The organism is Sphingomonas palmae, from assembly GCF_900109565.1.
Taxonomy (GTDB): Bacteria; Pseudomonadota; Alphaproteobacteria; order Sphingomonadales; family Sphingomonadaceae; genus Sphingomonas; species Sphingomonas palmae.
This window is the reverse complement of record NZ_FNZZ01000004.1, coordinates 1-56,225: the sequence shown is the minus strand read 5'-3', so window position 1 is coordinate 56,225 and position 56,225 is coordinate 1. Positions and strand designations below refer to the sequence as shown.

49 protein-coding genes and 3 tRNA genes (1 of these 52 running past the window's edge) are annotated in these 56,225 nt (G+C 67.8%); 30 read left to right on the top strand and 22 right to left on the bottom strand.

Translation table 11 applies throughout. The features are described from left to right. The 7 genes from thyA to BMW51_RS10370 form a co-directional block, all read left to right on the top strand. A protein-coding gene (gene thyA / locus BMW51_RS10400) for a thymidylate synthase (protein ID WP_093006151.1) crosses the window boundary here: on the top strand, nt 1-565 show its 3' portion. 362 nt of this gene lie to the left of the window's left edge; the window shows 565 of its 927 coding nt (coding positions 363-927); its start codon lies off the left edge, out of view; the stop codon is at nt 563-565. A gap of 2 nt (nt 566-567) precedes the next feature. Next, nucleotides 568-1,035 (top strand): dihydrofolate reductase, encoded by a 468-nt coding sequence (locus BMW51_RS10395; protein ID WP_093006149.1) that lies wholly within the window; start codon nt 568-570, stop codon nt 1,033-1,035. Nucleotides 1,036-1,083: 48 nt separating this feature from the next. Next, the gene (locus BMW51_RS10390) at nt 1,084-2,010 is read left to right on the top strand and encodes a bifunctional riboflavin kinase/FAD synthetase (protein ID WP_093006147.1); all 927 of its coding nucleotides are present in this window, start codon (nt 1,084-1,086) and stop codon (nt 2,008-2,010) included. 25 nt (nt 2,011-2,035) lie between these two features. After that, nucleotides 2,036-3,577: a cryptochrome/photolyase family protein gene (locus BMW51_RS10385; protein ID WP_093006145.1), complete on the top strand. Its 1,542-nt coding sequence runs from the start codon at nt 2,036-2,038 to the stop codon at nt 3,575-3,577. Between the two features lie 31 nt (nt 3,578-3,608). Continuing rightward, nucleotides 3,609-4,454 carry a sulfurtransferase gene (locus BMW51_RS10380; RefSeq protein ID WP_093006143.1) on the top strand — a complete coding sequence of 282 codons (846 nt, stop codon included), beginning with the start codon at nt 3,609-3,611 and terminating at the stop codon, nt 4,452-4,454. Beyond that, nucleotides 4,451-5,647, top strand: a complete 1,197-nt coding sequence (gene metC / locus BMW51_RS10375) for a cystathionine beta-lyase (protein WP_093006141.1) — start codon at nt 4,451-4,453, stop codon at nt 5,645-5,647. Before BMW51_RS10380 ends, metC begins: the two co-directional genes overlap by 4 nt. A gap of 65 nt (nt 5,648-5,712) precedes the next feature. Beyond that, on the top strand, nt 5,713-6,954 hold the full coding sequence (locus tag BMW51_RS10370; RefSeq protein ID WP_093006798.1) for a mechanosensitive ion channel family protein: 1,242 nt from the start codon (nt 5,713-5,715) through the stop codon (nt 6,952-6,954). 76 nt (nt 6,955-7,030) lie between these two features. Here BMW51_RS10370 and BMW51_RS10365 read toward each other — a convergent pair whose 3' ends face one another. From BMW51_RS10365 to ileS, 3 genes are read right to left on the bottom strand one after another with little or no spacing between them, the layout of a single operon-like run. Next, nucleotides 7,031-7,516 (bottom strand): DUF3035 domain-containing protein, encoded by a 486-nt coding sequence (locus BMW51_RS10365; RefSeq protein ID WP_093006139.1) that lies wholly within the window; start codon nt 7,514-7,516, stop codon nt 7,031-7,033. Then, nucleotides 7,509-8,033 (bottom strand): signal peptidase II, encoded by a 525-nt coding sequence (lspA, locus tag BMW51_RS10360; RefSeq protein ID WP_093006137.1) that lies wholly within the window; start codon nt 8,031-8,033, stop codon nt 7,509-7,511. The genes BMW51_RS10365 and lspA overlap by 8 nt, the downstream gene beginning before the upstream one ends. Further along, nucleotides 8,030-10,933 (bottom strand): isoleucine--tRNA ligase, encoded by a 2,904-nt coding sequence (ileS, locus tag BMW51_RS10355; protein WP_093006135.1) that lies wholly within the window; start codon nt 10,931-10,933, stop codon nt 8,030-8,032. Before ileS ends, lspA begins: the two co-directional genes overlap by 4 nt. 83 nt (nt 10,934-11,016) lie before the next feature. Here ileS and queF point away from each other — a divergent pair, with 83 nt between their 5' ends. The 4 genes from queF (at nt 11,017) to BMW51_RS10335 (ending at nt 15,647) form a co-directional block, all read left to right on the top strand. Next, a complete protein-coding gene (queF, locus tag BMW51_RS10350; RefSeq protein WP_093006796.1) occupies nt 11,017-11,469 on the top strand; it encodes a preQ(1) synthase in 453 nt (150 codons plus the stop codon). 119 nt (nt 11,470-11,588) lie between these two features. After that, nucleotides 11,589-13,862, top strand: coding sequence for a glycosyltransferase (locus BMW51_RS10345; protein ID WP_093006133.1), 2,274 nt, complete (start codon nt 11,589-11,591; stop codon nt 13,860-13,862). 48 nt (nt 13,863-13,910) lie between these two features. Beyond that, on the top strand, nt 13,911-15,191 hold the full coding sequence (locus BMW51_RS10340) for a glycoside hydrolase family 130 protein (protein ID WP_425440987.1): 1,281 nt from the start codon (nt 13,911-13,913) through the stop codon (nt 15,189-15,191). Nucleotides 15,192-15,290: 99 nt separating this feature from the next. After that, on the top strand, nt 15,291-15,647 hold the full coding sequence (locus BMW51_RS10335) for a hypothetical protein (RefSeq protein ID WP_143051849.1): 357 nt from the start codon (nt 15,291-15,293) through the stop codon (nt 15,645-15,647). Between the two features lie 65 nt (nt 15,648-15,712). Here the strand turns inward: BMW51_RS10335 and BMW51_RS10330 are convergent, their stop codons facing one another. From BMW51_RS10330 to BMW51_RS10310, 5 genes are all read right to left on the bottom strand, one after another. Further along, the gene (locus BMW51_RS10330) at nt 15,713-16,573 is read right to left on the bottom strand and encodes an NAD(P)-dependent oxidoreductase (protein WP_093006127.1); all 861 of its coding nucleotides are present in this window, start codon (nt 16,571-16,573) and stop codon (nt 15,713-15,715) included. Nucleotides 16,574-16,633: 60 nt separating this feature from the next. Beyond that, nucleotides 16,634-17,785, bottom strand: a complete 1,152-nt coding sequence (locus BMW51_RS10325; RefSeq protein ID WP_093006125.1) for an FUSC family protein — start codon at nt 17,783-17,785, stop codon at nt 16,634-16,636. Nucleotides 17,786-17,945: 160 nt separating this feature from the next. Further along, on the bottom strand, nt 17,946-18,812 hold the full coding sequence (locus tag BMW51_RS10320) for an MBL fold metallo-hydrolase (RefSeq protein WP_245708417.1): 867 nt from the start codon (nt 18,810-18,812) through the stop codon (nt 17,946-17,948). Between the two features lie 99 nt (nt 18,813-18,911). Continuing rightward, on the bottom strand, nt 18,912-19,763 hold the full coding sequence (locus BMW51_RS10315) for a manganese catalase family protein (RefSeq protein WP_093006123.1): 852 nt from the start codon (nt 19,761-19,763) through the stop codon (nt 18,912-18,914). A 448-nt stretch (nt 19,764-20,211) separates the two neighbouring features. Then, nucleotides 20,212-20,287 (bottom strand) — tRNA-Thr (locus BMW51_RS10310). Between the two features lie 216 nt (nt 20,288-20,503). On the opposite strand from BMW51_RS10310, the gene BMW51_RS10305 reads away from it, so the two are divergent. The 3 genes from BMW51_RS10305 (at nt 20,504) to BMW51_RS10295 (ending at nt 26,684) form a co-directional block, all read left to right on the top strand. Then, nucleotides 20,504-21,760 (top strand): PAS domain-containing protein, encoded by a 1,257-nt coding sequence (locus BMW51_RS10305; RefSeq protein WP_093006121.1) that lies wholly within the window; start codon nt 20,504-20,506, stop codon nt 21,758-21,760. A gap of 86 nt (nt 21,761-21,846) precedes the next feature. Then, nucleotides 21,847-26,490: an NAD-glutamate dehydrogenase gene (locus BMW51_RS10300; RefSeq protein ID WP_093006119.1), complete on the top strand. Its 4,644-nt coding sequence runs from the start codon at nt 21,847-21,849 to the stop codon at nt 26,488-26,490. 118 nt (nt 26,491-26,608) lie between these two features. Then, nucleotides 26,609-26,684: transfer RNA gene (locus BMW51_RS10295), tRNA-Ala, on the top strand. Nucleotides 26,685-26,712: 28 nt separating this feature from the next. Here BMW51_RS10295 and BMW51_RS10290 read toward each other — a convergent pair. Beyond that, the gene (locus BMW51_RS10290) at nt 26,713-27,258 is read right to left on the bottom strand and encodes a DUF924 family protein (RefSeq protein WP_093006117.1); all 546 of its coding nucleotides are present in this window, start codon (nt 27,256-27,258) and stop codon (nt 26,713-26,715) included. Further along, on the bottom strand, nt 27,255-27,440 hold the full coding sequence (locus tag BMW51_RS10285; protein WP_093006115.1) for a hypothetical protein: 186 nt from the start codon (nt 27,438-27,440) through the stop codon (nt 27,255-27,257). Before BMW51_RS10285 ends, BMW51_RS10290 begins: the two co-directional genes overlap by 4 nt. Nucleotides 27,441-27,595: 155 nt before the next feature. Between BMW51_RS10285 and cysD the strand changes: the two genes are divergently transcribed. From cysD to BMW51_RS10270, 3 genes are read left to right on the top strand one after another with little or no spacing between them, the layout of a single operon-like run. Continuing rightward, a complete protein-coding gene (gene cysD / locus BMW51_RS10280; RefSeq protein ID WP_093006113.1) occupies nt 27,596-28,510 on the top strand; it encodes a sulfate adenylyltransferase subunit CysD in 915 nt (304 codons plus the stop codon). Further along, nucleotides 28,510-30,435 (top strand): sulfate adenylyltransferase subunit CysN, encoded by a 1,926-nt coding sequence (cysN, locus tag BMW51_RS10275; RefSeq protein ID WP_093006111.1) that lies wholly within the window; start codon nt 28,510-28,512, stop codon nt 30,433-30,435. Before cysD ends, cysN begins: the two co-directional genes overlap by 1 nt. Next, nucleotides 30,432-31,223, top strand: coding sequence for a 3'(2'),5'-bisphosphate nucleotidase CysQ (locus BMW51_RS10270; protein WP_425440986.1), 792 nt, complete (start codon nt 30,432-30,434; stop codon nt 31,221-31,223). The genes cysN and BMW51_RS10270 overlap by 4 nt, the downstream gene beginning before the upstream one ends. Before the next feature lie 5 nt (nt 31,224-31,228). On the opposite strand, the gene BMW51_RS10265 is transcribed toward BMW51_RS10270, so the two are convergent. Then, nucleotides 31,229-31,882 (bottom strand): MaoC family dehydratase, encoded by a 654-nt coding sequence (locus BMW51_RS10265; protein ID WP_342723855.1) that lies wholly within the window; start codon nt 31,880-31,882, stop codon nt 31,229-31,231. Nucleotides 31,883-31,902: 20 nt separating this feature from the next. Here BMW51_RS10265 and BMW51_RS10260 point away from each other — a divergent pair, with 20 nt between their 5' ends. After that, on the top strand, nt 31,903-33,204 hold the full coding sequence (locus BMW51_RS10260) for a UDP-glucose dehydrogenase family protein (RefSeq protein ID WP_093006107.1): 1,302 nt from the start codon (nt 31,903-31,905) through the stop codon (nt 33,202-33,204). 12 nt (nt 33,205-33,216) lie between these two features. Here the strand turns inward: BMW51_RS10260 and BMW51_RS10255 are convergent, their stop codons facing one another. The 3 genes from BMW51_RS10255 to BMW51_RS10245 form a co-directional block, all read right to left on the bottom strand. After that, the gene (locus tag BMW51_RS10255; RefSeq protein ID WP_093006105.1) at nt 33,217-33,873 is read right to left on the bottom strand and encodes a queuosine precursor transporter; all 657 of its coding nucleotides are present in this window, start codon (nt 33,871-33,873) and stop codon (nt 33,217-33,219) included. A gap of 35 nt (nt 33,874-33,908) precedes the next feature. Continuing rightward, nucleotides 33,909-34,364 carry a hypothetical protein gene (locus tag BMW51_RS10250; RefSeq protein ID WP_093006103.1) on the bottom strand — a complete coding sequence of 152 codons (456 nt, stop codon included), beginning with the start codon at nt 34,362-34,364 and terminating at the stop codon, nt 33,909-33,911. 75 nt (nt 34,365-34,439) lie between these two features. Continuing rightward, on the bottom strand, nt 34,440-35,081 hold the full coding sequence (locus BMW51_RS10245) for a hypothetical protein (RefSeq protein ID WP_093006101.1): 642 nt from the start codon (nt 35,079-35,081) through the stop codon (nt 34,440-34,442). Nucleotides 35,082-35,298: 217 nt separating this feature from the next. Between BMW51_RS10245 and BMW51_RS10240 the strand changes: the two genes are divergently transcribed. The 3 genes from BMW51_RS10240 (at nt 35,299) to aguB (ending at nt 39,044) form a co-directional block, all read left to right on the top strand. After that, nucleotides 35,299-36,642, top strand: coding sequence for a NupC/NupG family nucleoside CNT transporter (locus tag BMW51_RS10240; RefSeq protein WP_093006099.1), 1,344 nt, complete (start codon nt 35,299-35,301; stop codon nt 36,640-36,642). Between the two features lie 92 nt (nt 36,643-36,734). Continuing rightward, the gene (locus BMW51_RS10235; RefSeq protein WP_093006097.1) at nt 36,735-38,177 is read left to right on the top strand and encodes a hypothetical protein; all 1,443 of its coding nucleotides are present in this window, start codon (nt 36,735-36,737) and stop codon (nt 38,175-38,177) included. Nucleotides 38,178-38,183: 6 nt separating this feature from the next. Continuing rightward, nucleotides 38,184-39,044: an N-carbamoylputrescine amidase gene (gene aguB, locus BMW51_RS10230; RefSeq protein WP_093006095.1), complete on the top strand. Its 861-nt coding sequence runs from the start codon at nt 38,184-38,186 to the stop codon at nt 39,042-39,044. 12 nt (nt 39,045-39,056) lie between these two features. On the opposite strand, the gene BMW51_RS10225 is transcribed toward aguB, so the two are convergent. Then, complete coding sequence (locus BMW51_RS10225) at nt 39,057-39,314, bottom strand: hypothetical protein (protein ID WP_093006093.1); 258 nt, start codon at nt 39,312-39,314, stop codon at nt 39,057-39,059. 38 nt (nt 39,315-39,352) lie between these two features. After that, nucleotides 39,353-40,021 carry a uracil-DNA glycosylase gene (locus tag BMW51_RS10220; RefSeq protein WP_093006091.1) on the bottom strand — a complete coding sequence of 223 codons (669 nt, stop codon included), beginning with the start codon at nt 40,019-40,021 and terminating at the stop codon, nt 39,353-39,355. Between the two features lie 23 nt (nt 40,022-40,044). Between BMW51_RS10220 and folK the strand changes: the two genes are divergently transcribed. Both folK and BMW51_RS10210 read left to right on the top strand, forming a co-directional pair. Beyond that, nucleotides 40,045-40,542, top strand: coding sequence for a 2-amino-4-hydroxy-6-hydroxymethyldihydropteridine diphosphokinase (gene folK, locus BMW51_RS10215; protein WP_093006089.1), 498 nt, complete (start codon nt 40,045-40,047; stop codon nt 40,540-40,542). Next, nucleotides 40,533-40,608 (top strand) — tRNA-Lys (locus BMW51_RS10210). Before folK ends, BMW51_RS10210 begins: the two co-directional genes overlap by 10 nt. A gap of 9 nt (nt 40,609-40,617) precedes the next feature. On the opposite strand, the gene BMW51_RS10205 is transcribed toward BMW51_RS10210, so the two are convergent. Both BMW51_RS10205 and BMW51_RS10200 read right to left on the bottom strand, forming a co-directional pair. Then, nucleotides 40,618-41,562 carry a CE1 family esterase gene (locus BMW51_RS10205; protein WP_093006087.1) on the bottom strand — a complete coding sequence of 315 codons (945 nt, stop codon included), beginning with the start codon at nt 41,560-41,562 and terminating at the stop codon, nt 40,618-40,620. A 42-nt stretch (nt 41,563-41,604) separates the two neighbouring features. Further along, nucleotides 41,605-41,952, bottom strand: a complete 348-nt coding sequence (locus BMW51_RS10200) for a hypothetical protein (RefSeq protein ID WP_093006085.1) — start codon at nt 41,950-41,952, stop codon at nt 41,605-41,607. Between the two features lie 207 nt (nt 41,953-42,159). Between BMW51_RS10200 and BMW51_RS10195 the strand changes: the two genes are divergently transcribed. The 3 genes from BMW51_RS10195 to BMW51_RS10185 are packed head-to-tail and all read left to right on the top strand — an operon-like array spanning nt 42,160 to nt 47,426. Continuing rightward, nucleotides 42,160-44,460 carry a TonB-dependent receptor gene (locus BMW51_RS10195; RefSeq protein WP_093006083.1) on the top strand — a complete coding sequence of 767 codons (2,301 nt, stop codon included), beginning with the start codon at nt 42,160-42,162 and terminating at the stop codon, nt 44,458-44,460. A gap of 55 nt (nt 44,461-44,515) precedes the next feature. Continuing rightward, nucleotides 44,516-46,195 carry an AMP-binding protein gene (locus BMW51_RS10190; RefSeq protein ID WP_342723847.1) on the top strand — a complete coding sequence of 560 codons (1,680 nt, stop codon included), beginning with the start codon at nt 44,516-44,518 and terminating at the stop codon, nt 46,193-46,195. A 13-nt stretch (nt 46,196-46,208) separates the two neighbouring features. After that, complete coding sequence (locus tag BMW51_RS10185; protein WP_177171628.1) at nt 46,209-47,426, top strand: SGNH/GDSL hydrolase family protein; 1,218 nt, start codon at nt 46,209-46,211, stop codon at nt 47,424-47,426. Nucleotides 47,427-47,460: 34 nt separating this feature from the next. Here BMW51_RS10185 and BMW51_RS10180 read toward each other — a convergent pair whose 3' ends face one another. Together BMW51_RS10180 and BMW51_RS10175 are read right to left on the bottom strand one after the other, a co-directional pair. Continuing rightward, on the bottom strand, nt 47,461-49,107 hold the full coding sequence (locus BMW51_RS10180; protein WP_093006079.1) for a carboxylesterase/lipase family protein: 1,647 nt from the start codon (nt 49,105-49,107) through the stop codon (nt 47,461-47,463). Beyond that, nucleotides 49,104-50,459 carry a spinster family MFS transporter gene (locus BMW51_RS10175; protein WP_093006077.1) on the bottom strand — a complete coding sequence of 452 codons (1,356 nt, stop codon included), beginning with the start codon at nt 50,457-50,459 and terminating at the stop codon, nt 49,104-49,106. The genes BMW51_RS10180 and BMW51_RS10175 overlap by 4 nt, the downstream gene beginning before the upstream one ends. 194 nt (nt 50,460-50,653) lie before the next feature. Between BMW51_RS10175 and BMW51_RS10170 the strand changes: the two genes are divergently transcribed. Both BMW51_RS10170 and BMW51_RS10165 read left to right on the top strand, forming a co-directional pair. Beyond that, on the top strand, nt 50,654-51,280 hold the full coding sequence (locus BMW51_RS10170) for a TetR/AcrR family transcriptional regulator (RefSeq protein WP_093006788.1): 627 nt from the start codon (nt 50,654-50,656) through the stop codon (nt 51,278-51,280). A 28-nt stretch (nt 51,281-51,308) separates the two neighbouring features. Then, nucleotides 51,309-51,779: a nucleoside deaminase gene (locus tag BMW51_RS10165; RefSeq protein WP_218139385.1), complete on the top strand. Its 471-nt coding sequence runs from the start codon at nt 51,309-51,311 to the stop codon at nt 51,777-51,779. 25 nt (nt 51,780-51,804) lie between these two features. On the opposite strand, the gene BMW51_RS10160 is transcribed toward BMW51_RS10165, so the two are convergent. After that, complete coding sequence (locus tag BMW51_RS10160) at nt 51,805-52,206, bottom strand: winged helix-turn-helix transcriptional regulator (RefSeq protein ID WP_093006075.1); 402 nt, start codon at nt 52,204-52,206, stop codon at nt 51,805-51,807. Nucleotides 52,207-52,288: 82 nt separating this feature from the next. Here BMW51_RS10160 and BMW51_RS10155 point away from each other — a divergent pair, with 82 nt between their 5' ends. Continuing rightward, nucleotides 52,289-53,023 (top strand): SDR family NAD(P)-dependent oxidoreductase, encoded by a 735-nt coding sequence (locus BMW51_RS10155; RefSeq protein ID WP_093006073.1) that lies wholly within the window; start codon nt 52,289-52,291, stop codon nt 53,021-53,023. 102 nt (nt 53,024-53,125) lie between these two features. Here the strand turns inward: BMW51_RS10155 and BMW51_RS10150 are convergent, their stop codons facing one another. Then, nucleotides 53,126-54,757: a M28 family peptidase gene (locus tag BMW51_RS10150; RefSeq protein ID WP_093006071.1), complete on the bottom strand. Its 1,632-nt coding sequence runs from the start codon at nt 54,755-54,757 to the stop codon at nt 53,126-53,128. Between the two features lie 203 nt (nt 54,758-54,960). On the opposite strand from BMW51_RS10150, the gene BMW51_RS10145 reads away from it, so the two are divergent. Continuing rightward, the coding region (locus BMW51_RS10145) for a M13 family metallopeptidase (protein ID WP_245708416.1) at nt 54,961-56,225 on the top strand (1,265 nt) is incomplete at its 3' end.

Here is a 56,225-nt window from a genome sequence, read left to right as displayed (position 1 = left end):
ATGGGGCGACCTGGGCCCCGTCTATGGCAAGCAATGGGTCGACTGGCCGACCTATGAGCCCGCGGGCGACGATCTCTTCCGCCGCGGTAACGGGGTTAATCAGATCGCCGAGCTGGTGGAGGCGATTCGCAACAACCCGACCTCGCGCCGGCTGCTGTTCACCGGCTGGAACGTCGCCGAGCTGAACCGCATGGCGCTGCCGCCGTGCCACATGACGTACCAGTTCTTCGTCGCGAACGGACGCTTGTCGGGGCTGTTGTGGCAGCGCTCGTGCGACCTCGGGCTCGGTTTCGCATTCAACGCCTTCTCCGCCGCGATGCTGGTCCACATGCTGGCGCAGCAATGCGATCTGTTGCCCGGCGAGTTGGTGTGGAGCGGCGGCGACGCGCACATCTATCTAAACCACGAGCATCTCGTGCGCGAGCAGCTGTCGCGCGAACCCCGCGGTCACCCGCGGCTCGAACTGCTGCGTCGCCCAACCTCGATCTTCGACTACAAAATAGACGATTTCCGCGTCGTCGACTACGATCCGCATCCGCACATCGCAGCACCGGTCGCGGTCTGAAGATGAGCGTCACGTTCGTCCTCGCCCGCGCGGAGAACGGCGTCATCGGGGTCGATGGCAAGCTGCCGTGGCATCTGCCGGCCGATCTGAGCCACTTCAAGGCGCTGACGATGGGCCACGCAATGGTGATGGGGCGCAAGACGTTCGAGAGCTTTCCCGCGCCCTTGCCCGGTCGCCGCCACATCGTGCTGACGCGCGACCCGCACTGGCAGGCGGCGGGCGCTGAGGTGGTCCACGATCCCGCGACCGCGCTGCGCATCGCCGGCGCGCACGTCGCGGTGATCGGCGGCGCAGAGATTTTCGCGCTGTTCCTGCCTCACGCCGACGCGATCGAGCTGACCGAGGTGCACGCCGCGCCCGCTGGCGACGCCATCGTGCCGCCGTTCACCGGCTGGCGCGAGGTGTCGCGTGAGGATCACGCCGCGGAAGGAGAGCGCCCAGCCTACAGCTTCGTCCGGCTGGAGCGTTGAGCGCGCGCATACTTGTCGCACCGCCTGCGCGGCCGTAGAGCGCGCGGCATGGAGCGCCTCGACGGCAGCGCCGCGGTGCCGCCGCATCTCGCCGGCGGGATCGTCGCGCTCGGCAACTTCGACGGATTTCACCTCGGGCATCAGGCAGTGGTCGCGCGCGCGGTCGAGCGTGCGCGGGCAGAAGGACGCCCCGCGCTCGTCGCAACGTTCGATCCGCACCCGGTACGCTTCTTCCGCCCCGACGCAGCCCCGTTCCGCCTGTCGACACTCGACCAGCGTGAGCGGCTGTTCGCCGCCGCGGGTGCCGACGCGATGGTGGTGTTCGACTTCAACGCCGCCTTTGCCGCGCTGACCGCGGAGCAGTTCGTCGCCGAGCGGCTGGTCGATCGCCTGCGCGTCGCGGGCGTCGTCACCGGCGAGGATTTCACTTTCGGCAAGGGCAAGGTCGGCGATGCGGCTGGCCTCGCCATGTTCGGCCAGGCGCTGGGCTTTGCCGCCGAGACGGTCGGCGCAGTGACGCTCGGGGGCGAGACGGTATCCTCCACCCGCATCCGCGACCTGTTGCGCAGCGGCGACCCGGCGGGTGCCGCGCGCCTGCTCACGCGTCCGTTCGCGATTCAAGGCGTGGTGCAGCACGGCGACAAGGTCGGCCGCACGATCGGCTATCCGACCGCCAACCTCGACATGGGTCGCTACCTGCGCCCAGCCTTTGGCATCTACGCGGTGCGTGGGCGGCTGGCGGACGGACGCGTGCTGAACGGTGCCGCCAACCTCGGCATCCGCCCGCAGTTCGAGCCGCCGAAGGAATTGCTCGAACCTTATTTTTTCGACTTCTCGGGCGATCTCTACGGCCAGACGATCAAGGTCGAATTGATCGAGTTCCTGCGGCCGGAAGCGAAGTTCGACAGTCTCGACGCGCTGATGGCGCAGATGGACGCCGACTGCGCGCGCGCCCGCACGATCCTGGAGCGCTGACGCCCCAACATGCGTTAGCGCCGACATGACCACGCTCGTCCCCGTCCTCGGCGATCAACTCACCCCCACGATCTCGTCGCTAGCCGCCGCGAAGAAGGCGGACACGGTGGTGCTGATGATGGAGGTCGCCGACGAGACGACGTATGTCCGCCACCACAAGCAGAAGATCGCCTTCATTCTCTCCGCGATGCGCCACCATGCCGCGGCGCTGCGAAAGGCCGGGTGGACCGTCGACTATGTCCATCTCGACGATCCGGACAATAGCGGCAGCTTCACCGGCGAGGTTGCGCGCGCAGTCGAGCGTCACGCGACGACCCGCATCATCGTGACCGAGGCGGGCGAGTGGCGCGTGCGCGCGATGCTCGACGCCTGGGAAACGCTGTTCGGCATTCCCGTCGACATCCTGAATGACGATCGCTTCATCGCCACACACAGTGACTTCGAGGCATGGGCCGCGTCGCGCAAGGTGCTGACGATGGAGTATTTCTACCGTGCAATGCGAGCACGCACCGGCGTGCTGATGGACGGCAAGGACCCGGCCGGCGGACAATGGAACTTCGACAAGGACAATCGCAAGCCGGCGAACAAGGACCTGTTCATGCCGCAACCGCTCGCCTTCGAACCCGACAAGGTGACGCGCGAGGTAATCGACCTTGTCGCGGCGCGCTTCGCCGATCATCCAGGCGACCTCGACGGCTTCGACTATGCTGTCACCGCCGAGGACGCTGCGCGGCAGGCCGACACCTTCCTCGCGCACGCGCTGGAGAAATTCGGCGATTACGAGGACGCGATGCTGACCGGCGAGCGCCACTTGTGGCACTCGATCCTGTCGCCGTACCTGAACGCCGGGCTGCTCTTACCCCTCGACCTCTGCCGCCGCGCCGAGGCGGCGTACCGCGCGGGCAAGGCACCGATTAACTCGGTCGAGGGCTATGTCCGCCAAATCCTCGGCTGGCGCGAGTATATGCGCGGTATCTACTGGCGCGAGGGTCCCGATTACGTCGAGCGCAATTATTTCGGGAATACGCGCCAGCTGCCTGACTGGTACTGGACAGGCGACACCGACATGCATTGTCTCAGCGAAGCGCTCGGCCAGACGCTCGCCACCGCGCACGCACACCATATCCAGCGGCTGATGGTCACCGGCAATTTCGCGCTGCTGATCGGCGCCGATCCCAAAGCGGTCCATCTCTGGTACCTCGAGGTTTATATCGACGCCTACGAGTGGGTCGAGCTGCCCAATACGCTCGGCATGAGCCAGTTCGGCGACGGCGGGCTGCTCGGCTCCAAGCCGTACGCGGGGTCGGGCGCGTACATCAACCGCATGTCGGACTATTGCGGCCACTGCCGCTACGACGTGAACAAGCGCGTCGGCGAGGACGCCTGCCCGTTCAACGCGCTCTACTGGGACTTCCTCGCCCGCAACGAGGACAAACTGCGCCCCAACCGGCGCATGGCGATGCCGTATCGCACCTGGGACCGGATGAAACCCGAGACTCGCGTCGAGACCCGCGCTCAGGCGGCGGCTTTTCTCGACCGGCTCGACGCGAGCGGACCGCCCTACTGACGCGCGCGCCGAGGCGCGCTATGCCGGGTGGATGGACCCGCTCGTTTCCACCCAGTGGCTCGCCGATCACCTGTCGGACCGCGACCTGCGCGTCGCCGATGCCAGTTACCACATCGACCTGCCTGGTGAGCCGAAGCGCGATGCCGGCGCGGAATTCACCGCCGGCCATGTGCCGGGCGCGGTGTTCATGGACTTGGCCGGCTTCTCCGACCCTGACAGCCCGTTCCCCTCGACGATGCCGAATGCCGCGCGCTTTGCCAGCCGTATGGCGCGGGCGGGGCTCGGCGACGGGTTGCGGATCGTCCTCTACGACGACGCCTCGCATTTCACTGCGGCGCGTGCCTGGGTGATGCTGCGCGCATTCGGCTTCACCGATGTCGCGATCCTCGACGGTGGTGTGGCGAAATGGCGCGCCGAGGGGCGCTTGGTCGAGACGGGCGAGCACGTCGTCCGCCCGCGTCATGCCACCCCGCGTGAGCAGGGCAAGGGGATCGCGAACATGGCCGACGTGCGCGCCGCGCTTGACAATGACGTGCAGATCATCGACGCGCGCGGGCGGGCCCGCTTCACCGGTGCCGAACCCGATCCGCGCCCGGGTGTCGCGGCTGGCCACATACCCGGCGCGCGCAACCTGCCGTACAAGCAGGTCTTCAACTCCGATGGCACATGGAAGCGCGGCGATGCGCTGCGCGCCGCTTTTGCGGACGCCGGCGTCGATCCGTCGCGGCCGATGGTGATGACGTGCGGCTCGGGCATCACCGCCAGCGTGCTCGCCTTCGCCGCGCATCTGTTGGGACACCAGGCTCAGGTCTACGACGGCAGCTGGAGCGAATGGGGCGCCGACCCCTCCACCCCCAAGGCCACGGGTGACGCATGAGCGACGATCCGCACGATCTCCGGCCCGACACGCGCGTCGTCACCGCCGGCCGCCGCCCCGAATGGACCGCGGGCGTCGTCAACACACCCGTCTGGCGCGCCTCGACGATCCTCTACGACGATGTCGCGCACCTGCGCGCGAGCGGCGCAGCCGACACGCACCACCGCCTGTTCTACGGCCGTCGCGGCACGCCGACGCAGTGGAGCCTGGCCGACGCGCTGACCAGCCTGGAGCCCGGCGCGGAGGGCACGTTCCTCTATCCCTCCGGCGTCGCCGCGATCGCCGCCTGCCTGCTGGCGGTGCTGTCGCCGGGCGACGAGCTGCTCGTCCCCGACAGCGCCTATGATCCGACGCGGTCGATGGCGACCGGATTGCTCAAGCGGTTCGGCATCGCCGCGCGCTTCTACGATCCGCTGATCGGCGAGGGTATTGCCGAGTTGGTCGGTCCGAACACCAGGGCGATCTTCATGGAATCGCCCGGCAGCCTGACCTTTGAGGTGCAGGACGTGCCCGCGATCGTCGCGGTAGCTAAGTCTCGCGGGATCGCGACGATCCTCGACAACACTTGGGCGACGCCGCTGTTCTTCCCGGCGATCGGGAAGGGCGTTGACTACTCGATCCTAGCCTGCACCAAATATGTCGTCGGGCACTCCGACGTGATGCTCGGCTCGGTTACCGCCGGTTCCGGCCGCTTTGCCGCCTTGCGAGAGACGAGCTTTCAACTCGGGCAAGTCACCAGCCCCGACGACGCCTGGCTCGGCAGCCGCGGCCTGCGCACAATGTCGGTTCGCCTGCGCCAGCATCAGGCGAGCGCGCTGGAGGTCGCGCGCTGGCTGGCCGCGCAGCCTGAGGTGTCGCGCGTGCTCCACCCGGCGCTGGCGTCCTGCCCGGGGCACAAAACGTTCGCGCGCGACTTCCTCGGTTCATCGGGCTTGTTCTCCTTCGCGCTCCAGGGCGGCGACGAGCGGTCGCGCGCCACGCTGATCAACGCGCTCGACCATTTCGGCATCGGTTACAGCTGGGGTGGGTATGAGAGCCTGGCGCTGCCGGTCGACCCGGCGCGCCATCGCAGCGCGACCACGCCCGACTTTGCCGGGCCGCTCATCCGCTTGCAGATCGGGCTGGAGGACCCCGCCGACCTGATCGCCGACCTCGCGCGCGGGCTCGCCGCATTCCGGGCCGCGCGCGGGTGAGTTTCGCCAGCGATTGGCTGACCGAGAACGGCATCGCGCTACCGGGGCGGTTCGACCTGCTCGAAATGGCGGTGGCGGGCGCGCTGGTGCTCGTCTCGCTGCTGCTCGGGCTCGCCGCCGGGCGTGTTCTCGGCCCGCGCGCGGCAACGTGGTGGAAGGCGCGCGTCGCCAATCACGGCGAGGGGCTGTGGCGACGCATGAGCGCGATCCTGCGCCACGGCAGCGCCGCGCTGCTGCTCTCGATCGTCCTCGTCGCTCATGACTGGACCGGCTGGGGCGGGCTGCCGATCGGCATCGCGCTCGGCGCTGCCGCCGCCGCGCTTGCCCATGCGGTGCTGCGTGGGCTCGGCATGCCGCGCTGGGCGACCTGGACGTTCGCGACGATCCTGTTCGTCGCGCTGCTCAGCCGCGCGGTGGGTGGATTGGGGCCGATCACCGACACGCTCGACGCGGTCGGCTTCAACGTCGGGCGCCGGCGACTGTCGCTGCTCGCGCTGATCTACATCCTCGTCATCGCAATCGTGATCTTCGCGGGCGTTCGGCTCGCCAACCGCGTCGTCACGCACACGATCGGACAGGCGCGCTCGCTCGACGCGACGCAGAAGCTGCTCGCACAGAAGCTGGCGAGCATCGGCATCGTCGTCGCAGCGTTCTTCTTCGGGATCGATTTCGCCGGGATCGACCTCACCGCCTTCGCCTTCTTCTCGGGCGCGATGGGTCTGGCGGTCGGATTCGGGTTGCAGAAGACGGTGGGCAACCTGATCGCGGGGATCATCCTGCTGATGGATCGCTCGATCAAGCCGGGCGACGTGATCGTCGTCGGCGACAGTTTCGGCTGGGTCAACAAGATCGGCGTCCGCGCGGTCAGCGTGGTAACGCGCGACGGCAAGGAGCATCTAATTCCGAACGAGAATCTAATGACGCAGGAGGTGGAGAATTGGTCCTTCACCGATCGCAACGTGCGCGTGCGTATACCCGTCAGCGTCGCCTATTCATGCGACCTGAAACTGGCGCAATCGCTGATGATGAAGGCCGCGACCGACAGTCCGCGCGTGCTGACCAGCCCCAAGCCCAACGTCTGGCTGACCGCGTTCGGCAATGACGGGGTCGAGCACGAGATCCTCGCCTGGATCAGCGATCCCGAGAGCGGGGTCGGCAACGTCCGCTCCGACGTGCTCAACCGCTTGTGGGTACTGTTCAAGGATGCCGGCATCGAGATCCCGTTCGCGCAACGCGACGTCTACGTCAGGACGTGGCCGAAGCAGCCGCTCGCTACTGCCGACCCGACAACCGACCGGCCGGGCTAGCTCCGGCGGCCGGGAAACTGAGTCGGTCGCGGTGCGGAGAGGTGCGCGCCGGCCTGAACGTCTCCGCGCCGTGTGATTACGGCTGCGGCGTCGCGCCCGGCGTCGGTGTCGCGGCGGGCGAGGGCGCAGTCGCCTGCGTCGCGCCGGCGGCACCGCCCGTCACCGCGCGCGCGCCCTGGCCGTCGCCCTGCGGTGCGGCGATGATGTCGCGCGTCGTCTGACCCTTGTCGATGACGTTGGTCTGCGGATCGCCGACCGCGCTGCGGATGCCCGGCTGTGCCACGTCGCCGCCGGCCTGATCGACCACGCCCGCCTCGGCCTGGCTGCGCGGCGCCGGCGTGCCGAACAGCGCCTCCAGCGTCTGGCCCTGCGTGTTCGTCCCCTGCGTGCGCGCGGCGCCCGGCTGCGGCGGGATCAGCGAGAAATCGGGCGGGATCACCAGCGGCGCCTGGCGCGCCACCGCGAACTCGTCGGGCCGCGCGCGGTCGTAGCCGCTCTTGCCGCACGCCGACAGCGACGTCACCGCCGCGAGTGCGACGCCCGTGACCACCAACTTACGCATGTACGTTCTCCGAGGAATTCTTCGCATTCTCGTCCGGCTTGTCGCGGATCAGAAGCGCGCGCACCAGCAGAATCAGCACGCCGATCGTAATCGCCGCGTCCGCGATATTGAAGACGAGGAACGGACGCCACTCGCCGAAATGCAGGTCGGCGAAATCGACCACGTAGCCCAGCCGCACGCGGTCGAGGATGTTGCCGACCGCCCCGCCCAACACAAGGCCGAGCGCCAGCTGGTCGCCGCGCTTGGGCTCGCGCCACATCCACACCAGCACCGCCGCGGCGATTCCGGCCGTGAACAGCACCAGCAGCCAGCGCATCGTCGTAGTCTCCGCGCGGAGCATGCCGAGCGACACGCCGTTGTTCTGCACAAAACGCAGGTCGAAGATCGGCAGGATCGTGCGCGACGCGCCGAGGTAATCGAGCCCGAGCGGCCCGGTGACAAGCCATTTCACCAGCTGATCCACCACCAGCACGATCGCGGCGAGCGCCAGTCCGGCGCGGGGCGTCACCCGCGTCATGCCGCCACCTCAGCCACCACGTTCTCGCACCGCGCGCACAGATCACCGTCTTCGCGCACCTCGGGCAGGTGCCGCCAGCAGCGCCCGCATTTGTGGTAATCGGTCCGCGCGACGTCGACCGTGCCGGTCTCGCTCACCTTCGCGACGATGAACACCTCGGCGAGCGCGTCGGTGGGGAGCGGTGCCTCGGGCACTCTTACTTCGGCCTCCAGGCTAGATCGCACCGTCTTCTCGCGCCTGAGCGGCTCGATCGCCTCGGTGACGCGCTCGCGAAGCTTGCGCACCTCATGCCAGCGCTGCGCGATGTCCTCCGCCGCCTGCTCGGGAAGCTCGGGCCATTCGAGCAGGTGGACCGACGCGTCCGCATCGGGGAAGCGCGCCTGCCACACCTCCTCGGCGGTGAACACCAGCACGGGCGCGGCGTAGCGCACCAGTGCGTGAAACAGCGTATCGAGCACCGTCCGATAGGCCCGTCGTTTCACGTCGTCGGGCGCGTCGCAGTAGAGCGAGTCCTTGCGCACGTCGAAGAAGAACGCCGACAGATCCTCGTTGCAGAAATCGGTCAGCGCGCGGGTGTAGCGGTTGAATTCGAACGCATCCGCCGCGCTGCGCAGTTCCAGGTCGAGCTTGTGGAGCAGGTGGAGCACATAGCGCTCCAGCTCGGGCATGTCGTCGACTGCGACGCGTTCGTCGTCGGTGAAGCCGTCGAGTGCGCCGAGCAGGTAGCGGAACGTGTTGCGCAGCTTGCGATATGCGTCAGACGCGGTTGCCAGCACTTCCTTGCCGATGCGGATGTCGTCGAAATAATCGGTCGACACCGCCCAGAGCCGCAGGATGTCCGCGCCGCTCTCACCGATGATCTTCAACGGATCGACGACGTTGCCGAGCGACTTCGACATCTTGCGCCCCTTGCCGTCGAGCGCGAAGCCGTGCGTCAATACCGCGTTGTACGGCGCGCGCCCGCGCGTGCCGCAGCTCTCCAACAGCGACGACTGGAACCAGCCGCGATGCTGGTCCGACCCTTCGACGTACAGGTTCGCGCGCGTCCCCTCACCGTAGCGCGCCTCGACCACGAAGGCATGAGTCGAGCCCGAGTCGAACCACACGTCGAGGATGTCGTTGATCGGCTCATAGTCGGCGAGGTCGTACGCGTCGCCGAGCAGTTGCTGGTGGTCGGCGGTGAACCACGCGTCTGCGCCGCCAGCCTTGAACGCAGTCAGAATGCGCGCGTTGACCGCTGGATCGGTGAGATACTGACCCGTAGCGCGGTGCACGTAGAGGGCGATCGGCACGCCCCAGGCGCGCTGGCGCGAGATCACCCAGTCGGGTCGTCCCTCCACCATCGCGGTGATCCGGTTCTCCGCCCGCGCCGGCACCCACCGCGTCCGCGCGATCGCGTCGAGCGCGAGGCTGCGCAGGGTGGGAGCGTTGTCGCCATTAAAGCCCTCTCCCCGCTGGGGAGAGGGTTGGGAGAGGGGCTGCACTGCACCATCCGCCTGATCTTGTTCCGCGATCCCCGCCGCGCGAGCCTGACCGGCGGGCAGGTCCATCGGGATAAACCATTGCGGCGTCGCGCGCTGGATCACCTTCGCCTTCGACCGCCACGAATGCGGATAAGAGTGCTTGAAGTCGTCCGATGCCGCCAGCAGCGCCCCCGCCTCCCGCAGGTCGGCGCAGATCGGGCCATCAGCGGCCACGAACTTCTTGTTGATGACGCTGCCCTGACCGCCCAGCCACGCCCAATCCGCGCGGTAGAACCCTGCGCCGTCGACCGCGAACACCGGCTCGATCCCGTACTGCTTGCACAACAGGAAATCGTCCTCGCCGTGGTCGGGCGCCATGTGGACGAGCCCGGTACCCGCGTCGGTAGTCACGAAGTCGCCCGGCAACAGCGGTCGCGGCTTGGCAAAGAACCCGCCGAGGTGATGCATCGGATGGCGGGCGAGCGCGCCGGCGAGGTCATTAGCTGTGATGAAGCTGCCGCGATCTGCGATAAACGCGTCAAAGTATTCTGTCACATCGGCAAAGCCGAGACCTGCTCGATCTGCAAACTGCTGCGCTAGTCGCTGGGCAACTAGGTACTTCCGGCCCTCATAAGGCAATAGGACGTACTCAACATCCTCCCCATACGCCAACGCCTGGTTGACCGGGATCGTCCACGGCGTCGTGGTCCAGATCACCGCGTGCGCGCCGACCAGTTCGGGTGCGTTCGGCGCCTCGGTGATCTCGAACGCCACGTCGATCTGCGTCGACACCACGTCCTCATACTCGACCTCGGCCTCGGCGAGCGCGGTCTTCTCGACCGGGCTCCACATGACGGGCTTCGCGCCGCGGTAAAGCTGCCCGCTCTCGGCGAATTTCAAGAGCTCGCCCGCGATGGTCGCCTCGGCCTCGTACTTCATGGTGAGGTACGGGTCGGCCCAGTCGCCCATCACGCCGAGACGCTGGAACTCGTCCGCCTGCACCGCGACCCATTTGTCGGCATAGGCGCGGCACTCAGCGCGGAACTGGTCGACCGGCACCTGGTCCTTGTCGAGCTTCTTCGCGCGATACGCTTCCTCGACCTTCCACTCGATCGGCAGGCCGTGGCAGTCCCAACCGGGCACATAGGGCGCGTCGTATCCCATCAGCGAACGGCTGCGGACGATCACGTCCTTCAGCACCTTGTTCATCGCGTGGCCCATGTGGATGTCGCCGTTGGCGTAGGGCGGGCCATCGTGGAGGATCCAGCGTTCGCGCCCGGCCCGCTCGCGCCGCAGCCGGTCGTACAGCCCCATCTGCTGCCACCGCGCTAGGATTGCGGGTTCTTTCTGCGCGAGGCCTGCCTTCATCGGGAAGTCGGTCTTCGGCAGGAAGACGGTGTCGCGCCAGTCGCGCTTGGTATCGGGTTGGTCGGCCATGATCGGGTCGCGCCTTAGCGCGGGAGGAAGCGCGAAACAAACGGCAGGTGACGCAGGCCACACGCGCACCTATCTCGCCGCGCATGACACTTGCCCCGACCCACCTCGGCCAGTCCGTGCCGCTGCCCACTTCTCCGCAAGAAGCGGTGCTCGACTACGTCCCCAATCCACGTCCGAACCAGACCTATCTGATCCGCTTCACCCAGCCCGAGTTTACCTCGCTGTGTCCGGTGACGAGCCAGCCCGATTTCGCGCATCTCGTGATAGATTACGTGCCCGGCGAGACGATTGTCGAATCGAAGTCGTTGAAGCTGTTCCTCGGCAGTTTCCGCAACCACAATGCCTTTCACGAGGATTGCACCGTCGGCATCGGCGAGCGGCTGTTCCGCGAGATGCGCCCGCGCTGGCTGCGGATCGGCGGATACTGGTACCCGCGCGGGGGCATGCCGATCGACGTGTTCTGGCAGTCGGGTACGCCGCCCGAAGGACTGTGGCTGCCCGATCAGGGGGTGCCCGGCTACCGGGGTCGCGGTTGACGCCCGGCTTGATCCATGTTGCACTGCAAAATGACGGTGCAACCAAAGCCTGATCAACTCGTTAGTTGAGCCAAGTGGAGGTCCGTGCCGGGCGCCGCTGGGTCAGCAAAGGTTGAAGGATGAAGCAGTCGGTCGAACCGGGCGCGGTCAAGCATATCGCCCTGATCGGAAATTTCCTGCCGCGCAAGTGCGGCATCGCCACGTTCACGACCGACACCTACGAAGCGCTGCGAAAGCGCTACCCTGACCTGCGCGTCGACGTCTACGCGATGGATGATCATCCCGGCCATTACGACTATCCGGAGGCGGTGACGGGCGCGATCCCGCAGCACGACCGCGGCGCCTATCTCGCCACGGCGCGTGCGATCGAGGCGAGCGGCGCGCAGGCTTTGTGGGTGCAGCACGAATACGGCATCTACGGCGGCGACGCGGGCGCGCACATTCTTGAACTGATCGACCGCACCAACGTGCCGCTGATCGTCACGCTGCACACCGTGCTCGAGAAGCCGAGCACGCAAGAGCGTGCCGTGCTGGAGGGTCTGCTGCGCCGCGCTGCCAAGGTGATCGTGATGGCCGAGCGCGGGCGCGACATCCTGCAGCGCGTTTATGGTGCTGCTCCTTCGTCGATTTCGGTGATCCCGCACGGCGTGCCGGATCGTGCGTTCGTGTCGCCCGACACGTTCAAGGCGCGATTCGGCTGGCAGGGCAAGCGCATCATCCTGACCTTCGGCCTGCTCAGCCCCGGCAAGGGGATCGAGACGGTGATCGAGGCGATGCCCGCGGTCGTCGCGCAGCACCCGGACGCGATGTACGTCGTGCTGGGCGCGACGCACCCGAGCCTCGTCGCGCACGAAGGTGAGGCGTACCGCGACCGGTTGAAGGCGCAGGCGCGCGAGTTGGGCGTCGACAACAACGTCGCCTTCATCGACGCCTTCGTCGACCACGACGACCTGATCGACTATCTGCAAGCCGCCGACATTTACGCGACCCCGTATTTGAACCCCGCGCAGATCACGAGCGGGACGCTCTCTTACGCGGTCGGCGTTGGGAAGGCGGTGGTATCGACGCCCTACGTCCACGCGACCGAAATACTCGCCGACGGGCACGGCGTCCTCGTCGATTTCAAGGATGTCGCCGCCTTCGCGCGCGAGATCAACGACCTGCTCGGCAGCGAGCGCAACCTGGGCCGGCTCTCGCAGCGCGCCTATGCACGGGGGCGCACCATGATCTGGCCCGCCGTGGCGGAGAAGGCTATGATCCAAGTCGCGCGCAGCATCGAGGCGCAGCCCAAACGCCTGTCTTCCGCGACGGTGCCGACGCCAAAGGTGTTACCTCCCGACCTCGCCGCGGTTGAGCGAATGAGCGACTCGACCGGCATGCTCCAGCATTCGATCTTCTCGATCCCGGATCGGCGCCACGGTTATTGCATCGACGACAATGCGCGCGCGCTGATCCTGATGAGCCAGATGGCCGACGTCGACGCGGTGACGCGCGACAAGTGGACGACGATCTACGCGTCGTTCGTCCAATATGCGTGGAACCCGGACAAGCGCCGTTTCCGCAATTTCATGAACTTTGATCGTACCTGGTGCGAGGATGTGGGGTCGGAAGACTCGAACGGCCGCACCCTTTGGGCGCTGGGCGTAACCGCGCGCGACGCGGTCGAGCCCAAGCATCGCGACTGGGCGACCGCGATGTTCGACATGACGGCGAGCCTCGCGTTCGAACTCGGCAGTCCGCGCGCGCAATCCTTCGCGATGCTGGGTGCGGCGGCGATGCTGCAGGCCTCGCCCAACCACCCGCTCGCGCTCGAGATACTGGAGCGTTTCCCTGACCAGCACCTCGCATTACTCGACGCGGCGCGGCGTCCCGAATGGGGCTGGTTCGAGATCGTGCTCGCCTACGACAACGCGCGCCTGCCCGAGGCGCTGATCCGCGCCGGCCACGCGCTCGGCCGGCAGGACCTGATCGACTGCGGGATCGAGACGCTGACCTGGATCATGTCGAAGCAGACCTCGCCCGAAGGGCATTTCCGCGCGGTCGGCTCGGAAAGCTTCGGCCGCGTCTATGCCGAGCCGCTACCCTACGACCAGCAGCCGCTGGAGGCGCAGGCGACTGTTGAAGCATGCGCGGCGGCGTTCGATGCAACCGGTGATCGCCGCTGGCTGGCGGAGGCTGCCCGTGGGTACAATTGGTTTCTGGGTGCCAACGATCTCGAGCTGCCGCTCGCGACCGCGAAGGACGGCGGCTGTTTCGACGGCCTGATGCCCGCGGGGCTCAACCGTAACCAGGGGGCCGAGAGCATTCTCGCGCTGCAATTGGCGAGCTGCGCGATTTCAGGGCTTTCAAAACGGGCAGCAGGCGTGGCAGGGAAGGATCGCGTCGCCGCGTGAATGCGGCACGCGCCGCACAGACGAGTTAAATCGCGAGGCGTATTCCCGTTGGATCTGTTCAATCACCGGCTGCGCCTGCACGCAGACCCGTCGCGCGTCGTCGTGCGTCCGTTCCACATCGGCTGGCTCGCCAACGGCAGCGGCATCAGCCGGTCGCAGCGGCTGATCAACGAAGTGCTCGAAATGAGCAGCGAGCAGGCGCGCGACCAGCTGGTGCTGGTGCTCAAGGATTTCGAGGCGCGTCACTGGCAGACGCGGCGCGTGTTCATGACGCGCTACGACGAGATCGCTTCCGCGCACGGGCTGGACGGTAGTCAGATCGACGACGAGAAGCGCCAGCTGATCGGCGCCTATTTCTGCCACGAATACAGCTACGCCGCCGCCGCGCTGATGAACCCGAGCGCGGTGCCGCACCCGGATCAGTCGGGCATGTCGCCGGGATCGCAGCGCATCCTGATGTCGCTGCGCTCGGTGGGTGAGGGCCACATCTCCTCCGTTGCGTTCCGCGAAGGTATCATCGGCGAGGACAACGAGCTGAAGCTCGCGCCCGAGCCTCCCTTCGCGACCGCCGCCGACGCGGTCGGCAGCGACGAGGAGGAGGTGCCGACCGGCCCCGTGACCGTCTATCGTCACCGCGACAGCACATTGTCGGGTACCGTCATCTTCCCGATCACCGACGCGCAGTCGAAGGGCCTGGAGGACCTGCGCCTCGTCCATTTCACGCACGACGACGGCGCGGTCGAGTGGCTCGGCACCTATACCGCGTATAACGGCGCGACGATCCAGTCGGAGCTGCTGCGCACGCGCGATTTCCGCGCCTTCGACCTCGTGCCGATGACGGGCACCGCCGCGCGCAACAAGGGGATTGCGCTGTTCCCGCGCAAGGTCGGCGGGCGTTACCTCTCGATCGGGCGGCAGGACGGCGAGAATTTATACCTGCTCTCGACCGATGACCTGACGCACTGGGATGACGGGCAGCTGATCCTGAAACCCGAATATCCGTGGGAGTTCGTGCAGATCGGCAATTGCGGTCCGCCGATCGAGCTCGACGAGGGCTGGCTGTTGCTGACGCACGGCGTCGGCGCGATGCGCAAATATTCGATCGGCGCGGCGCTTCTCGACAAGCACGACCCGTCAAAGGTCATCGGGCGCACGCAGCAACCGATCCTCGCCGCCGCCGATCAGGACCGTGAGGGTTATGTTCCGAACGTCGTCTACACCTGCGGCGCGATGCGGCACGGCGACAAGTTGTTCATGCCCTATGGCATCGCTGACAGCTCGGTCGGCTTCGCCTTCGTCGAGATCGCGGAACTGCTGAAAGCGATGTGACGCGCGCGGCGATGCTTTCCGGCATCGCCGTATTGTCAGGGCTGGGGTGACATGCCCGTCCTCTCGACCGGACGTCACCGACGTGACAAGCTCTGTCCGATGGCTGGTTTTGCATTGTTCATGCTTGGCGCTGGCGCATATGTCACCGCGCTGTTCGGACCGGCGTTGCTGGCACTATGGTTCTGGTATCAGGCCGGCTGGCGCATCCCGCGCTGGGCTGCGCACGCAAGTTTGCGCGCGTCGTGGTGTTCCGCCGGCTGGCGCATCCCGCGCTGGGCTGCGCACCTGCTTTACTTGCCGCTCGCGCTGCTGCTCACCTGGGTGTCGGGTAACCTGCTCTTCTTCGCCGCGCACGACGATGGCGAGGGCCCACCCGGTCTAGGGCTCGCGCTCGTGCCCGCACTCGCGATGCTGACCGGCTCGATCGTCCTCTATTATGGCGCGGTCGCGGCTTAGGCGGCAGGCGCATTGCTGCGGCGGCTGAGGCATAGTAGCGGCGCTGAGGCGCTCAATCCTGATCGCTAGCGCTCGCCGTTGATCGTATAGTCCGCCACCGCGCTCCAGTCGCGCGCCGCCATGCCAGCGTCGATAGCGCGCTCCATCTGTCCGCGCACCGCATCGAGCATCGGCAGCGTGCGCCCCGCCGCCTCGCCCGCCGCGGTTGCCAGCCGCAGGTCCTTCAATCCCAGCTTCATGACAAAGCCGGGTTTGTAATCCTCCGCGACGATCTTGCCGCCATAGGTGTGATAGGCCGGGCAGCCGAACAGCGTACCCGTCGCAATCTCGAGGAAATCGGCGCGCGACAGCCCGTGCGCCTCGGTCAGCGTCATCGCCTCGCCCAGCGCCTCGATCGTCATCGCGATCAACATGTTGCCCGCGACCTTGGCCGCGTTCGCCTGGTGCGGCTCCTCACCCAGAACGAAGGTGCGCTGCCCGATCACGTCGAGCAGCGGACGCACGCGTGCCACCGCGTCGCGCTTGCCCGCCGCGACCACGTTGAGCTTCGCCGCCGCCGCGGCATCGGGGCGCCCGAACACGGGGGCCGAGACGTAGCCGAGGCCCGCCGCCTCGTGCGCTGCCGCCAGTTCGCGCGCGAAATCGACCGCGATCGTCGCGCTCACGACGTGGATCAGCCCAGGCCTGGCGCGTTCGAGCAGCCCGGCGTCGAGCACGACCTGCCGGATCGCGGCATCGTCCGCCAGCATGGTGAACACGACCTCGCTCTCGAACGCGTCCGCGGCCTGTTCGAGCAGTTCCACGCCCGGCAGCTCGGCCTTATCGACCGGAGAGCGGTTCCACGCGCGCACGTAATGCCCCGCTGCGGCGAGGTTGCACGCCATGCCGATCCCCATACGACCGAGCCCGACGAAACCGATATCCATGTTCGTTCTTCCCGTGCGTAACGTTCTGGGTGCGTTAACGCGCGGGCGCGATGGGGGGTTCTAGGGACCGCCCGGCTCATTCAACGCGGCGCTGCCTCCGGTTGCGACACGCGGGCGCGCGATCAGGTGCCATGCGACCAGCACCGGCTCCAGTACCGCCAACCCGACCGCGATACCTGTCAATCGCGCCAGCGCCGGCGCGACCGCGGCATCCTCGATCCGGTCGGGAACCAACGTGACCAGTATGGCAAGCACGAACTGCGTCCCGACGTAGCTGCGCGTGCGCCAGCCATTCTCCGCCATCCGCCCGATCGCAACGCCGAGGGCGACCGCCAGCAGCAAGGCGCCGGTCGAAACGTGGAGCAGCAGCACCACGCCCGCGTAGGCACCCCCCGCGACGCAACCGATCACGCGCTGCCACAATCGGGCGGAGACCGGACGTAAGCCACCCGCCGCCAGTCCTTGCAGCGGCATCATCATCACGGCCAGGATCGTGACCGCGCCCTGCGCGATCTCGGGCACGTCGACGATCTGCGCGATCCACGGCAGCAGCATGACAGCCAGCGTTCCCTGCGCGGCGTGGCGCAGCGCAACGGGATGCCAGCGCAGCCGCGTCGGGCGGGTGCCGGCCGCGGCCGGCCACAGGCATCTGAGCGTCAGCGTCGAGGCGAGGCTCACCGCGACGCAGGCGAGCGTACCCACCCCGACCTCCAGCACGCGCGTCGCGATCAAGGCGCGCAACGCGGTGCCCGGATGCTCGGCGGCGTCGAGCACGATCATGGCGAAGGTCAGCGCGACGAATAGCCAGGCGTAGGCGCGCTTCGCGGTCAGCGCGGCGTACAGCGTCGGCAGCGTAACGAGACCGAGCAGGAGTGACATCGCGAACGTTCCCTGCACCACCCACGGCACCAGCAGCAGGGCCAGCACCGCGCCGACACCAGTGCCAACGATGCGCAGCAGCCCGCGCAGCATCGTCTCCGACACGTGGCCGCGCATGACCATATAGCCCGAGAATGCCGCCCAGCTGACGTTGCGCGCGCCGGTCCAATGCGCCAGCGTGATTGCCAGCGTGACCGACACGACGCACTCGATCGCGTCCACCCGCCGGGCGTTGAGCGGCACGCGGGCGTACGAACGGTTCATGCGCAGGAAAGAGGCGAAGAATTCACTGCCGCTATAATCACCGCCGCTGTCGAGTTGATCCAGCGCCATGCCTTGTTCGTGCAGGCCGGCGAGAGGACATGCATGGTTGGCAGCGTGCTCTTGGAGCGGTCGACGATCGTCGCGTGGCAAGACGTACCGCAGTAATTATGGAGCCGATTATCTCAAGGAGCGGACCGACGCCGCTGATCCGGTGCTCTGCTTCAACACGTCACAACGGCGACCCGGCAATGCAGCGTTCAAGCTCGACCGGATCATGCGTGCAGGTGATCGTCAGATCCTTGCGACGCACAATCGACAGCGCTCGCAATCTCTCCTGATTGTTCAGCCGACTTCGAGCGTCCACCTCCATCAGACGCTGATAGGCGCGAAGGCCTGGTGTGCAACAACGCTTCGCCGCGCGCATTTCGCCGCGGTAGAAGTAGGCATCGCCTGCGTGAAGCAGCCAGCGCCCGTCATCGCCGCGGATCGCGACACCGGCGTGTCCCCAAGTGTGTCCCGGGAGCGGCACCATCAGGATTTCCGGTGGTAGCCCGTCGAGATCTCGCACCGCGTCGAACCCGAACCACGGCTCGCCTCGGGCACCGTAGCGCCGCCAGTCGCGCACCTCGTCCAGCTGGCGTTCACGCCAGCGATTGCGCGCAACCAACCCGATTTTCGGGCCGGTAGCGTCGTCATATTCACGCTGCATTACGTGGACTGTGGCGTGCGGGAAGTCCTCCAATCCTCCGGCATGGTCGAAGTCCAGATGCGTGGTAATGATGTGCCGCACGTCGCTTGCGCGGTGCCCGAGCGCTTCGATCTGTCGTATCGCGGTATCTTGCTCGCGCAGGCGGATGTTAAGCAGGAGACGCCAGGGCGGGGTGATCCGCGGTCCCGGCCTTTGATGAGGGTGAGCCACGTCGCGCAAGCCGTAACCCGTGTCGACCAGCACGAGCCCGTGCGCATCGGTCTCGATCAGCAGGCAGTGACAGACGAGCGTCGCCAAGGGGCCGGCACTACGTCCATCGAACAGCGCCCCGCCCACCGGGCAGTCGGTGCCGCAATTGAGATGATGTATGCGCATGGTGCTCCCCATCTCTCGGATATGATGAGCCAGCAGGGCGGTTGTACCGACCGTGCTGCATGGCGTGAGGCCCACCCTTTGCAGAGGATGAGCCTCAATGTCGGCCGGTTGCTAGCCGATCTGCTCGGCTTGTGCGCCGCTGTCGGGACGAGCGGCGCCGAGCACGGGTTCGTCGCCGAGCGGTTCGTTGCGGAACACGGTGAACTCGCCCTTGCCGTCGATGCTGGGTCCGGCGGTCCAGCGACCTTCGGGATAGCTGCCGTCGAGCGAGGTGACGTAGAAGTTATAGTTGTTCTGCTGGTCTTCGTTTTCCTGCGGAAAGGAATTGGGTATCGGCATCGATGCTTCCTTGCCTAGCTCCTCGATGACTGCCAGCCACTGCTCCTGGTGCATCGTATCGCGCGCGATCATGTAATGGAGCATCTTCTTCATGCCCTCATCGTGCGCGGCGTTGAACAGGCGGACGGCTAATGTACGTCCAGTGCTCTCCGCGGCGACGTTGCAGTACATGTCGGCAGCGACGTTCCCGCTGGCGTAAATGTGGCTCATGTTGAACGGTACGCCGTCCGAATCGACTGGCATCGCGGCGAGGCCCGCCGACAGCAGGTTCTTGTGAATCATGCCTTCGATCGCGCCCTTGGCGCTGCCGCCGCCCATCACCGCGCCGACGATGCCGTCTGCCGCCCCTTCTTCCTGAAGCGAGGTCGGCGCCTTGTCGAGATTAAGCGCCACGGCAGTTGCCAGCATCTCGATATGCCCGATCTCCTCGGTCGCGGTGTGGAGCAGCATGTCGCGGTACTTGGTCGTGGGCGCGCGATTGCCCCAGGCCTGGAAGAAGTATTGCATACAGACGCGGATCTCGCCTTCGACGCCGCCGATCGCCTGCTGCAGCATTCGCGCGAAGGCGGGGTCGGGCTTCTCGACCGTGACGGGATATTGCAAGCGCTTGTCGTGATAATACATGATGCCTCCACGTGCTCGTCAGGGTGACGTTCGTGCAGGCAACCAACCGATCAGCCGAGATAAAGTCGTTGTCTTGCCGTTATCAAACGCTCCTTTATCTTCCTGACTTGCATCATTGATGTCGATCTAGTGTACTATCGGTTGGAAAGCGCACGACTTCGTCCGTTTTTTTGCTGGAATGAATTTCGAACGCAGGGGAAGTTCAGCCGAACAACCCTCAGGTTTTAGTGAGCCGTATCTTGGACCTAGAGGGGGCCGATCGCGTTGGCATCAGCCATCCTAATACACGTCGGGAAAGCGGTAATGGTCCTCGTCCGGACGGGTCAGATGCGGCGTAAAAACAGGATTACGGCGACCATTTTGCGATCGAGCGATTCCAAACTCCAGCACGGGTGCTCAACGAGCAAGAGCGGCATCGGGTAATAACGTGCCCACTGTTTACCATAAATGGTGCCGCTTACAGGACTCGAACCTGTGACCCCCGCATTACGAATGCGATGCTCTACCAGCTGAGCTAAAGCGGCCTGGTGCGCCCGTGCCTGGGCGAGGCGCGGCGCTTAGCAGGGGTGTGCGGGAGTGGCAAGCGGGATCATCGCCGGCGGCGCAGATGCTTCACGCTGCTCACAAGTGGGTGCGGAACTGTTCCCAGAGTTTACGCGGCATTTACGGTCAATGCTGCAGAGCTTTCGCTGAACGGGTCGCATCGCATGCTTGGCGATCCCGTCGGGAAAGAACGGGTTATGGACAGCGCGCGCGGCAGTGATGATTCCGACAATATCGGCATCCGGCAGGACAATGATCCGACCGAGGCGGGGGTCGGCGAGCCGCAAGTCAAGATCGGCAGCGACGAACGCCGCATGCACGTGCGCGCGTACAATCATTGGGTGTCGCTGCTGGCCGAGCGGCCCTTTCCGACCATCGCCGACCTGGACCCCGCGCGCATCGCCGATTTTGGGCCGCACAGCGTGCTGCTCGATTTCAGCGAAGGGCTTGAGAATCCCGCTATCCCGTTCCTGGGTGCTGCATTGCGCGCCGAGTGCGGCGTCGACCAGTCGATCACCAACATCGCGCAGGTGCCTCCGCGCTCGCTCCTGTCCCGGCTGACCGATCATTACCTGCAGATCATCGCCAATCGCGCGCCGGTCGGGTTCGAGGCCGAGTTCGTCGGCATTCGCGGGCACAATACCTTTTACCGCGGCATCCTGATGCCGTTTTCCTCCGATGGCGCGGCGATCGACTATATCTACGGCGTCATTAACTGGAAGGAGATGGTGAGCAGCGACACGCAGGCGCAGCTCGACGCCGAGCTGGCGCGATCGGTACGCAGCGCACCGCGCGCGGCCGATCTTTCGTCGGTGTGGGCCGATGGGCCGAGCGCGGCGCCCACGGCCGAGACGAGCGACGAGGCCGACTTGCGCGAGCTGCTGGAGCTGGCGCGTGAGAGCGCGACGGGCGCGCGTACCGCGCAGTCGCGGAGCGCCGCGGCGATCGGCCGTGCGCTGGGGCGTGCGCATGACTTCGCCTGCGCAGCGGAGCGTGCGCCGCTCGCCTGCGCCGCGTTGCTCGATGCGAACGGGATGAACGCAGCGAGCATGCCTGAGAACGGGAACATGACGACGGACGCAATCGCGCGTCTTGTCTTCGATGACGATGTCGCAGCTGTTGCGCAGGCGGGTGCGGTGCTTGCCTACGCGCGCCGCCGCGATATTCCCGAAGGCGGACTGGCGCGCGCGATCGAGGCACTGCCCGGCGGCGTCGACGACATGGTGGCCGCGGAGCGCACGAGGCGGCGTCGCGGTGCGGCGCGGGGCGAGGTGACGCCAATCGCCGATCGCTCGGTGTTGGCGAGCGTCACGCCCGACCTGCTGGGTGGTCCAGCGGTGGCGGGCGACGCTGTGGTGCTGCTCGGCCGCGTGGCGAGCGACGGCGGCATCGACGTGGTTGGTGCGAGCAGCGACCGACGGCTGGCGGAGCGGGTGCTCGCGCGGCTGCGCTGAGGCTGGATGCATGCCGTGCGCGAGGGTGCACGATACCATTTCGCGCGGGGTTGAGGATTGATCGTGACGGGCGCATAGCCCCGCGCATGGCGAGGAAGTTGCAAACGATACTGTCGGACGCGCTGTCGGCGCGCCTCACCCACCGCGCATTGCCTGACGAGCTTCAGGGCTTTGCCGAAGCCGAGCAGGCGAGCGCGGCGGAGTTCCTGATCGCGACCGGCGAGACTCGCGCGGCGGAGACACCCGCGATTGCGTTGGAGCCGCTGCCGGGTGACGGCGGTCCGCGCCGGATGCGCGTCGCGATCGTCAACGACGACATGCCGTTCCTGGTTGATTCGATCGCCGCCGCGATCGGTGCGCGCGATATCGCGATCGAGCGGATCATCCACCCGGTGGTACAGGTCACGCGCGATGAGGGCGGCACGCTGACCACGGTCGATGCGGCCGGCAGTGAACCGGGCGCGCGACGCGAGTCGATGATCTACCTGGAGATGGACCGCGCCGACGCGCGCGACCGGCGTGAGTTGATCGAGGAGCTGACTGCCGTGCTCGCCAACGTGCGCTCGGCGACGGGCGACTGGCGCGCGATGCAGGCAGCGGTGGCGCACGACGCGGGCACGCTGGACGACACCGGCGGTGACGGCGAGGGCGCGAACCTGCTGCGCTGGTTCCTTGACCGGCATTTCACCTTGTTGGGTCATCAGCGCTGGAGCGCCACCGATGGCGCCGAGCAGGCGAGCGCGCTGGGCATCATGCGGTTGGAGCAGCCGGTGTCGATCCTGGCCGAGCGTTCGCGGCACCTGGCGATCGAGTGGTTTCAGGCGGGCAACAAGGCGCCGCTGCTGCTGAAGTCTAGCCTGATCTCGCCCGTTCACCGCCGCGTGCCGCTCGACCTCGTCGTCGTGCCGGTCATGCAGGCCGGGCGCGTCACGGGGCTGTCGATCACCGCGGGGCTTTGGACCTCGGCCGCGCTCAATGCGCCGCCGCGGAGCGTTCCAATGCTGCGGCAGCGGCTGGCTGAGTTCGAGGCGAAGTTCGGGTTCGATCCCGCGGGGCACACCGGCAAGGCGTTGATGCACGCGCTCGCCTCGCTGCCGCACGACCTGGTCACCGGATTCGACAGCGCGTCGGTCGAGCAGCTGGCGCTGAGCGCGATGAGCATCGCCGATCGCCCGCGCCCGAAGCTGGTGCTGGTGCGATCGCCGCTCGGCCGGCACCTGTTCGCGTTCGTGTGGCTGCCGCGCGAGGACGCGACCACCGCGCGGCGCGCCGCGATCGGCGACATGCTGTCCGAGGCCGCGGGCGGACGCGTCATCAACTGGGCGATCAGCCTGGAGGATCAGGTCGTCGCGCTGCTGCGCTTCACGATCGACCTGCGCGAGGGCGGGCGGATGCCCGAGGTCGAGCCGCTCGACCAGCGGCTGGCGCGGATGGTGCGCGGCTGGGTGCCCGACGTCGAGGCGGCGCTTGGCGAGCGGATGCCGGCGACGCGCGCGGCGCGGCTGGCGCTGCGCTGGGCGGCGGCATTCCCCGCCAATTACCGCAACGTGTCGAGTGCGGACGAGGCGGCCGAGGATATCGTACGCTTGTCGCAGCTGGACGGTGAGGGCGACCGGCAGGTTCACCTGTACCCGACCGCGGCGGGCGAGGATCACCGGCTGAAGATCTACAAGCTGAACGGCGCGCTGGCGCTGTCGGACGCGGTGCCGGTGCTGGAGAATTTCGGCTTCCGCGTGGTGGGCGAGCTGCCGACGCGGCTGCGCGAGGTCGATAATGCCTTCGTGCACGATTTCCTGGTCGAGGCGCCCGACGTGGCGTTCGACCACGAGCCGCAGGTGCTCGAAGCCGCGATCGCGGCCAGCTTGCGCGGACAGGCGGAGAATGACGCGTTCAACAGCCTGGTCGTCTCCGCCGGGCTGACCCCGCGCGCGACCGTGCTGTTCCGCGCCTGGTACCGGTACCTGCGTCAGGCGGGGCTCACCTACACGATGTCGACCGTGGTCGACGCGCTGTCGCGCAACGCCGGGCTGGCGCAGACGCTGATCGCGCGGTTCCACGCGCTGCACGATCCGTCGTTCGGCGGTGACGCGAACGAGAGCGACGACGAGATCGTGCGCGCACTGGACGCCGTGTCGGCGATCGACGACGACCGCATCCTGCGCAGCTTTCGCGCGGTGATCGACGCGACGCTGCGTACCAACGCCTTCACGCCCGCCGCCAACGAGGCGCTGGCGTTCAAGCTCGACAGTGCGTTGGTGCCGGGGCTGCCAAAGCCGCTGCCGTGGCGCGAGGTGTGGGTTTATTCCCCGCGCGTCGAGGGTATCCACCTGCGCGCCGGCCCGGTCGCACGCGGTGGCCTGCGCTGGTCCGACCGCCGCGACGATTTCCGCACCGAGATCCTGGGGCTGATGAAGGCGCAGCGCGTCAAGAACGCGGTGATCGTGCCGACAGGCGCCAAGGGCGGCTTCTACGCCAAGCAGCTTCCATCCCCTGCGAACCGCGACGCGTGGCTGGCGGAAGGCACCGAGGCGTATCGCATCTTCATCCGCACGCTCCTGTCGATCACCGACAATATCGTCGGCACCGGCGTGGTGCACCCGGACGGTGTGGTGATCCGCGACGGCGAGGACCCGTATTTCGTCGTCGCCGCCGACAAGGGTACCGCGACGTTCAGCGACGTCGCCAACGCGCTGGCGCTCGAACGCGATTTCTGGCTGGGCGACGCCTTCGCCAGCGGCGGCAGCGTCGGTTACGACCACAAGGCGATGGGCATCACCGCCAAGGGCGCGTGGGTGTCGGTCCAGCGCCACTTCGCCGAGCGCGGCGTGGACGTGCAGACGCAAGCCATCCGTGTCGTCGGTTGCGGCGACATGTCGGGCGACGTGTTCGGCAACGGCATGCTGCTGTCGAAGGCGATCAAGCTGGTCGCGGCGTTCGATCATCGTCACATCTTCCTCGATCCCAACCCCGACCCCGAGACGAGCTGGAACGAGCGCGCGCGCATGTTCGCGCTGCCGCGCTCGAGCTGGGCGGATTATTCGGCGCCGGTGTCGGCGGGCGGCGGTGTGCACAGTCGTGCCGCCAAGTCGATCACGATCACTCCGCAAGTCGCGGCCGCGCTCGACATCCCGGAGGGCGAGATGGAGCCGTCGCTGCTGATCGCGGCGATCCTGAAATCGCCGGTCGACCTGATCTGGTTCGGCGGCATCGGCACCTACGTGAAGGCGGCGGCGGAGAATAACGCCACGGTCGGCGATCCCGCCAACGACCGCCAGCGTGTCGACGCGGAGGAGTTGCGCGCGATTGCGATCGGCGAGGGCGCGAACCTGGGCGTGACGCAGGCCGCGCGCATCGCCTTCGCCGCGCGCGGCGGGCGGATCAACACCGACTTCATCGACAATTCGGCCGGGGTCGATTGTTCGGACAATGAGGTTAACATCAAGATCGCATTGAACCGCGAGATGACCGAGGGGCGGCTGGCGTACGAGGATCGCAACGAACTGCTCGCCAGCATGACCGACGATGTCGCGCATCTGGTGCTGGAGGACAATCGCCTGCAGACGCTGGCGCTGTCGATCGCCGAAGGATCGGGCAACGAGGCCGCGCAGGCGGTGCCGAGCTACGTTCGCGTGATGGAGGTGTTCGAGGAAGCGGGACGGCTCGACCGCAAGGTCGAGGGGCTCGCCTCCAACGTCGATTTCCTGCGCCGCGGCGTCGACGGGCGCGGGTTGACGCGGCCCGAATTGGCGGTGCTGCTCGCGACCGCGAAGCTCGCGTTGCAGGACGCGATCGAACATAGCGCGCTGGGTGCCGACCCGGCGATGCTGCCCGACCTGCACGCCGCCTTCCCGGCCGCAATGCAGGAGCGGTTCGCAGCCGCGATCGACCAGCATCGGCTGCGCGGCGAGATCGTGGCGACCAAGCTCGCCAACCGGATCGTCAACCGGATCGGTATCCTTCACCCGTTCGAGCTGGCGGAGGAGGAAGGCGCGGCGCTGTCCGACATCGCGGCGATGTTCGTGGTGGCGGAGCGGCAGTTCGGCCTGGCCGAGCTGTGGCGCGAGATCGAGCAGACCGCGATGCCCGAGGCGGCGCGCTACGCGCTGTTCGACGAGGTGGCGGTCGCGACCCGCTCGCACGTCGCCGACCTGCTGCGCGTTGAGGCGCCGGGCACGATGCCCTCGGCGGTGCTGGAGCGGCTGGGGCAGGGGATCGCGCGGCTCGACGCCGCGGCGCGCGACTTGCTGCTCGACGAGGCGCAGGCGCAGAGCCGGCGGATCGCCGCGACGCTGGAGGCGGCGGGCGCGCCCGCCGATCTGGTCACCCGCGTGGTGCGGCTGTTCGAACTCGACGGTGTCGTGGGTCTCGCCGACCTGGGCGGCCGCTCCGGGATCGACGAGACGCGGATCGCGCGCGCGTTCACGCATTTGGGGCAGGCGCTGGGGCTCGACTGGGCGCAGTCGACCGCGGCGCGGATCACGTCGAGCGATCCGTGGGAGCGGTTGCTGATCGCGGGGCTGGCGCGCGATTTCCAGCAGCTGCGGCTCGACTTCCTGGGGCGGACCGCGAACGGCGCGCCCGAGGAGGCGGTGGCGCGCTGGCTGGGCGAGAATGCGGGCCGTGTGGGTCAGTTCAAGGCGGTGGTCGACCGCGCGCGCCACGCGCCCGCGCCCAATGCGGCGATGCTGGCGCAGATCGCGGGGCAGGCGCGGGTGCTGCTGGGGCGGTGACCAATCGGGTCGGTCGTGCGGCGCGCGATCGATCCGTTCCAGCATCACGAAAGGCTGTTGCGCCGCGCGATCAACGTCGCTAGTGGCAGCGCTCGGTCGCGCTGCGGCCGGGCCGGGCGGGGCTGTAGCTCAGATGGGAGAGCGCTGCAATCGCACTGCAGAGGTCAGGGGTTCGATTCCCCTCAGCTCCACCACCCCGCCACGTTCCCCGTCATCTTTCAGTCACCAACCGGCATCGGGCTGGCTGAGATATTCCTGTTCCTCGGGCGACGACGTGCGGCCGAGCGCGGCGTTGCGTGACGGAAAGCGACCGTAGCGCGCCTGTACATCGCGGTGATCGCGCGCGAAGTTGATTGCCTTCTCATCACCCAGCTGCTCGAACTTCTCGACCGACAGCGCCTGTAGTGCGGCGTCCTCGGCGTGCATCAGCGGCATGTAGAGGAACTGGCGCTGTTCGGGCGTGTAGCGATCCTCCCACCCGCGCCTGATCGCCTCCAGCGTCAGGTCGCGCGCGAGGACGTCGGCGGCGAACGCTTCGGCGTGTCCGCGGTGGATGTTGCGCGAGAATTGGTCGAGCAGGACGATCGCGGCGAGCAGCGCCTCGGGCGTGTCGCGCCAGCCCGCGGCCTCGCTCGCCAGCACCGCGTCGCGCGTCGGGCCGAAGCGGGCCGCGATCGTGCGGTCGAGCGCGTCGTCCTTGGCGAAGCGCTGCTCGGGCGAGACGCGATCGAACCAGAAGGCGAGCACGTCGTGCGGGGTGACGGTCATCGCAGCATCGCCGCGACCGCGTCGAGCAGCGTCACGCCCGCGAGGGGTCCGAAGATCAGCATGACGAGGTTGAACACCACGATGTTGCGCATGACACGCGCCTGCCGGATCGTCAGCCGGCGCGCAGGTCGTTCGGGTTGCCACGGTGCGGGCGGCGGCCAGCCGCGATTGTCGACGAACATGGTCGCGTCCTTTCTTGCAACGCGCGGTGATCGTACCGCCGCCCAACCAGCGCTATCAATCCCCCGAGCAGATCGATGTCGCAGGTGCGGGCGTGCATCCGCATATGTCGCGACGCAGGCGTCCGGTTCCGGCGTCACAGGCATGAGGACGACGAATGGCGCCCGATCAGCGCACGCTGACCCATCTCGACCGGCTGGAGGCCGAGGCGATCCACATCATGCGCGAGGTGGTGGCGGAGTGCGAACGGCCGGTGATGCTCTACTCGGTCGGCAAGGATTCCGCCGTCATGCTGCACCTGGCGCGCAAGGCCTTCTATCCCTCGCCCCCGCCGTTCCCGCTGCTCCACGTCGACACGACGTGGAAGTTTCGCGACATGTACGCCATGCGAGACCGCATGGCGCGCGAGAGCGGGATGGAGCTGCTGATCCACCGCAATCCCGAAGCCGAGGCGCGCGGGATCAACCCGTTCGATCACGGTGCGCTCCACACCGATCTGTGGAAGACTGAAGGGTTGAAGCAGGCGCTGGACCTCAACGGGTTCGACGCGGCGTTCGGCGGCGCGCGGCGCGACGAGGAGAAGAGCCGCGCGAAGGAGCGCGTGTTCTCGTTCCGCTCGGCCAACCACCGCTGGGACCCGAAGAACCAGCGGCCCGAGCTGTGGAACCTGTACAATGCGCGGAAAGGAAAGGGCGAGAGCATCCGCGTCTTTCCGATCTCCAACTGGACCGAGCTCGACATCTGGCAGTACATCGCCGCGGAGGACATTCCGATCGTCCCGCTCTATCTCGCCGCACCGCGGCCCACCGTTGTGCGCGACGGCACGCTGTTGATGGTCGACGACGAGCGGTTCCGATTGCTGCCCGGCGAGACGCCGGTGACGCGCTCGATCCGGTTCCGCACGCTCGGCTGCTACCCGCTGACCGGCGCGGTCGAGAGCGAGGCGGCGAGCCTGGCGGAGGTGATCCGCGAGATGCTGCTCACCACCACGTCCGAGCGGCAGGGGCGCGCGATCGACCGTGACGCGGGGGGTGCCAGCATGGAGAAGAAGAAGCAGGAGGGCTATTTCTGATGCCGCCTGAGGATCACGCCAGCTACACGCCGGACGCGCAGATCGCGGACGACATCCACGCCTATCTCGACCGGCACCAGCACAAGACGCTGCTGCGTTTCATCACCTGCGGCTCGGTCGACGACGGCAAGTCGACGCTGATCGGGCGGTTGTTGTACGATTCGAAGACGATCTTCGAGGATCAGCTCGCCGCGTTGGAGGCGGATTCGAAGCGGGTCGGTACGCAAGGGGGAGATATCGATTTCGCGCTGCTGGTCGACGGGCTGGCGGCGGAGCGCGAGCAGGGGATCACGATCGACGTCGCCTATCGTTTCTTCGCGACGAGCGCGCGCAAGTATATCGTCGCCGACACGCCGGGGCACGAGCAATATACGCGCAACATGGTGACGGGCGCGTCGACCGCCGATCTGGCGGTGATCCTGATCGACGCGCGCAAGGGCGTGCTGACGCAGACGCGGCGGCACTCGTACCTCGCGCATCTGGTCGGCATCCGAAGAATCGTGCTGGCGGTGAACAAGATGGACCTGGTCGGCTACGATCAGGCGCGCTTCGACGCGATCGTCGCCGACTATCGCGGCTTCGCCGAGTCGATCGGCATCGAGGATTTCACCGCCATTCCGATCTCGGGCTTTCGCGGCGACAACGTCACCAATGCGTCGGCGAATATGCGGTGGTACGACGGGCCGACGCTGATCGAGCATCTCGACACGGTCGAGCTGGATCAGAGCAAGGACGCGGCGGGCGCGTTCCGCATGCCGGTGCAGTGGGTCAACCGGCCGAACCTGGATTTCCGCGGCTTTTCGGGGCTGGTCGCGGGTGGCAGCGTGCGTGCCGGCGACGCGGTGCGCGTGTTGCCCTCGGGACGCACCAGCACGGTGGCGCGGATCGTCGCGCTCGGTGGTGATCTGGAGCAGGCGGTCGCGGGGCAGTCGGTGACGCTGACGCTCGCCGACGAGATCGATTGTTCGCGCGGGGACGCGATCGTCGCCGCCGACCAGCCGCCGCAAGTCGCCGACCAGTTCGAGGCGACGATCGTGTGGATGGCGGACGAGGCGCTGCTGCCGGGCCGCGGTTACTGGCTGAAATCGGCCACGCAGACCGTCACCGCGAGCGTGCAGCCGCCCAAATATCAGGTCAACGTCAACACGCTGGAGCGGCTGGCGGCGAAGACGCTGGAGCTGAACGCGATCGGGGTCGCCAATCTGTCGACCGATCGCCCGATCGTATTCGCGCCGTATACCGCGCCCGACGGCAGCACCAACAAGACGCTGGGCGGGTTCGTGCTGATCGACAAGTTCACCAACGCGACAGTGGCGGCGGGCATGATCCATTTCGCGCTGCGCCGCGCGCAGAACGTCCACTGGCAGGCGACCGACATCACGCGCGAGCAGCACGCGGCGCTGAAGAACCAGCAGCCGGCGGTGCTGTGGTTCACCGGCCTGTCGGGCGCGGGCAAGTCGACGATCGCCAATCTGGTCGAGCGCAAGTTGGCGCGGATGAACCGGCATACCTTCCTGCTGGATGGCGACAACGTGCGCCACGGGCTGAACCGCGACCTGGGCTTCACCGATGCCGACCGGGTCGAGAACATCCGCCGCGTCGGCGAGGTGGCGAAGCTGATGACCGACGCGGGGTTGATCGTCATCACCGCGTTCATCTCGCCGTTCCGGTCCGAACGTGACATGGTGCGCGCCATGATGAAGCCGGGCGAGTTCATCGAGGTGCACATCGACACGCCGCTGGCCGACGCGGAGGCGCGCGACGTGAAGGGGCTGTACGCGAAGGCGCGATCGGGTCAGCTCAAGAACTTTACCGGGATCGACAGCCCGTACGAGGCGCCCGACGCGCCCGAGATCCGCATCGACACGCGCGCGATGAGCGCAGAGGAAGCCGCCGACGCGATCGTCGCGCGGTTGATCGCGTGAACACCGCCCCGCCACTCGATCTTGCCGAGGTGGCGCCGCCGCCGGGGCTGGAGGACGACGCGGCCCTCGCGCGCCACGTCGCCGAGCATGCCGGCGCGATCCTGTTGCAGGTGCGCGCGGCGGGCGTGTTCACCGGCGCGGCGCTCGGCCGCGCGGGCGACCGCGTCGCCAATGCGTTCATCACCGAGGCCTTGCGGCACCAGCGGCCCGATGACGCAGTGCTGTCGGAGGAGGAGCGCGACAGCGAGGCGCGGCTGTCGGCCAAGCGCGTGTGGATCGTCGATCCACTGGACGGCACGCGCGAATATGGCGAGGCGCGCGACGACTGGGCGGTGCACGTCGCGCTCGCGATCGACGGCGTGCCGCTGGTCGGCGCCGTGGCGCTGCCCGCGGTAGCGATGACGCTGTGTTCGGCGCGGCCGAGCGCACTATGCGACGCGCCCGACAGATTGCGCATGCTGGTCAGCCGCTCGCGCCCCGCCGCCGAGGCGCTCGCGGTGGCCGACGCGCTGGACGCCGAGCTGATCCCGATGGGATCGGCGGGCGCGAAGGCGATGGCGGTGGTGACGGGGCAGGCCGACATCTACCTGCACACCGGCGGGCAGTATGAGTGGGACAATTGCGCCCCCGCCGCGGTGGCGCGCGCCGCCGGGCTGCACGTCAGCCGCGCCGACGGCACGCCGCTGGTTTACAACCGCGCCAACACCTACCTGCCCGACCTGCTGATCTGCCGGCCCGAGCTGGCGACGCCGGTGCTGGACGCCTACGCGCGCTTTACCGCGCGCTGAGGCGGCTAGGCGTCTGCCGGGCGGCGCTTCATCATCGCGGCGCGGCGGCAGATCGCGACCTGCTCGCCGCGCTGGTTGGTCATGCGATGCTCGAACTCGACGATGCCGACGGCAGGGTTCGACTTGCTCTCACGGATCGAGACGACCTCGCTCGACGCCTGCAGCGTGTCGCCGTGGAACACGGGTTTGGGAAAGCGTGTGTCGCTCATGCCCAAATTGCCGACGGTGGTGCCGAGCGTGGTGTCCTGCACCGACATGCCGATCATCAGGCCGAGCGTGAACAGGCTGTTGACGAGCGGTTTGCCCCACTCGCTCTTCTCCGCGAAATCGAAGTCGATGTGGAGCGGCTGCGGGTTCATCGTCAGCAGGCTGAAGCTCATGTTGTCGTACTCGGTCACCGTGCGGCGCAGCGGATGCGTGAAGGTCTGACCGACCGTGAACTCCTCGAACCACAAACCCATCGCGTCGCTCCTCGTCCTGTGTTTTAGCGTCGCCGCGCTCCTGCCCCGATGCGGCGCGATGCGCCAGTGGGCTCCCGTCTTTACCGATCGTTGAGCCGGCGGCGTTAAGCGCGGGGGGATCGTCTCTGGCGCTCTGCCAGCCGCGAAGCTAAGCAGCCGCGCTGATCCGTCGCACGCCTGCGGCGGTGCGGTGTCCAAACGGGGGTAACATCACCATCATGCGCGTCACCATGATCGGCTCGGGCTATGTCGGCCTCGTCTCGGGCGCCTGTTTCGCCGATTTCGGCCACGACGTGTGCTGCGTCGACAAGGACCAGGGCAAGATCGACAAGCTGCTGGCGGGCGTGATGCCGATCTTCGAGCCGGGGCTGGAAGGGCTGGTCGCGCGCAACGTGGAAGCCGGGCGGCTGCGCTTCACGACCGATCTGGCCGCAGGCGTGAAAGACGCCGACGCGGTGTTTATCGCGGTCGGAACGCCATCGCGCCGCGGCGACGGGCATGCCGACCTGTCGTACGTCCACGCGGCCGCCGAGGAGATCGGCGCTGCGCTGACCGGCTTCACCGTCATCGTCGACAAGTCCACCGTGCCGGTCGGCACCGGCGACGAGGTCGAGCGGATCATCCGCGAGGCCAACCCGGACGCTGACTTCGCGGTCGCCAGCAACCCCGAGTTCCTGCGCGAGGGCGCGGCGATCGACGACTTCAAGCGCCCCGACCGTATCGTCATCGGATCGGACGACCCGCGCGCGCTCAGCGTTCTGCGCGATGTTTATCGCCCGCTCTACCTCAACAAGTCGCCGATCGTGGAGATGAGCCGGCGCGCGGCCGAGCTGACCAAATACGCCGGCAACGCGTTTCTCGCGACCAAGATCACCTTCATCAACGAGATCGCCGACCTGTGCGAGAAGGTCGGCGCCAACGTGCAGGATGTCGCGCGCGGCATCGGGCTCGACGGGCGGATCGGCGACAAGTTCCTGCACGCGGGGCCGGGCTATGGCGGGTCGTGCTTCCCCAAGGACACGCTCGCGCTGCTGAAGACCGCGCAGGATTACGAGGCGCCGCAGCGGATCGTCGAGGCGGTGGTCGCGGTCAACGACAACCGCAAGCGCGCGATGGGGCGCAAGGTGATCGCGGCGATGGGCGGCGACGTGCGCGGCAAGACGGTCGCGATCCTCGGCCTCACGTTCAAGCCCAACACCGACGACATGCGCGATTCCCCTGCGATCGCGGTGATCCAGGCGTTGCAGGACGCGGGCGCGAGCGTGCGCGCGTTCGATCCCGAGGGTCACGAGCAGGCGAAAAAGGTGCTGGAGAACGTCGCCTACTGCGACGGCGCGTACCAGACGATGGAGGGCGCCGACGCGCTCGTCATCCTGACCGAGTGGAACGCGTTCCGCGCGCTCGACCTGCGCCGCGTCAAGTCGCTGCTGAACCAGCCGGTGCTGGTCGACCTGCGCAACATCTACAACCGCGAGCAGGTCGAGGCCGCGGGATTCGAATATACCGCGGTCGGGCGGTGAGCGCCCGCGCGATCAGGCGTCGAGCCGGCGCCCGATCGCGACCGCGAGGTAGATGAGCGGCGGGACCAGCACCGCCGAGAGCACGACCTTGGAGATCATCTGCCCGGCGAGCAGCTCGGCGATCGGGAACACGCCGCCGAACGCGATCGTCACGAACAACAGCGTGTCGACGACCTGCGACAACATGCTGGCGAGCCCGGCGCGCAGCCACAGCAGGCTCGACCCCTCGCGCCCCTTCAGCCACGAGAAGATGGTGATGTTGAGCGTTTGCGAGATGCCGTAGGCGACGATCCCGCCGAGCCAGATCCGCCACGTCGAGCCGAGCACGAGCTGGATCGCGTCGCGGTTGGCGGGCTGCATCTCGGGCGAGGCGGGTAGCGCGTGGACCACCCACGACAAGAGGATAGAGACGAGCAGCGGCACGAAGCCGAAGATCACCAGCCGGCCCGCGATCGCGCGGCCGTGCAGTTCGGCCACCGCGCTGGAGGTGACGACGAGCAGCAGGAACGCGAAGATGCCCGCCTCCACCGCCAGGGGGCCGAGCGCGACCTGCTTGTTGCCGAGCACGCCCGCGATGCACGTCATCCCGCCGTAGAAGATCGAGAAGACGAACAGCGAGCGCGGGATCGCAGGGGCAGGGTGGGCGACGGGGGTCGGCGGGATCGGCATGGTCGACTGCTAGCGCGAAACGGCGGCGGGTCAATCTACGCCGTGGGGGAGGCACCAACGACAGCGGCGGAGCGGCAGGTGGTGCGCGTGCCGGCGACGACGATCGTCGCGCGCTCGCCCGGTTGCATCGGCGTGATGACCTTCTTGCCCTTCCAGATGAACTTGAAGTTGAGCGGGCCGACGAGGTTGCACGTCGCGCCCTTGTCCTCGGGCATGCAGATGTCCTCCATGCGGCGGTATTCCTCCGCGGTCGCAGGCTCGGCGGGCGTCACGCCGACGCCGGTCGCGACCGCGCCGCTGAAGAGGAAGCGCTGACCGAAGTTGAGCGCGTTGACGGTCCACTCGGTCGGGCCCGGCGCAGGGGGCACGGGCCGCTCGATCCCGGCGTTCGCGGCGAGGCGCGTGCAGAAATCACCCTCGAGCGCGGCGGGACTAGCCTGCGCGGTCAGCATCAGCGCCGCGGCCAAGGTGGCGCGCTTCCAGATCGTCATCGTTGCTTGATCCCCCAAGTCGAAGTGCATTGAGCACGGGCGCGACGCCTCGTGCAAGCAGGAGGAACGTGGCCGCTACTGCCCTCGCGCCGCGCGCTCCATCGCGGGGCGGTCGAACGCGTGATCGGCGTAGCGGCCGTCCTTTTCGACCCAGTGTAGGAAGAGGTGCGCCGACCAGCTGTTGGGATTGGCGTCGAGCCGGCCGTGGCGGTGGTGCGTGCCCTGGTAGAGCACGCCGTCCCCCGGCTGCATTGCGACCGAGCCGTAGGGTTCGGCGCCGAAATCCTCGGTGACCTCCGGGCGCGGCGTTTCCGTGGGCGTCGTCTGCACGCTGAGCGCCCAGGGGCGGTCGTCGCCGTAGGCGATCGTCAGCGACACGCTGTGCTCGCACGCGGGGCGATCGTGGTGGATGCGGCAGACGTCGCCGTGCTGATAGGCGCGGAAATAGGCGTAGGTCGGCAAGAGCTCGGCCCCGACCTCGTCCGCGATCCGCGGGGTCAGACCCCAGAGGAACCCGAGCAGCGGGGCATATTGATAGGCGTAGACTTCGAGCGCGGGACGCTTGAGCAGCGGTCCCTGCGCGGCGAAGCTGCTGAGCGGGCGCCCCTGCGCCTTCAGATCGGCCTGCATCCGCGCGTAGAGTGCCAGCAGCACCTCGCGCGGGAAGAGCGCGGGCAGGTGGGCGTAGCCCTGCTTGCGATAATCCTCATTCGCCACTTGCCCGCCCTTTCGACACTCATCGCCCGCCGCTCCCTTACCGTCGCGGCAGCGTGCGGGCAAAGGCATGTGGTCGGCCCAAGCACCGCAATCGACAATGCTTTTGTCGGCGCTTTTGTCGATTGGGCCAAGCATGTATGGCACCGCCCCGGCCGGCGTGTATGATGCGGGCTGGCGCGGGGGGCCGCGTTCCACTCACCAACGACGCGGAAGTTTCATGCAGCGTATCCTCATCGGCCTTGCCGGCGTCGCCGTGATCCTGGGAATCGCGCTGCTATTGTCCACCGACCGCCGCGCGATCCGGTTGCGCGTGGTCGGATCGGCCTTTACATTGCAAGCCGCGATCGCGGTGATCGTGCTCTACTGGTCGCCGGGGCGCGCGGCGCTCGCGGGCGCGTCGGGCGGGGTCGCCGCGCTGCTGGGTTACGCACACGCAGGGGTCGAATTCCTGTTCGGGCCGCTCGCCAAGCCCGAGATCGGCGGCACGAGCTTCGCGATCGCGGCGCTGCCGGTGATCATCTTCTTCGCCGCACTCGTGTCGATCCTGTACCATCTCGGCATCATGCAATTGGTGGTGCGCTGGCTCGGCGGCGCGATCGAGCGCGTCATCGGCGTCAGCAAGGTCGAGAGCCTGTGCGCGGCGGCGAACATCTTCGTCGGGCAGAGCGAGTCGCCGCTGGTGATCCGGCCGTACCTGGCCGGGCTCACCCCGCCGCAGGTGTTCACGGTGATGACGAGCGGAATGGCGGGCGTCGCGGGGACGATCCTGGCGGCGTACGCGTCGATGGGGATCAGCATCGACTATCTGCTGGCGGCGAGTTTCATGGCGGCGCCGGGCGGCATCCTGATGGCGAAAATCATCATGCCCGACCGGATCGGTCCGCGTGCCGGTGAACTGCCGCTCGACGACCCCAACGATCCCTTGAGCATCGAGGACCGGCAGATCGCGATCGCCGAGGGCCGGCTGGACGCGCGCGGGCCCGCCGTCCTGCCGTCGGAGACGCCGGGCGAGCCGCTGCCGGACGCAACGCACGACGAGGAGAAGCCCGCCAACCTCATCATGGCGGCGGCGCAGGGTGCGCAGACCGGCGTCAAGCTGGCGGTCGCGGTCGGTGCGATGGTGCTGGCGTTCGTGGCGCTGGTGGCGCTCGCCAACGGCATTTTAGGCGGCCTCGGCAATCTGGTCGGGCTGCCGGGGCTGAGCTTCCAGGGGTTGCTGGGCAAGGTCTTCCAGCCGGTCATGTTTCTGCTCAACGTGCCGTGGGGCGAGGCGGGGATCGCGGGCGGGTTGTTCGGCGAGAAGATCGTGCTGAACGAGTTCGTCGCTTATATCGATCTGGGCAAGCAGGCGGCGCAGCTGTCGCCGCGCACGGTCGCGGTCATCACCTTTGCCCTGTGCGGGTTCGCCAACTTCTCCTCGATCGCGATCCAGATGGCGGTGACGGGTGGCCTTGCCCCCAACCAGCGGCCGACGATCGCCAAGCTGGGGCTACGGGCGCTGCTGGCCGGGAGCCTCGCCAACCTGATGAGCGCGGCGCTGGCTGGATTGTTGATCGGTTAACCAAGAGCTGCCCTGATCGGGGACGGATCGGCCGCTTCTCGCCGATCCACACGGTTGTGCGACGATGAACGGGGCGTAGCGTTTCGCTCGCGATGACGAGCGGACGAGTTCTGAACATCGGCGTGGCAGCGCTGCTGCTGATGCTGGCGGCGTACGGCGTGCTGAGTGCGCCGGGGCTGGCGGCGCACTGGCACGCGGGCTTGTCGGCCGACCTGGCCGGCATGGCGCTGTTCGCGGCATGGCTGGCGTTCGCGGGGTGGGCGGTCACGCGCCTGCCGTCCACGACGAGGCCGCGCGCCTGGGGCATGTTCGCGGCGGGAGCGACCGCGTTGCGCATCGCGGCGGCGGTGCTGAGCGACGGGCGCGTATCGCCGGGCGATCCGCACTGGTATCTGGTGCTCGCGCGAGGGTTGCTCGACGGGCAGGGGCTGGGGCTGGTCGAGCCGTACATGGGCGTGCGTGCGGTGGCGCTGTTCCCGCCGCTGTATCCGCTGCTGCTGGCGGGGTGGGGTGCGGTGTTCGGGCTGTCGACCGCGGCGCTGCTGGTGCTGTCGAGCCTGCTCGATCTCGCATCCGCGGGGGTGATCGTGCTGCTGGCGCGAAGGCTGGGTGCGGCGCGCGCAGGAGTGGCGGCGGCGTGCCTGTTTCTCGTCTGGCCGTCGCAGCTGCTCGACGCGCCGTTGGCGCAGAAGGAAAGCCTGGCGACGCTGCTGGTGCTGCTGCTCGCCTATGGCTGGACCGTGACGACGGGGCGCGCGCGCGAAGTGGTGCTGATCGGCGTCGGATCGGCCGCGCTCGCGCTGACGCAGCCGGGCGAGGCGCTGCTGAGCCTGCTGTTCGCGTTGCTGCAATGGCGGCGGCTGGGCCTCGCGCGCGCAGTGCGGATCGGGGCGGCGGCGGGGGGCATCGCGATGCTGGCGATGCTGCCGTGGTGGTGGCGCAATGCGGCGCTGCTCCACGCCTTCGTGCCGTTGACGAGTGCGGGCGGGTACAGCCTTTGGATCGGCAACAATCCGGCGGCAACGGGCAGTTGGATGCCGCCGCCGCGCGAGCTTTACGGATTGCCCGAGCTCGCCTTCTCGCGCGCGGCGGGTGGTCTGGCATCCGATTGGATCGCGGCGCATCCGTTCGAGGCGGTGCGGCTGACGCTCGCCAAGTTCGTGCGCGCGGCGGCAATCGGGCAAGCGGGACTGACGCGGCTGGCGGCGATGCGGCCGGGGCTCGCGCCGCAGACGGGCGCGCTGCTGCTGCCGGTGCTGCACGGATCGTACGTGCTGCTGCTGGCGCTGGCGGGGGCGGCGACCGTGCGGCTGCGCGGGTGCGGGGTGAGCGGACGCGCCGCGGTGGGGCTGGTCGCGATGTGCTTCGTGCAACTGCTGCTGCTGGGCGCGCCATTCGAGTTCGGCGAGCGGCACCGCGCGTTCGTGGTGCCGCTCCTGCTGCTCGCGGTCGCGCTCGCACGCGAGCGGGGTGGTGCGCGCGTATCGATGCGACGGGCAATGCCTTTGCGCGGCGGAGCACGAGCGACTATCTGACGCCGCATGACCGAGATCACCGTTGCCGCGCTCCAGCTGTCCTTTTCCGCCGACATCGACGCCAATATCGCCAAGGTGTCGCAAGGCGTGCGCGAGGCGCATGCGCGCGGCGCGCAGGTGATCCTGCCGCCCGAATTGTTCGAGGGCGAGTATTTCTGCCGCGTCGAGGACGAGGGTCTGTTCGCCAACGCCGCTCCGGTCGGCGAGCACAAGGCGGTGCTGGCGATGCAGGCGCTGGCCGAGGCGTTGAAGGTCACGATCCCGACCAGCTTCTTCGAGGCGGACGGGCCGCATTATTACAACTCGCTCGCGATGATCGGCCCCGACGGCGAGGTGCAGGGCGTGTACCGCAAGAGCCACATCCCCGACGGGCCGGGATACGAGGAGAAATTCTATTTCCGTCCCGGCAACACCGGGTTCAAGGTGTGGCCCGCGCCGCCGGCCGCACCGGGGTGGAAGCTGGGCGTCGGCGTGTGCTGGGACCAATGGTATCCCGAGACCGCGCGCGCGATGATGCTGATGGGGGCGGAACTGTTGTTCTACCCGACCGCGATCGGCAGCGAGCCGCATGACACGAGCCTCGACACCGCGCGGCTGTGGCGGCGCGCGATGGTGGGACACGCGGTGTCGAACGTCGTGCCGGTGATCGCGGCCAACCGCGTCGGCGTGGAACACGGACAGACGTTCTACGGCACCAGCTTCATCACCGACGAGCGCGGCGACATCCTCGCCGAGCTCAATCGTGAAGAGGAGGGCGTGATCACCGCGACGCTCGACCTCGCGCGGGTGAAGCGCCACCGCGCGGCATTCGGATTCTTCCGCGATCGTCGGCCCGAATTGTACGGGCGGCTGGTCGCCGACGTCTGAGGCGCTGACGCCTCAGCGCTGCCGCGCGCCGATGTCCTCGCGTACCTTGACGGCACGCGAGCAGCCGTTCTCGCTGCGCAACACGGTCAACACCGCGTCGGCGTTCGGCTCCTGCGCGAGCGGGTGGATCGTGCCGCGGCGCGTGGACGCGACGGGGCGCGCGTGCTTGTCCTGACAAACGGGCTTGGCCTCAAGGGTGGCGGGCTGCGCGTCGGGGCTCTTGGCGGGCGCGGCACTGCCGGCAAGTGCGGCGAGGAGGAGAAGCGACATGATCGGGCCTCTTTCGTCGAGTGAGTACGGCTAGCCTATCACGCCTTTGCCGCGTCACGAAGTTCGAGCGCGCGGGCAAACACCGCCTCGAACATCTCGGTGGTCAGCCGCCCGGTGTTCTGGTTGTAGCGCGAGCAATGGTAGCTATCGAGCAGGATGCGCCCGTCGGGCATGACGTGTTCGGCCAGATGCCCAAACTTCGCCTTGGGCAGGCGACCGCCGAGCATCTTGACCGCGGACTGGTGCGCGATCTGCCCCAGCGCCACGAATACGCGGGCGTTCGGCAGATCGGCCGCCTGTGCCTCGAGGAAGGTGCGGCAGGTGCGGATTTCCTCAGGCGTCGGCTTGTTCGCGGGCGGCAGGCATTTGACCGCGTTGATGATGACCGCGCCGTTCAGCTGCAGCGTGTCGTCGGCGCGCGCTTCGAACTCGCCGGTCGCGAGGCCGTATTTGCCGAGCGTGTCGTACAGGAGTTGCCCCGCGTAATCCCCGGTGAAGGGGCGCCCGGTGCGATTGGCGCCGTGCTTGCCCGGCGCCAGGCCGATGATCGCGAGCCAGGCGTTCGGATCGCCGAACGCGTTGACGGGCGCATTCCACCAGTCGGGATATTCGGCGCGCAGCTCCTCGCGAAAGGCGACGAGGCGCGGGCAGCGCGGGCAATCGCGCGGCGGCTCGGTTTCGGGAAGCGGGGAGGGTGCGAAATACATGCGTGTGCGATAGGCGCATCGCCATGCGTCGCTCAACCTATCTCATTGCATTGGGGTCGAACCGCGCCGGTCGGCACGGTGGGCCGAGGCAAGAGGTGGCGGCGGCGCTGCGGTTGCTGGGCGGGATCGCCTCACCCATCATCGCCAGCGCGCCGGTCGGCCCGTCGACGCGGACCTTCGCCAATGCCGCGGCGCTGATCGAGAGCGACGAGGCGCCGGCGGCGCTGCTCAGGCGGTTGAAGGCGATCGAGCGCGCGTTCGGGCGCGGGCGCGGGCGGCGCTGGGGCGCGCGGGTGATCGACCTCGACATCGTCCTGTGGTTGGGCGGACGGGTCGACACGCGTGCGCTCTGCGTGCCGCACCGCGCATTTCGCGAGCGCGCGTTCGTGCTCGAACCGGCGTCGCGGATCGCGCCCGGCTGGCGCGACCCGGTGACGGGGCTGACGATCCGCCAGCTTCACGCGCGGTTGACCAGGCGCCGCCCCGCCCCTAGTTCGCGCGAACACTGTTGGGGTCCGTAGCTCAGTCGGTAGAGCAAGCGACTTTTAATCGAGAGGTCCCGGGTTCGAGCCCCGGCGGACCCACCAGTGGCTGCGTCAGGGTCTGAACACGTTGGACCAGATGTAGGCGGCGACGGGTACGAAGCTCGCCGATGGTACCCCGAACGACACGGCATTGTCGTCGCGCGTGTAGAGATCGTGGTTGCCGTTCGCCACCGACACGAGGCCGACCGTGACGCCGCCGGGGCAATCGACGTAGGTCTGGTCGCGCGACGCGCCGGCGAGCTGCGTCCCCTTCAACTCAGCGCTGCAGCCCGCGGCGACCTTCCAAGCGGCGAGACTGTCGATCGCGCTCTGCCACCCGAGCGGTACGCCCAGCGCTTCGCGCGGGAGCACGACGCCGGGGAGCGTGTTGCCGCCGCCGTAGGGTATGATCGTGTCGGCGGTGCCGTGGAAGTCGAGCACGCTGACCGGGCGGCTCGGATGGCAGTCGTTGCGATTGAGCGGGTGCGCGATCGAGGCGATCGCGCGCACCACGTCGGCGGCCTCGCAGCCCAGTCGCTCGGCCATGCCGCCGCCGTTCGACCAGCCGGTAGCGTAGACCTTTTCAGGGTCGATATTGGCCTGCGCCTTTACCTGCGCGATCACCGCGCGCAGGAAGCCGACATCGTCGATGTTGGTGTCATAGGCGACGGTGCAGCAGCCGTTGCCGTTCCAGCTGTTCGCCACGCCTTGCGGCCACACGACGATGAAGCCGAGCTTCTCGGACTGTTGCTGCTGCCCGGACCGCGCCTGCTGATCAGCGCTATCCTTGGCGTGCCCGTGGATGTCGAGCGTCAGTGCGATCGGGCGGTCCCCCGTATAGTTTGCGGGAACGTGCACGCGGAAGGTGCGGAGGTTCAGCCCCTGCTGCATCGAGAAGTCGTGATCGCCCGGCGTCAGGCAGTTGCGCTGACACGGGGCCGCGCCGGCGGGCGCGGCTAGCGCGATGCCGATCGTCGCGCAGATGATCGTGGCGAGTCGCGTGATCCACATTCTCATGTCGCTCTCCTCTTCATGTCCGGGACATCCGGCGCGGTCGGATCATTGCTGATTGCTGGTGACGAAGGCCGAGGCCGGCGGCAGCGGCGGCAGCGGCACGAGATCGCCGTCGCCGACCAGTTCGGGCGGGAGCGGCGGGCTTCGGAACGCCGGCTTGGCGAGCTGCGGATTGGGGCCGGGCGGCGCCGCGGCGATCGTCGGAACGGGGAAAGGGCGGGTGACCGGCCCGCTGCCGAGCCGGCGTGCGTCGACGACGATCCGGGAAGACGGGCCCGCGCGGACCACGGTGACCTTGTCCGAAGCCCGGTCGTCGCGCTGGCAGGCGGTCAGCGCCAGCGCAGAGGCGCTGAGCAGAACACGCGCGATACCGACGTGGTGCCGATCCACCATCGCTCTCCCGTTCCCGTTCGACTCGCCGGCCGAATTCACGCGCTTTGTTGCATCACTATGTAGCGAGTGAACGAGGTTTGTTGAGCGCTTTGACGGCGCGTATGAATAAACACTCACCAGTTAGAGAATATCGTTGACACATTGGCCGGTGCGGTGGCACGCCGATGCCAGAGGCGCCGAAGAGCGCTCCCGCAGAGAGGATGATCAATGCTGTTCCTGAGACTGTCCGTTTCGAGCCTGGCGTTGTGCTCGACCGCCGCCTTCGCGCAGGTTGGTCCCGCCGAGAGCCCATCCGCCACGCAGGCCAAGCCCGCCGCGGCGCAATCCACGCAGAACCCGGTCGACGCGGCGCAGCCCTCGACCGACGCGTCGCCCGACGCGAATGACGACATCGTCGTCACCGCGGAACGCCGATCGACCAGTCTTCAGCGTACCGGCGTCGCGGCCAGCGTGCTGACCGGCGAGGACCTGGTCCAGAAGAGCGTCAACACGGTCGAGCAGCTGCAGTTCGCGACCCCGTCGCTGACCGTCAACACGTCGGGCCAGTCGAACAGCTTCAACATCCGCGGCATCGGCAAGTCCGAGATCACCACCTCGGTCGGCGTCGGCGTCATCACCTATCGCGACGGCGTCGCGACCTTCCCGGGCTATTTCCAGACCGAGCCCTACTACGACATTTCCTCGGTCGAGGTGCTGCGCGGGCCACAGGGCACGTTCGCGGGCGGCAACGCGACCGGCGGCGCGGTGTTCATCACCGAAACGAACCCGAGCTTCGACAAGATCGGCGGATTCGCGACCGCGCAATACGGCAATTACAACGACGTAAAGCTGCAGGGCGCGGTCAACGTGCCGCTGAGCGACACGCTGGCGATCCGCCTGGCGACCAATCACGAGTGGCGCGACACCTTCTCCAAGGTCAGCGGTCCTTACACCGGCAATCCCGGCGACCTGCGCGCGCACAGCGGCCGCGCCAGCCTGTTGTGGCAGCCCGACAGCCACCTGCGCGTGCTGGTGAAGGGCGATTACAACAACATCGAATATGGCGGCTTCCCGGCGTCACCGTCCTATTCGAACCTCGGCACCGCCGCCGCGCCGCGCTACGTTCCCAACCGCAGCGATCCGCTGGTCGTGTCGCTGAACGCGCCGCTCGCCGGTCGCGACGAGTTCGCGCGCGTGTCGGGCAACATCAGCTATACCTTCGACAGCGGGCTGACGATCCGCTCGATCACCGGCTGGCAGCAGGGCACCACGTCGGAGAAAATCGACGCGGACGGCACGTCGCGCGGCAATCCGGGCGTCAGCGTCGGCAACGACACGTTCGAGGACCATGCCAACGAATATATCTGGTCGCAGGAGGTCAACATCATCTCGCCCGACCGCGGGCGCTTCAACTGGCTGGTCGGCGGTTACTGGCAGTATGACAGCTACACCTTCCCCCCGGGCAACGGCTACGTGCTGCTGACGCCGAACAGCCTGGTCACCTCGCTGCGGATCGTCGGCACCAATCCGCGCACCGCGCTGGCGGGCTTCGCACAGGTCGGATACAAGCTGACCGACAATCTGGAGGTGACGCTGGGCGGGCGTTACTCGCGGACGACGACGCGCAACAACATCCTGGTGCCGCTGACGATCCCGGTGCTGAACCTCAACACCACGCTGGTCCAGAATGATTTCACCGCCAACAAGCGGTTCAACGGCAAGGCGGCGATCAACTGGACGATCGATCAGAACAACTTCTTCTACGCCTTTGTCGCGACCGGATCGAAGGCGGGCGGGCTGAACGGCAGCAACCTGTTCGGCGTCGCACCGCGCGCGTTCGATCCCGAGGACGTCACCGACTATGAGATCGGCGTGAAGAGCACGCTGCTGGGCGGACGACTGCGCACGCAGATCGGCGGCTATTACAATCGCTACAAGAATTTCCAGGTGACGATCGTCGATCCCACCATTCCGAGCTTCAACTCGATCTTCAACGTGCCCGAGGTAACCAAGCTCTACGGCGTCGAAGCGTCGGCGCAGGGCAAGTTCGGCAATCTCCAGCTCGACGCGAACACGTCGGTGTCGAATTCCGAGCTCGGCACCTTCTACGCCTTCGATCCGCGCACCCCGCATACGGGTGCGTGCAACGCGGTCACGGGACCAGCCACCACCACCGGCTGCATCGATCTGGGCGGGCGTCGTCAGCCCTATGCGCCGCGTTTCACGCTGAGCGTCGGGGCGCAATATGCCTTTGATCTCGGATCGGATGCCACGCTGACGCCGCGTGTCGACTTCGCGCACATCGCGCAGGTGTGGGGCACGCTGTTCCAGCGTAGCGACCTCGGCGACAATCTGGGCGAGCGCAACATCCTCAACGCGCAGCTGACGTTCGTGAAGGGGCAGGTGTCGGTGAGCGGTTACGGCACCAACCTGACCGACCAGCATTACGTCGGCTCGCTGACCTCGCTTCGCCTGCGCCTGCCGGGTGCGCCGCGCCAGTACGGCATCCGTGTCAGCACCAAGTTCTGACGGCAGGGGTGCTCACTCCGCCGGCCGATCACGCGGACACATTGAGGGACCGGTCATGACTGCCATACCACGCGCGGGGGCGTTCACGCCCCGCGCCTTCCCGGAAGCGCTGCCGGAGGCGGAGACGAACCCGGGATCGATGCAGCCCTACGCGCTGACACTCGATCGCTTCATCGACCACGCGGCCAGGTGGCACGGCGCGGCCGAAGTCGTGACCGGGGGCGAGGGGAAGCGCGCACGCATCGGTTATGCCGCGCTGCGCGAGCGGGCGAACCTTCTGTCGGGTGCGTTCGCGGCGCTGGGGCTGCGTGCGGGCGACCATCTGGCGACGCTGGCGTGGAACAGCCAGGCGCACATGGAATGCTGGTTCGGCGCGATGGGCAGCGGGATCGTCTGCCACACGCTCAATCCGCGTCTCGCCGCCGCGCATCTGGCCGGCATGATCCATCAGGCGCGCAATCGCGTGCTCGCGGTCAGTCCGGGTCTGGGCGCGCTGGTGGACGAACTGGTCGCGCGCTGCCCGACCATCGAACATGTCATCGTCCTGGACGAGCCCGGCGTCGACGCGCCGCTGCCGGTTGCCGGCGGCGTGCGGGTCTGGCGTCTCGATGACCTGATCGCGGCGCACGGCGCGCCGACGCGCTGGGGCGGGTTCGACGAGAACGCGCCCGCCGGCCTGTGCTTCACCTCGGGCACGACCGGCGCGCCCAAGGGCGTGACCTATACCCACCGCTCGAACTACCTGCACACGGTTCATACGCTCGCGACCGACGTGATTGGCATCTCGGCGCGCGACGTGGTGCTGGTCGGCGTGCCGATGTTCCACGCCAACGGCTGGGGGTTCGCGTTCGCGGGACCCGCGACCGGCGCGACGCTGGTGATGCCCGGCCGCAACCAGGACGGCGCCAGCCTCGCGCGGCTGATCGTGGACGAAGGCGTGACCGTCGCCGCGGGCGTGGCGACATTGTGGCTCGGCCTCGTCGATCACCTGGAGCGCACGGGCGGCGATGTGCCGTCGCTTCGGCGCGTGCTGCTGGGCGGTGCGCCGGTGCCGCAGGCGCTGATGGACCGGCTCGAGCAGCGATTGGGCGTCGTCGTACAGACCAGCTGGGGCATGACCGAGCTGTCGCCGGTCGGGACGATCACGCCCGCCAATGCCGCCGACCGCCGCGCCGACCGATCGGGCAGGCCGCCGCTCGGTGTCGACCTGCGCCTGGTCGACGAAGAAGGCGTGGCGCTGCCCGAACAGCGCGACGGCGAGGGACGATTGCAGGTTCGCGGCGCCAGCGCGGTGGAGCGCTACTTCGGTCACGACACCGTGTCGACGGACGCCGAAGGATGGTTCGACACCGGCGACCTCGCGCGGATCGATGCCGACGGAACGCTGTCGATCACCGGCCGTGCCAAGGACCTGATCAAGTCCGGGGGCGAGTGGATCAACCCCGGCGAGATCGAGGCGATCGTCGGCGCGCTGCCCGAAGTCGCGCTGGTGGCCGTGGTCGGCCGCATCCATGAGAAGTGGGGCGAGCGGCCGGTGCTGATCGTCGAGCAGCGCCAGGGCAGTGCGTTGAGCGACGAGCAATTGCTGGGCGCACTGCGTGGTCGCGTTGCCGGCTGGTGGCTGCCCGACGAGATCGTGCGCGTCGACGCGATGCCGCTCGCGCAGACGGGCAAGATCGACAAGATGCGGTTGCGCCGCGATGTCGCGCGCGGGGCAGCGACGCTTCAGGGGTGAGGGTAACGAGATGATGGCCGGCAAAAGATCGCTGTTCTGGGTCGGTGCACTCTCGGTTGCCGCGATGTCCGCCAGCGCCGAGCCGGCGCATTGGGCGGCCAGCTGGGCCGCGCCGCCGGCGCCTCCGTCGCTAGCGGTGCCGAACCTGCCGACGTCGTTCATCACGCCGTCGTTCAGGAACCAGACGATCGTGCAGGTCGTGCGGCTGAGCCGCGGCGGCCGGGCGCTACGCCTGCGCCTCACCAACGAATATGGCACGGAGCCGCTGCGGATCGGTGCGGCGCGGATCGCGCTGGTCGATGAGGCGGGGAGGGTGATCGAGCAAACCCGGCGGCGCGTGACGTTCGCCGGCGCGCGTGAGGCGCGGGTCCCGGCGGGCGTACCGTGGGTGAGCGATCCCGTCGCCTTGTCCGTGCCCGATCGCGCGCGCGTGCAGATCGCGCTCTACCTGCCCGACGACACCGGTCCGTGCACCTGCCACGCCACGGCAGGCGCGACCGGCCTGGCATCGCCGCCGGGCGACTATACCGACAAGCCGTTCGCGCCGGCCGGCACCTTCTCGGCCCGCGCATTCGTGTCGGAAGTCGATGTGGTGACGAGCGCTGCGCCTCACGTCGTGGTCGCATTCGGGGACTCGATCACCGACGGTTATCAGTCGAGTGCCGACGCCGATCGTCGCTGGCCCGATCAGCTGGTCAGGCGACTTGCCACGCGCGGTCGTGCGGCGATTTCGATGGCGAATGCGGGTCTGAGCGGCAACCGAATCCTGCTCGACGGCGTGCCCGCATTGTTCGGCCAGAGCGCGGTCGCGCGGTTCGACCGCGACGTGCTGGCGGTGCCGGGCGTCGGCACGGTGATCGTCCTCCTCGGCATCAACGACATCGGCCAGAAGAGAGCGACGCCGGTCACCGCCGCGGAGATCATCGCGGGCTACCGGCAGCTGATCGACCGCGCGCACGCCAAGGGGCTGCGGATCGTCGGCGGCACGATGCTGCCCTACGAGGGCGCACCTTATTACCGGGTCGAGGGGGACAAGGTCCGGGTGGCGGTCAACGACTGGATCCGCAGCGCGCGCGCATTCGACGCGGTGATCGATTTCGACCGGGCGATGCGCGACCCGTCCCGTCCGGCGCGACTGCGGCCTGAGCTGCAATCGGGTGACTGGCTCCACCCGAATGACGCGGGCTACAAGGTGATGGCCGACGCGGTGGACGCCGCCGTTCTGCGGTAAGCGTGTCGGCGCCGCCGCCTGCGCGGCGCCGGCGTCAGTCGCAGCCCGCCGTTTTCGCCGGCAGCGTCGGCGCGGAAAGGCCGACGTTCCAGTTCCACGCCTGCGTGCCGTCGGCGCGGCGGCGACACATCACCGTCTCGTTCAGCTCGAACATGCCCGGCATCAACGCAGTGCGCACACGGGGTGTATCGGTGATGTGGAGATAGGCGCGATCCTTGCCGAAGGCGGGCCAGGCGGGCGCATTCCGGCTGGTCGGCACGCCGTTCCGCGCGAAGCTCGCCCAATAATCGACCATCGCCGACGACAGCGCGTGCTCGGCGGGCGTGTCGGGGATCGCGGGCCAGTTCGGCCCGGCGGCCTTCACCGTCCCGAACACGTAGGGCAGTTCGCTGGCGTGAAAGGCGTGCAGGTCGGTCGCGTCCATCGCGGGATAGCCGTGGTCGAACAGGTAGAGATAGGCGCGCTGGCCGAGCGCCTGCTGCTTGCGCGCGAGGCGCTCCGCGGTCCAGCCGTAGAGCGCGTCGCGTGGTGCCTCGAGGATGCTCTCCTGATAGTCTGCCGCCGGGTATAGCCGCAGGAACGCGTCGGCGAGATCGCCGTAGCGCCCGCGGATCGCCTGTTCATACGCTGCCGCCGACGTCGGTGCCTTCGCCGCCAGCACGCGTAGCGAGCGGATCTCGCCCTGGTTGAAACCGGTCAGGATCGGCACCGCGGCCTGCTTGCCCTCATCGAACGTTGTCGTCATCTGCGCGGGCAGGATCTGGCCATCGACGGTGCCGATGGGGAAGAAGCCGAGCTTGGCGGCGCGGTCGGTCAGTTCCTGCGCGCTCATCGCGCGCAGGCCGGCGAGGTCGGGCGCCTTCAACCCCGCCTGCAGCATCTGCCCCATCGCCTCGCCCGACGGCATGCCGTAGGCGGCGCGGCGCAGTTCGGGCAGCGAGATCATGTACGCGCTCTCCGCCACCGCCTTGTTGAACAACCCGCGCGCGGTTGGCGCCTCCATCAGGAACATGACGCTGAGCGCGCCGGCCGATTCGCCCGCGATCGTAACGTTGCGCGCATCGCCGCCGAAGCCTGCGATGTTGCGCCTGACCCATTGAAGCGCGGCGATCTGATCGAGAAGGCCGTAATTGCCCGATACGTGCTGCCCGCTCTCCTGGCTGAGCGCGGGATGCGCCATCCAGCCGAGCGCGCCGAGGCGGTAGTTGATCGACACGACGACGATCCCGCGCTTCGCCAGTTCGCGCCCGTCGTAGGTGACCTCGCGGCTCGACCCCGCGACCAGCGAGCCGCCGTGTATCCACACGAACACGGGCGCCTTGGTCGCGTGTTTGGGCGTCCAGACGTTGAGCGACAGACAATCCTCGTTCGTCGGCAGCGGCGCGGGCGGCGTGTAGACGTTGGGCGCCTTGGGCGTCGGCTGGATACAGGCCGGACCGAAGTCGGTCGCCGCGCGGACGCTCGTCCAGGCGGGTGCGGGGACGGGCGGTTTCCAGCGCAGGCTACCGATCGGCGCCTGCGCGTAGGGGATGCCCCTGAACACGCGGATGTCGCCGTCGAGCGTACCCGCGACGGGCCCGGCGGGCGCACGCACCACCGGCGCTGGGTTCTGCGCGGCGGTGGCGACGGGAGTGAGCAGTGCGCTAGCAGCGAGCAGCAGGTGGTGGTGGTGGCGGATCATGCGGCAATGCTCCGGACGGTGCCGCGCAGCCGGCGCGCGAGCGCGAGGAAGATCAGCACGGCGAGAATGTAGAAAGGCGCGAGCGAGTAGAGCGCCAGTTGCAGCGCGTGCGCGTGACCTCCGGCGGACAGCCGGTCGCTCGCCCAGCCGACATAGGTCGGGCCTAGACCGAGGCCGATGAAATTCATGACCAGGAGCAGCAGCGCGCCCGACATGACGCGCTCGTCGGGGCGGACCTCTTCCTGCACCAGCGCGACCGAGCAGGAGAGATAGAAGTAGTTGAACAGCATCACGACCGTCAGCAGCGCGAGTGCCAGCGGCCAGCCCGGCGCCCAGACGAACGCGACGTAGAAAGGCAGCGCGACCGCGAGCGAGATCGCGGGGGCGAGCGCGTAGACGGTGCGCGAGCGGGCGACGAAACGGTCGATCACGCGCCCCGATACCAGCATGCCGCCGCCCATGCCGATCACCACGACGAGCGCGTACCAGATTGCGACGTCGGTCAGCAGCATGCCCTTCTCGCGCATCAGGAACAGCACCGCGAAATTGCCGAGGCCGTAGGTGACGAACTGCGTCGCCCCGCTGCCGAGTGCGGCGAGCATCAGCGTGCGGTGCGTGAAGAACATCCGCATCGTGCCGAGGAACGGAGCCTTTCCGACGCTTGCGGCGGCATTGCCGTGGTCCATGCCGCCGCGCACCGGATCGCGCAGCACCAGCTTGACCGCGATCGCGGTGACGATGCCGACCACGCCGATCGAGACGAAGGCGTCGCGCCAGTCGAACAATGTCGCGATCGTCGCACCGAACGCGATCCCGATCGCCGCGCCGATCGCGGGGCCGAGATTGAAGATCGCGAGCGCGGTGCCGCGCCGTCGCGGCGGGAAGCTGTCGGTGATCAGCGCGTAGGACGGCGGCACGCCGCCCGCCTCGCCGAAGCCGACCAGCATGCGCGCGCCGACCAGCTGCGCGTAATTGCCCGCCATTCCGCAGCCGATCGTCGCGACGCTCCAGATCCCGCAGGCGAGCGACACGATCGAGACGCGGTTGGTGCGATCGGCGAGCCAGCCGACGGGGATTGCGATGAAGCAGTAGAACATCGCGAAATAGAGCCCGCCGATCAGTCCCAGCTGCCCGTCACTGACGTGCAGCGTGTCCTGAATCGGTTTGGCGAGGATGCCGAGCAGCTGCCGGTCGAGAAAGTTGATCACGTAGACGAAGGTCAAGAGCGCCAGCATCACGCGCGGGTGGCGCGGCAATCGCGCGGTCTCGCGGGTGGCAATCGGCGCGTCGGGACGCACACCGGCGACAGCACCGCCCGGCAATGCGGCATTGATCGAGCTGCTCACGCGCATGCTCTCCTCTCCTGTTCTTGGACGCAGCATGCGCGTGATCGGGGACCCGTGTCAACAAACGCTATCGTGGGTGTGAATGTTGCTGCGCGCAGCTGATCGCTTGACGCTCGCGCAAGGTGGTTGGCACAGTCGGATGCGTGACCACCGCACCCACACCCAAGCGCCGTTCGAAGAAGGCCGAGCAGCGCGCCGAGATGACCGAGCAGATCCTAGACGTGTCGGAGGAGCTGTTCTCGCGCCACGGATTGCACGGCGTGACACTGAAGGACGTGGCCAAGCGCGTCGGCGTCCACCACACGCTGCTCAATTATTATTTCACCGACAAGAAGGCGCTGTTCGACGCGGTGTTCGCGCGGCGCGCGGTGGTGACGAGCCAGACGCGGATGCGCGCGCTCGACGATTACGAGGCGGCGTGCGGGGGCGCGCCGACGATCGAGGGTGCGCTGCACGCCTTCCTCGACACCGACCTCGACCTCTACATCGAGGGCGGTGAGGGGTGGAAGAACTACGCCGCGCTGGGTGCGCAGGTCGCCAACACGCCCGAATGGGGCGCGGAGTTGATGGACGAATATTTCGATCCGGTCGTGCTGCGGCTGATCGGGTTGCTCGAGCGCGCGCTGCCAGACTGTCCGCGCGAGGACATCCTGTGGGGCTACCATTTCGTCACCGGCTCGCTGATGCTGACGCTCGCGCGGACGGGTCGCATCGACAAGCTGTCGGACGGCCTATGCCGCTCCGACGACTTCCTCGCGGTCAAGCAGCGCATGGCGACCTTCATGGCCGCGGGCTTTCGCGCGGTTTGTGCAGCAAAGGTGGCGTGAAGCTGCACCTGGATGTACGCGAGCGATCATGAACGAACGCGACCATCAGCATCTGCGCCGCTGCGTCGATCTCGCGGCGCAGGCGGTCGACGCGGGCGATCAGCCGTTCGGCTCCATTCTCGTCTCTGACGCGGGTGAGGTGTTGTTCGAGGATCGCAACCGCGTCGGCGGCGGCGACCCGACCCGCCACCCCGAGTTCGCGATCGTTCGCTGGGCGGTCGAGCATCTGTCACCCGACCAGCGGCGCGCGGCGACGGTCTACACCTCGGGCGAGCATTGCGCGATGTGTGCAGCCGCGCACGGCCTCGCGGGGCTGGGGCGGATCGTCTACGCGACCTCCACGGTCCAGCTCGGCGAGTGGCTGCGGGAACTCGGCCGTCCCACGCTCGGTATCGCGCCACTCAGGATCACCGACGTCATCCTGGACGCCGAGGTCGAGGGGCCGGTGGAAGCGTTTGCGGGCGAGGTGCGCGCGCTCCACGCCCGCGCGAAGCGCTGAACCGATGATCGAAGCGGCCTGATCGTCAGGCGCGCGCGCGTCCCCAGCCGTCGCGCTCGGCAAAGAGCTTCTGCATCTCGGCCATGTTCTGCGTGCCCCACTGGCATAACGGCTCCAGTGCCTGCGCGAGGCTCTGTCCGGTCGGTGTGAGCGTATAGTCGACCCGGGGCGGTACCTCATTATAGTCGTTGCGGCTTAGGACGCCGTCCGCCTCCAGCTCCTTCAGCTGCTGGATCAGCACCTTGTCGCTGACGTCGCGAATGGCGCGCTTCAGCTCGCCGTAGCGGGTCGGGCCGCGCAGCAGGAAGTAGAGGATCAGCGGCTTCCACTTTCCCGAGATGATCTTCAGCGTGGCGTCGAGCCCGCAGGTGAAGGCGGGAGCGGCGAGGGTGGCGCTTGGCGCATCGGCGTGGCGGGTATCGGACATTTCTCGTACTTACCAAAAGGTGCATACTTGTCGCAAGGTGTGCGGATGGTCAGCTGCGTGCAACCAATCACTGGAGGCATGTATGACCAGGCTTGAAGGAAAGATCGCGATCATCACCGGGGGTGGCACCGGTATCGGCTTGGCGTCGGCGCGGCGCTTCGTCGCGGAAGGGGCGTTCGTCTACCTGTTCGGGCGCAGGGCCGACAAACTGGAGGCAGCGGCGGAAATACTCGGCGCGCAGGCGCGAGCGGTCGCGGGATCGGTCACCGACGCGGCTGATCTGGACCGGTTGTTCGACACCGTAAGGCGGGAGCATAGCAGGCTCGACATCCTGTTCGCCAATGCCGGCACCGGTGCGCTGCTGCCCTTGCCCGAGATCACGCCGGAGCACGTCGACGCGACCTTCGACGTCAACGTGAAGGGCACCATCTTCACCGTGCAGAAGGCCTTGCCGCTGATGGCGCGGGGTGGGTCGGTCATCCTCACCGGGTCGACGACCGGCGTCATGGGCACGCCGGCGTTCAGCGTCTACAGCGCATCGAAGGCGGCAGTCCGCAATTTCGCGCGCAGCTGGGCGCAGGACCTGCGGGGGACGGGTATCCGCGTCAATGTCCTGTCACCCGGACCGACGCTGACCGAGCTCGCCGCCGAGGTCGTCGGGCGCGACGCCATGATCGAGATGGGCGCGACGACGCCGATCGGCCATGTCGGCGATCCGTCCGAGGTAGCAGCCGCCGCCGCCTTTCTCGCGTCGTCGGACAGCAGCTTCATGACCGGCAGCGAGCTGTTCACCGACGGTGGTCTGGCGCAGATCTGATGTGGCACCAACGCCACTCCACATGACCTGGACGTAGGTGTTGCAAGATGCGCGGCGGGCGAGGCCTGGTCTTCTCCGGGCCACCCGCCGCGCGCATGCCCCTCACCGGCGTTCCGTGTCGCTCTTCGCACGCTCAGCCAGGAACGGCTCTGCGGCATTCCACGTCGGCCAGGTCGCGCCGCTGGCGATCTCACGTCCGAGTGCGTAGGCGACGCTGCCTTCCTGTGCCGCACCGGTCATGTCCCAGTTCGGTTTGAACTCGTCGCAGGTCTGGTGATAGCAGTCGGCGTTGTAGCGTGCTCGCTCGCGTTCGCCCGCTGCCTTGCCGCCGTTCACGAGATCGCGACCGGCACGGAAATAGACGCCGGGCACGCCTTTTTGCGCGAGCGCGTAATGGTCGGAGCGGTAATACCAGCCCGCTTCGGTATTCTCCTCGGGCACGATGTGCAGGCCTTGTGTCGCTGCCACGCGGGACAGGTCGGCCTCCAGCGGGGTGCGCCCGACGCCGATCAGTTCGAGGTCGCGCGTGCGCCCGAGCACGACGTGCGGGTCGAGATTGAACTGCGCCGCAGTGGTCGCGAGCGGCAGCGCCGGATGATCGGCGTACCAGCTCGCGCCGAGCAACCCCTTTTCCTCCGCCGTCCAGAGCGCGAACACGACCGAGCGACGCAGGCGGGGAGCTTTCGAGAATGCGCGCGCGATCTCGAGCAGCGTTGCGGTGCCGGTGCCATTGTCGACCGCGCCGTTGCGGATGCGATCGACGGGCGGATCGAATGCGTTTTCGCCGTAAGCGTCCCAGTGCGCACCGTAGAGGATGCTGCCGGCTTTCGGATCAGTCCCGGGCAGCACGCCGACGACGTTGTGGCTCACCGCGCGATCAAGGCTGGTGCGTACGTTGGCCGAGAAGGTGACGCCCTTCAGCTCGACGCCGCGGAACGTCGTCGCCTGCGCGGCACGTTTGGCGGCTGCATAGTCGAGCCCACCCTGGCGCAGCATGGCGACGCCGATGTCGCCCCGCAGCGTGCCGCGAATGCCGAACGCTGGCGGGACGGTGCCGGTGTCGAGTGCATAGCCTGGGACCGCGTCGCTGTTGGCGAGCTGAAGCCAGGGATAGCTCGACGGAAACGTATCGTGGATCTGGAAGAAGGCTGCGGCACCGCGCTTCTGCGCCTCGGCCAATTTGGTACGCGCGGCAGGGCTCGATGCGCGTCCCCCGAAGCCCAGGTCCTTGCCGGCCTCGACATCAGGGTCACCCGCGAGCGCCACCACCACCTTGCCGCGTACATCGAGCCCGCGATACGGATCGTAGCCGAGCCGCGGCTCCACCACGCCGTAGCCGACGAAGACGACGGGTGCCCGCTCAAGCGTGGTCATGCCGACGATCCGCGACGACGCCGCGATCTCGACACCGGGGTTGAGCGTGCGGGCCTCTCCGTTCAGTGAAATCTCGAATTGCGCCGCGTCGCGGGTCCAGCGCAGGAGCGGCACTGTTTGCCGATAACCTTTGTCACCCTCCGGCTTCAGACCGAGTGCAGCGAAGCGCTGCTCGAGAAAGGCGAGGGTGATCGGCTCACCTGCTTGCGTTGGTCCCCGCCCGTGAAAGCTGTCGGCGCTTAATGTCTTCACATCGGCCTTGATCCGTGCAGGCGATAGGATCGGCAACGCCGGATCAGTCGGGGCGGCACTTGCCGCGGTCGAGGTGGCGAGAAGCAGAAGCGGGAGCCAGCGTGTCATGGTCGCAGCGTGACGTGCCGCTGGCGTCGTTGCAAGCCGACATGTACGCTTCGGCCGCGCTGACGCTCACCGAAGGCGTCAACGCTCCGTCATGGCCGCGGACGAGCAATCAGGCATTCTGCGCATGGAACCGACAGCTTCGATGTGGTGAGCCGACGCACAACGGCGTAAGGCGGGCGCAACACACCTTGCCGGATACCGCCATGCGCTACGCTTCCCTGCTCGTCCTCACGTTCGCGAGCGTGCCCGCACTGCTCGCCGCACAGACCAGCACGCCGCGCTACCAACCCTGGGGGTTGGAGCTTCAGAACATGGACAAGAGTGTGAAGCCCGGCGACGATTTCTACGCCTATGCCGAAGGTACGTGGCTGCGCGACCACGCCATTCCTGCCGACAAGATCGGGGCTGGCTACAATTACGACCTGCCCGACGAGATCGAGGGACAGGTGCGCCGTATCGTCGAGAACGCGGCTGCGCACCCGCAGGACGCGACAGCCCGCAAGGTCGGCGATTTCTACGCCGCCTGGATGGATGCGCCCGGCATCGAGCAGCGCGGGCTGGCGCCGGTCAAGCCGTGGCTGGCGCGGATCGACGCGGTCACGACGCGCCCGCAGCTCGTGCAGCTGATGATGCGCCCCGGCTTTGCCTCGCCGGTCAACATCGGTATCTCGACCGATGCCGACGATCCGACGCGCTACATGGCCGATGCCGGGCAGGCGCGGCTGGGATTGCCGACGCGCGACTATTACCTGCTGAGCGGCGACAAGTATGACGCGATCCGGCGTGCCTATCGCGCCTATCTGGTTCGTATCCAGACGCTCGCCGGCATCACCGGTGCGGAAGCCAAGGCAGACCGCATCATCGCGCTGGAAACGCGGCTGAGCCAGGATCAGTGGACGCCCGAACAGCGCCGCGATCCGGTCAAGACGCACAATCCGATGACGCGTGCGGCGCTCACCACGCTCGCGCCCGAGTTCGATTGGACCCCGACGCTCGCCAGCATGGGACTGGGCAATGCCGAGCGCGTCAACGTGTCGGAGCCGAGTGCGGTCGCCGCGGCGTCGAAGCGGATCGGCGACGTGCCGCTGTCGACGTGGAAGGAGTGGATGACGGCGCGCTTCCTCTCGAATGCCGCTCCGTTTCTGCCGGCCGCGTTTGATCAGGCGAACTTCGACTTCTACTCGAAGACGTTGCGCGGCGTGCCCGAGCAGCGCGCGCGCTGGAAGCGCGGCATGGGGTTGATCGACAATGCGCTGGGCGAGGCGGTCGGCGCGATCTACGTACGGGAGTATTGGTCGCCCACGACGCAGGCGAAGGCCGATGAGCTCGTCGGCGACATGCAGGCCGCGTACAAGGACAAGATCGAAGCGGCGACGTGGATGGACGATGCGACGCGACGCGCCGCACTAGCCAAGCTGGCGACCTTCGATCCCCGCGTCGGCCATCCGAAGAAGTGGATCGACTATTC

What these genes read in the sequence shown, in the direction of transcription:
- BMW51_RS10395 (WP_093006149.1), top strand. Translation starts at nt 568, where the DNA reads ATGAGCGTCACGTTCGTCCTCGCCCGCGCGGAGAACGGCGTCATCGGG.
- BMW51_RS10390 (WP_093006147.1), top strand. Translation starts at nt 1,084, where the DNA reads ATGGAGCGCCTCGACGGCAGCGCCGCGGTGCCGCCGCATCTCGCCGGC.
- BMW51_RS10385 (WP_093006145.1), top strand. Translation starts at nt 2,036, where the DNA reads ATGACCACGCTCGTCCCCGTCCTCGGCGATCAACTCACCCCCACGATC.
- BMW51_RS10380 (WP_093006143.1), top strand. Translation starts at nt 3,609, where the DNA reads ATGGACCCGCTCGTTTCCACCCAGTGGCTCGCCGATCACCTGTCGGAC.
- metC (WP_093006141.1), top strand. Translation starts at nt 4,451, where the DNA reads ATGAGCGACGATCCGCACGATCTCCGGCCCGACACGCGCGTCGTCACC.
- BMW51_RS10370 (WP_093006798.1), top strand. Translation starts at nt 5,713, where the DNA reads ATGGCGGTGGCGGGCGCGCTGGTGCTCGTCTCGCTGCTGCTCGGGCTC.
- BMW51_RS10365 (WP_093006139.1), bottom strand. Translation starts at nt 7,516, where the DNA reads ATGCGTAAGTTGGTGGTCACGGGCGTCGCACTCGCGGCGGTGACGTCG.
- lspA (WP_093006137.1), bottom strand. Translation starts at nt 8,033, where the DNA reads ATGACGCGGGTGACGCCCCGCGCCGGACTGGCGCTCGCCGCGATCGTG.
- ileS (WP_093006135.1), bottom strand. Translation starts at nt 10,933, where the DNA reads ATGGCCGACCAACCCGATACCAAGCGCGACTGGCGCGACACCGTCTTC.
- queF (WP_093006796.1), top strand. Translation starts at nt 11,017, where the DNA reads ATGACACTTGCCCCGACCCACCTCGGCCAGTCCGTGCCGCTGCCCACT.
- BMW51_RS10345 (WP_093006133.1), top strand. Translation starts at nt 11,589, where the DNA reads ATGAAGCAGTCGGTCGAACCGGGCGCGGTCAAGCATATCGCCCTGATC.
- BMW51_RS10335 (WP_143051849.1), top strand. Translation starts at nt 15,291, where the DNA reads ATGGCTGGTTTTGCATTGTTCATGCTTGGCGCTGGCGCATATGTCACC.
- BMW51_RS10330 (WP_093006127.1), bottom strand. Translation starts at nt 16,573, where the DNA reads ATGGATATCGGTTTCGTCGGGCTCGGTCGTATGGGGATCGGCATGGCG.
- BMW51_RS10325 (WP_093006125.1), bottom strand. Translation starts at nt 17,785, where the DNA reads ATGGCGCTGGATCAACTCGACAGCGGCGGTGATTATAGCGGCAGTGAA.
- BMW51_RS10320 (WP_245708417.1), bottom strand. Translation starts at nt 18,812, where the DNA reads ATGGGGAGCACCATGCGCATACATCATCTCAATTGCGGCACCGACTGC.
- BMW51_RS10315 (WP_093006123.1), bottom strand. Translation starts at nt 19,763, where the DNA reads ATGTATTATCACGACAAGCGCTTGCAATATCCCGTCACGGTCGAGAAG.
- BMW51_RS10305 (WP_093006121.1), top strand. Translation starts at nt 20,504, where the DNA reads ATGGACAGCGCGCGCGGCAGTGATGATTCCGACAATATCGGCATCCGG.
- BMW51_RS10300 (WP_093006119.1), top strand. Translation starts at nt 21,847, where the DNA reads ATGGCGAGGAAGTTGCAAACGATACTGTCGGACGCGCTGTCGGCGCGC.
- BMW51_RS10290 (WP_093006117.1), bottom strand. Translation starts at nt 27,258, where the DNA reads ATGACCGTCACCCCGCACGACGTGCTCGCCTTCTGGTTCGATCGCGTC.
- BMW51_RS10285 (WP_093006115.1), bottom strand. Translation starts at nt 27,440, where the DNA reads ATGTTCGTCGACAATCGCGGCTGGCCGCCGCCCGCACCGTGGCAACCC.
- cysD (WP_093006113.1), top strand. Translation starts at nt 27,596, where the DNA reads ATGGCGCCCGATCAGCGCACGCTGACCCATCTCGACCGGCTGGAGGCC.
- cysN (WP_093006111.1), top strand. Translation starts at nt 28,510, where the DNA reads ATGCCGCCTGAGGATCACGCCAGCTACACGCCGGACGCGCAGATCGCG.
- BMW51_RS10260 (WP_093006107.1), top strand. Translation starts at nt 31,903, where the DNA reads ATGCGCGTCACCATGATCGGCTCGGGCTATGTCGGCCTCGTCTCGGGC.
- BMW51_RS10255 (WP_093006105.1), bottom strand. Translation starts at nt 33,873, where the DNA reads ATGCCGATCCCGCCGACCCCCGTCGCCCACCCTGCCCCTGCGATCCCG.
- BMW51_RS10250 (WP_093006103.1), bottom strand. Translation starts at nt 34,364, where the DNA reads ATGACGATCTGGAAGCGCGCCACCTTGGCCGCGGCGCTGATGCTGACC.
- BMW51_RS10240 (WP_093006099.1), top strand. Translation starts at nt 35,299, where the DNA reads ATGCAGCGTATCCTCATCGGCCTTGCCGGCGTCGCCGTGATCCTGGGA.
- BMW51_RS10235 (WP_093006097.1), top strand. Translation starts at nt 36,735, where the DNA reads ATGACGAGCGGACGAGTTCTGAACATCGGCGTGGCAGCGCTGCTGCTG.
- aguB (WP_093006095.1), top strand. Translation starts at nt 38,184, where the DNA reads ATGACCGAGATCACCGTTGCCGCGCTCCAGCTGTCCTTTTCCGCCGAC.
- BMW51_RS10225 (WP_093006093.1), bottom strand. Translation starts at nt 39,314, where the DNA reads ATGTCGCTTCTCCTCCTCGCCGCACTTGCCGGCAGTGCCGCGCCCGCC.
- BMW51_RS10220 (WP_093006091.1), bottom strand. Translation starts at nt 40,021, where the DNA reads ATGTATTTCGCACCCTCCCCGCTTCCCGAAACCGAGCCGCCGCGCGAT.
- folK (WP_093006089.1), top strand. Translation starts at nt 40,045, where the DNA reads ATGCGTCGCTCAACCTATCTCATTGCATTGGGGTCGAACCGCGCCGGT.
- BMW51_RS10205 (WP_093006087.1), bottom strand. Translation starts at nt 41,562, where the DNA reads ATGAGAATGTGGATCACGCGACTCGCCACGATCATCTGCGCGACGATC.
- BMW51_RS10200 (WP_093006085.1), bottom strand. Translation starts at nt 41,952, where the DNA reads ATGGTGGATCGGCACCACGTCGGTATCGCGCGTGTTCTGCTCAGCGCC.
- BMW51_RS10195 (WP_093006083.1), top strand. Translation starts at nt 42,160, where the DNA reads ATGCTGTTCCTGAGACTGTCCGTTTCGAGCCTGGCGTTGTGCTCGACC.
- BMW51_RS10190 (WP_342723847.1), top strand. Translation starts at nt 44,516, where the DNA reads ATGACTGCCATACCACGCGCGGGGGCGTTCACGCCCCGCGCCTTCCCG.
- BMW51_RS10185 (WP_177171628.1), top strand. Translation starts at nt 46,209, where the DNA reads ATGGCCGGCAAAAGATCGCTGTTCTGGGTCGGTGCACTCTCGGTTGCC.
- BMW51_RS10180 (WP_093006079.1), bottom strand. Translation starts at nt 49,107, where the DNA reads ATGATCCGCCACCACCACCACCTGCTGCTCGCTGCTAGCGCACTGCTC.
- BMW51_RS10175 (WP_093006077.1), bottom strand. Translation starts at nt 50,459, where the DNA reads ATGCGCGTGAGCAGCTCGATCAATGCCGCATTGCCGGGCGGTGCTGTC.
- BMW51_RS10170 (WP_093006788.1), top strand. Translation starts at nt 50,654, where the DNA reads ATGACCGAGCAGATCCTAGACGTGTCGGAGGAGCTGTTCTCGCGCCAC.
- BMW51_RS10165 (WP_218139385.1), top strand. Translation starts at nt 51,309, where the DNA reads ATGAACGAACGCGACCATCAGCATCTGCGCCGCTGCGTCGATCTCGCG.
- BMW51_RS10160 (WP_093006075.1), bottom strand. Translation starts at nt 52,206, where the DNA reads ATGTCCGATACCCGCCACGCCGATGCGCCAAGCGCCACCCTCGCCGCT.
- BMW51_RS10155 (WP_093006073.1), top strand. Translation starts at nt 52,289, where the DNA reads ATGACCAGGCTTGAAGGAAAGATCGCGATCATCACCGGGGGTGGCACC.
- BMW51_RS10150 (WP_093006071.1), bottom strand. Translation starts at nt 54,757, where the DNA reads ATGACACGCTGGCTCCCGCTTCTGCTTCTCGCCACCTCGACCGCGGCA.